The 54,210-nt window shown below is 67.7% G+C and carries 57 protein-coding genes and 1 pseudogene (1 of these 58 only partly in view); 18 read left to right on the forward strand and 40 right to left on the reverse strand.

Going from position 1 to position 54,210, the window contains the following annotated elements:
• Window positions 1-39: 39 nt before the first annotated feature.
• Entirely contained in the window at window positions 40-1,323 is a 1,284-nt protein-coding gene (locus STRTUCAR8_RS33675) for a geranylgeranyl reductase family protein (RefSeq protein WP_006380737.1), read from the reverse strand.
• 99 nt (window positions 1,324-1,422) lie between these two features.
• On the opposite strand from STRTUCAR8_RS33675, the gene STRTUCAR8_RS33680 reads away from it, so the two are divergent.
• Window positions 1,423-1,929 (forward strand): GNAT family N-acetyltransferase, encoded by a 507-nt coding sequence (locus STRTUCAR8_RS33680; RefSeq protein WP_006380715.1) that lies wholly within the window; start codon window positions 1,423-1,425, stop codon window positions 1,927-1,929.
• Between the two features lie 133 nt (window positions 1,930-2,062).
• Window positions 2,063-2,374, forward strand: coding sequence for a PASTA domain-containing protein (locus STRTUCAR8_RS33685; protein ID WP_100247737.1), 312 nt, complete (start codon window positions 2,063-2,065; stop codon window positions 2,372-2,374).
• Window positions 2,375-2,455: 81 nt separating this feature from the next.
• Here the strand turns inward: STRTUCAR8_RS33685 and STRTUCAR8_RS33690 are convergent, their stop codons facing one another.
• The 4 genes from STRTUCAR8_RS33690 to STRTUCAR8_RS33705 all read right to left on the reverse strand — a co-directional run bounded on the left by STRTUCAR8_RS33690 (window position 2,456) and on the right by STRTUCAR8_RS33705 (window position 7,633).
• Window positions 2,456-3,151 carry a demethylmenaquinone methyltransferase gene (locus STRTUCAR8_RS33690; RefSeq protein WP_006380727.1) on the reverse strand — a complete coding sequence of 232 codons (696 nt, stop codon included), beginning with the start codon at window positions 3,149-3,151 and terminating at the stop codon, window positions 2,456-2,458.
• Window positions 3,152-3,335: 184 nt separating this feature from the next.
• On the reverse strand, window positions 3,336-4,715 hold the full coding sequence (locus STRTUCAR8_RS33695) for an acyltransferase family protein (protein WP_006380731.1): 1,380 nt from the start codon (window positions 4,713-4,715) through the stop codon (window positions 3,336-3,338).
• Window positions 4,715-7,159 (reverse strand): bifunctional polysaccharide deacetylase/glycosyltransferase family 2 protein, encoded by a 2,445-nt coding sequence (locus STRTUCAR8_RS50575; protein WP_006380754.1) that lies wholly within the window; start codon window positions 7,157-7,159, stop codon window positions 4,715-4,717. Before STRTUCAR8_RS50575 ends, STRTUCAR8_RS33695 begins: the two co-directional genes overlap by 1 nt.
• 18 nt (window positions 7,160-7,177) lie before the next feature.
• A complete protein-coding gene (locus tag STRTUCAR8_RS33705; protein WP_006380741.1) occupies window positions 7,178-7,633 on the reverse strand; it encodes a hypothetical protein in 456 nt (151 codons plus the stop codon).
• A gap of 318 nt (window positions 7,634-7,951) precedes the next feature.
• On the opposite strand from STRTUCAR8_RS33705, the pseudogene STRTUCAR8_RS33710 reads away from it, so the two are divergent.
• A pseudogene (locus STRTUCAR8_RS33710) lies at window positions 7,952-9,024 on the forward strand (chitinase).
• Window positions 9,025-9,145: 121 nt separating this feature from the next.
• On the opposite strand, the gene STRTUCAR8_RS33715 reads toward STRTUCAR8_RS33710, so the two are convergent.
• The 4 genes from STRTUCAR8_RS33715 to STRTUCAR8_RS33730 form a co-directional block, all read right to left on the reverse strand.
• Window positions 9,146-9,592 carry an imidazolonepropionase-like domain-containing protein gene (locus tag STRTUCAR8_RS33715; protein WP_006380760.1) on the reverse strand — a complete coding sequence of 149 codons (447 nt, stop codon included), beginning with the start codon at window positions 9,590-9,592 and terminating at the stop codon, window positions 9,146-9,148.
• Window positions 9,593-9,659: 67 nt separating this feature from the next.
• Window positions 9,660-10,853: a cyclic dehypoxanthinyl futalosine synthase gene (mqnC, locus tag STRTUCAR8_RS33720; protein ID WP_086025831.1), complete on the reverse strand. Its 1,194-nt coding sequence runs from the start codon at window positions 10,851-10,853 to the stop codon at window positions 9,660-9,662.
• Window positions 10,854-10,942: 89 nt separating this feature from the next.
• A complete protein-coding gene (locus tag STRTUCAR8_RS33725; protein ID WP_006380717.1) occupies window positions 10,943-11,824 on the reverse strand; it encodes a prepilin peptidase in 882 nt (293 codons plus the stop codon).
• A 10-nt stretch (window positions 11,825-11,834) separates the two neighbouring features.
• Window positions 11,835-14,939: a BTAD domain-containing putative transcriptional regulator gene (locus STRTUCAR8_RS33730; protein WP_078507402.1), complete on the reverse strand. Its 3,105-nt coding sequence runs from the start codon at window positions 14,937-14,939 to the stop codon at window positions 11,835-11,837.
• 258 nt (window positions 14,940-15,197) lie between these two features.
• Between STRTUCAR8_RS33730 and STRTUCAR8_RS33735 the strand changes: the two genes are divergently transcribed.
• Together STRTUCAR8_RS33735 and STRTUCAR8_RS33740 are read left to right on the forward strand one after the other, a co-directional pair.
• Window positions 15,198-15,854 carry a hypothetical protein gene (locus STRTUCAR8_RS33735; protein WP_006380711.1) on the forward strand — a complete coding sequence of 219 codons (657 nt, stop codon included), beginning with the start codon at window positions 15,198-15,200 and terminating at the stop codon, window positions 15,852-15,854.
• Window positions 15,851-16,933, forward strand: coding sequence for a hypothetical protein (locus tag STRTUCAR8_RS33740; RefSeq protein WP_044473357.1), 1,083 nt, complete (start codon window positions 15,851-15,853; stop codon window positions 16,931-16,933). Before STRTUCAR8_RS33735 ends, STRTUCAR8_RS33740 begins: the two co-directional genes overlap by 4 nt.
• A 30-nt stretch (window positions 16,934-16,963) precedes the next feature.
• Here STRTUCAR8_RS33740 and STRTUCAR8_RS33745 read toward each other — a convergent pair whose 3' ends face one another.
• Together STRTUCAR8_RS33745 and STRTUCAR8_RS33750 are read right to left on the reverse strand one after the other, a co-directional pair.
• Window positions 16,964-17,866: a hypothetical protein gene (locus STRTUCAR8_RS33745; RefSeq protein ID WP_006380724.1), complete on the reverse strand. Its 903-nt coding sequence runs from the start codon at window positions 17,864-17,866 to the stop codon at window positions 16,964-16,966.
• A 40-nt stretch (window positions 17,867-17,906) separates the two neighbouring features.
• Complete coding sequence (locus STRTUCAR8_RS33750; RefSeq protein WP_006380744.1) at window positions 17,907-18,347, reverse strand: ATP-binding protein; 441 nt, start codon at window positions 18,345-18,347, stop codon at window positions 17,907-17,909.
• 238 nt (window positions 18,348-18,585) lie between these two features.
• On the opposite strand from STRTUCAR8_RS33750, the gene STRTUCAR8_RS33755 reads away from it, so the two are divergent.
• The gene (locus STRTUCAR8_RS33755) at window positions 18,586-19,437 is read left to right on the forward strand and encodes a helix-turn-helix domain-containing protein (protein ID WP_044473358.1); all 852 of its coding nucleotides are present in this window, start codon (window positions 18,586-18,588) and stop codon (window positions 19,435-19,437) included.
• A gap of 10 nt (window positions 19,438-19,447) precedes the next feature.
• Entirely contained in the window at window positions 19,448-19,651 is a 204-nt protein-coding gene (locus tag STRTUCAR8_RS33760; RefSeq protein ID WP_006380716.1) for a DUF397 domain-containing protein, read from the forward strand.
• A gap of 125 nt (window positions 19,652-19,776) precedes the next feature.
• Here the strand turns inward: STRTUCAR8_RS33760 and STRTUCAR8_RS33765 are convergent, their stop codons facing one another.
• From STRTUCAR8_RS33765 to STRTUCAR8_RS33795, 7 genes are all read right to left on the reverse strand, one after another.
• Complete coding sequence (locus STRTUCAR8_RS33765) at window positions 19,777-20,325, reverse strand: HEAT repeat domain-containing protein (protein WP_006380732.1); 549 nt, start codon at window positions 20,323-20,325, stop codon at window positions 19,777-19,779.
• A 34-nt stretch (window positions 20,326-20,359) separates the two neighbouring features.
• A complete protein-coding gene (locus STRTUCAR8_RS33770; RefSeq protein ID WP_006380725.1) occupies window positions 20,360-20,833 on the reverse strand; it encodes a hypothetical protein in 474 nt (157 codons plus the stop codon).
• Between the two features lie 17 nt (window positions 20,834-20,850).
• A complete protein-coding gene (locus STRTUCAR8_RS33775) occupies window positions 20,851-21,315 on the reverse strand; it encodes a hypothetical protein (protein WP_006380746.1) in 465 nt (154 codons plus the stop codon).
• Window positions 21,316-21,344: 29 nt separating this feature from the next.
• Window positions 21,345-25,967, reverse strand: a complete 4,623-nt coding sequence (locus tag STRTUCAR8_RS33780) for a DUF6531 domain-containing protein (RefSeq protein ID WP_052350932.1) — start codon at window positions 25,965-25,967, stop codon at window positions 21,345-21,347.
• 322 nt (window positions 25,968-26,289) lie between these two features.
• On the reverse strand, window positions 26,290-26,958 hold the full coding sequence (locus STRTUCAR8_RS33785) for a hypothetical protein (RefSeq protein ID WP_143666573.1): 669 nt from the start codon (window positions 26,956-26,958) through the stop codon (window positions 26,290-26,292).
• Window positions 26,951-27,607 carry a hypothetical protein gene (locus tag STRTUCAR8_RS33790; protein ID WP_006380738.1) on the reverse strand — a complete coding sequence of 219 codons (657 nt, stop codon included), beginning with the start codon at window positions 27,605-27,607 and terminating at the stop codon, window positions 26,951-26,953. The genes STRTUCAR8_RS33785 and STRTUCAR8_RS33790 overlap by 8 nt, the downstream gene beginning before the upstream one ends.
• 76 nt (window positions 27,608-27,683) lie before the next feature.
• Window positions 27,684-28,778 (reverse strand): medium chain dehydrogenase/reductase family protein, encoded by a 1,095-nt coding sequence (locus STRTUCAR8_RS33795; protein WP_006380761.1) that lies wholly within the window; start codon window positions 28,776-28,778, stop codon window positions 27,684-27,686.
• Between the two features lie 259 nt (window positions 28,779-29,037).
• On the opposite strand from STRTUCAR8_RS33795, the gene STRTUCAR8_RS33800 reads away from it, so the two are divergent.
• A complete protein-coding gene (locus tag STRTUCAR8_RS33800) occupies window positions 29,038-29,745 on the forward strand; it encodes a TetR/AcrR family transcriptional regulator (protein WP_006380699.1) in 708 nt (235 codons plus the stop codon).
• A gap of 50 nt (window positions 29,746-29,795) precedes the next feature.
• Here the strand turns inward: STRTUCAR8_RS33800 and STRTUCAR8_RS33805 are convergent, their stop codons facing one another.
• Complete coding sequence (locus tag STRTUCAR8_RS33805) at window positions 29,796-30,443, reverse strand: hypothetical protein (RefSeq protein WP_006380702.1); 648 nt, start codon at window positions 30,441-30,443, stop codon at window positions 29,796-29,798.
• A gap of 145 nt (window positions 30,444-30,588) precedes the next feature.
• Between STRTUCAR8_RS33805 and STRTUCAR8_RS33810 the strand changes: the two genes are divergently transcribed.
• The gene (locus tag STRTUCAR8_RS33810) at window positions 30,589-30,921 is read left to right on the forward strand and encodes a hypothetical protein (RefSeq protein WP_006380723.1); all 333 of its coding nucleotides are present in this window, start codon (window positions 30,589-30,591) and stop codon (window positions 30,919-30,921) included.
• A gap of 91 nt (window positions 30,922-31,012) precedes the next feature.
• Here the strand turns inward: STRTUCAR8_RS33810 and STRTUCAR8_RS33815 are convergent, their stop codons facing one another.
• The 3 genes from STRTUCAR8_RS33815 to STRTUCAR8_RS33825 are packed head-to-tail and all read right to left on the reverse strand — an operon-like array spanning window position 31,013 to window position 32,318.
• Complete coding sequence (locus tag STRTUCAR8_RS33815; RefSeq protein WP_006380721.1) at window positions 31,013-31,486, reverse strand: pilus assembly protein TadG-related protein; 474 nt, start codon at window positions 31,484-31,486, stop codon at window positions 31,013-31,015.
• Between the two features lie 14 nt (window positions 31,487-31,500).
• A complete protein-coding gene (locus STRTUCAR8_RS33820; RefSeq protein WP_006380722.1) occupies window positions 31,501-31,938 on the reverse strand; it encodes a TadE/TadG family type IV pilus assembly protein in 438 nt (145 codons plus the stop codon).
• Window positions 31,938-32,318: a TadE family protein gene (locus STRTUCAR8_RS33825; RefSeq protein WP_006380739.1), complete on the reverse strand. Its 381-nt coding sequence runs from the start codon at window positions 32,316-32,318 to the stop codon at window positions 31,938-31,940. The genes STRTUCAR8_RS33820 and STRTUCAR8_RS33825 overlap by 1 nt, the downstream gene beginning before the upstream one ends.
• Here STRTUCAR8_RS33825 and STRTUCAR8_RS53575 point away from each other — a divergent pair.
• Entirely contained in the window at window positions 32,317-32,517 is a 201-nt protein-coding gene (locus STRTUCAR8_RS53575) for a hypothetical protein (protein WP_006380712.1), read from the forward strand. The genes STRTUCAR8_RS33825 and STRTUCAR8_RS53575 overlap by 2 nt on opposite strands.
• 21 nt (window positions 32,518-32,538) lie before the next feature.
• Here the strand turns inward: STRTUCAR8_RS53575 and STRTUCAR8_RS33830 are convergent, their stop codons facing one another.
• The 7 genes from STRTUCAR8_RS33830 to STRTUCAR8_RS33860 form a co-directional block, all read right to left on the reverse strand.
• A complete protein-coding gene (locus STRTUCAR8_RS33830) occupies window positions 32,539-32,790 on the reverse strand; it encodes a hypothetical protein (protein WP_006380748.1) in 252 nt (83 codons plus the stop codon).
• 53 nt (window positions 32,791-32,843) lie between these two features.
• A complete protein-coding gene (locus STRTUCAR8_RS33835; RefSeq protein ID WP_006380704.1) occupies window positions 32,844-33,767 on the reverse strand; it encodes a type II secretion system F family protein in 924 nt (307 codons plus the stop codon).
• Window positions 33,764-34,735 (reverse strand): type II secretion system F family protein, encoded by a 972-nt coding sequence (locus STRTUCAR8_RS33840; protein WP_078507405.1) that lies wholly within the window; start codon window positions 34,733-34,735, stop codon window positions 33,764-33,766. The genes STRTUCAR8_RS33835 and STRTUCAR8_RS33840 overlap by 4 nt, the downstream gene beginning before the upstream one ends.
• A gap of 71 nt (window positions 34,736-34,806) precedes the next feature.
• On the reverse strand, window positions 34,807-36,117 hold the full coding sequence (locus STRTUCAR8_RS33845; RefSeq protein WP_044473360.1) for a TadA family conjugal transfer-associated ATPase: 1,311 nt from the start codon (window positions 36,115-36,117) through the stop codon (window positions 34,807-34,809).
• Window positions 36,114-37,067, reverse strand: a complete 954-nt coding sequence (locus tag STRTUCAR8_RS33850) for a hypothetical protein (RefSeq protein WP_006380755.1) — start codon at window positions 37,065-37,067, stop codon at window positions 36,114-36,116. Before STRTUCAR8_RS33850 ends, STRTUCAR8_RS33845 begins: the two co-directional genes overlap by 4 nt.
• Window positions 37,068-37,083: 16 nt before the next feature.
• Entirely contained in the window at window positions 37,084-37,815 is a 732-nt protein-coding gene (locus STRTUCAR8_RS33855; RefSeq protein WP_006380750.1) for a hypothetical protein, read from the reverse strand.
• Between the two features lie 432 nt (window positions 37,816-38,247).
• The gene (locus STRTUCAR8_RS33860; RefSeq protein WP_006380710.1) at window positions 38,248-39,027 is read right to left on the reverse strand and encodes a hypothetical protein; all 780 of its coding nucleotides are present in this window, start codon (window positions 39,025-39,027) and stop codon (window positions 38,248-38,250) included.
• A 433-nt stretch (window positions 39,028-39,460) separates the two neighbouring features.
• Between STRTUCAR8_RS33860 and STRTUCAR8_RS33865 the strand changes: the two genes are divergently transcribed.
• From STRTUCAR8_RS33865 to STRTUCAR8_RS33895, 7 genes are all read left to right on the forward strand, one after another.
• On the forward strand, window positions 39,461-40,132 hold the full coding sequence (locus STRTUCAR8_RS33865) for a hypothetical protein (protein WP_044473361.1): 672 nt from the start codon (window positions 39,461-39,463) through the stop codon (window positions 40,130-40,132).
• The gene (locus tag STRTUCAR8_RS33870; RefSeq protein WP_006380706.1) at window positions 40,123-41,214 is read left to right on the forward strand and encodes a hypothetical protein; all 1,092 of its coding nucleotides are present in this window, start codon (window positions 40,123-40,125) and stop codon (window positions 41,212-41,214) included. Before STRTUCAR8_RS33865 ends, STRTUCAR8_RS33870 begins: the two co-directional genes overlap by 10 nt.
• A 46-nt stretch (window positions 41,215-41,260) precedes the next feature.
• Entirely contained in the window at window positions 41,261-41,548 is a 288-nt protein-coding gene (locus STRTUCAR8_RS33875) for a hypothetical protein (protein WP_006380713.1), read from the forward strand.
• Window positions 41,549-41,684: 136 nt separating this feature from the next.
• Window positions 41,685-42,947 (forward strand): DUF308 domain-containing protein, encoded by a 1,263-nt coding sequence (locus tag STRTUCAR8_RS33880; RefSeq protein ID WP_179200626.1) that lies wholly within the window; start codon window positions 41,685-41,687, stop codon window positions 42,945-42,947.
• 13 nt (window positions 42,948-42,960) lie between these two features.
• A complete protein-coding gene (locus STRTUCAR8_RS33885) occupies window positions 42,961-43,380 on the forward strand; it encodes a hypothetical protein (RefSeq protein WP_006380743.1) in 420 nt (139 codons plus the stop codon).
• Window positions 43,370-44,044, forward strand: a complete 675-nt coding sequence (locus STRTUCAR8_RS33890; RefSeq protein ID WP_006380701.1) for a hypothetical protein — start codon at window positions 43,370-43,372, stop codon at window positions 44,042-44,044. The genes STRTUCAR8_RS33885 and STRTUCAR8_RS33890 overlap by 11 nt, the downstream gene beginning before the upstream one ends.
• Window positions 44,044-44,658: a hypothetical protein gene (locus tag STRTUCAR8_RS33895; protein ID WP_044473364.1), complete on the forward strand. Its 615-nt coding sequence runs from the start codon at window positions 44,044-44,046 to the stop codon at window positions 44,656-44,658. The genes STRTUCAR8_RS33890 and STRTUCAR8_RS33895 overlap by 1 nt, the downstream gene beginning before the upstream one ends.
• A gap of 214 nt (window positions 44,659-44,872) precedes the next feature.
• Here STRTUCAR8_RS33895 and STRTUCAR8_RS33900 read toward each other — a convergent pair whose 3' ends face one another.
• The 11 genes from STRTUCAR8_RS33900 to STRTUCAR8_RS33955 all read right to left on the reverse strand — a co-directional run bounded on the left by STRTUCAR8_RS33900 (window position 44,873) and on the right by STRTUCAR8_RS33955 (window position 53,825).
• Window positions 44,873-45,550, reverse strand: a complete 678-nt coding sequence (locus STRTUCAR8_RS33900; RefSeq protein ID WP_234372704.1) for a hypothetical protein — start codon at window positions 45,548-45,550, stop codon at window positions 44,873-44,875.
• A 141-nt stretch (window positions 45,551-45,691) separates the two neighbouring features.
• The gene (locus STRTUCAR8_RS33905; protein WP_006380720.1) at window positions 45,692-46,285 is read right to left on the reverse strand and encodes a hypothetical protein; all 594 of its coding nucleotides are present in this window, start codon (window positions 46,283-46,285) and stop codon (window positions 45,692-45,694) included.
• Complete coding sequence (locus tag STRTUCAR8_RS33910; RefSeq protein WP_234372705.1) at window positions 46,282-46,812, reverse strand: hypothetical protein; 531 nt, start codon at window positions 46,810-46,812, stop codon at window positions 46,282-46,284. Before STRTUCAR8_RS33910 ends, STRTUCAR8_RS33905 begins: the two co-directional genes overlap by 4 nt.
• 104 nt (window positions 46,813-46,916) lie before the next feature.
• Entirely contained in the window at window positions 46,917-48,281 is a 1,365-nt protein-coding gene (locus STRTUCAR8_RS52940; RefSeq protein ID WP_006380708.1) for a hypothetical protein, read from the reverse strand.
• On the reverse strand, window positions 48,274-49,803 hold the full coding sequence (locus STRTUCAR8_RS33925) for a putative T7SS-secreted protein (protein ID WP_006380703.1): 1,530 nt from the start codon (window positions 49,801-49,803) through the stop codon (window positions 48,274-48,276). The genes STRTUCAR8_RS52940 and STRTUCAR8_RS33925 overlap by 8 nt, the downstream gene beginning before the upstream one ends.
• Entirely contained in the window at window positions 49,800-50,123 is a 324-nt protein-coding gene (locus STRTUCAR8_RS33930) for a hypothetical protein (protein WP_006380747.1), read from the reverse strand. The genes STRTUCAR8_RS33925 and STRTUCAR8_RS33930 overlap by 4 nt, the downstream gene beginning before the upstream one ends.
• 106 nt (window positions 50,124-50,229) lie before the next feature.
• Complete coding sequence (locus STRTUCAR8_RS33935) at window positions 50,230-50,748, reverse strand: hypothetical protein (protein WP_006380728.1); 519 nt, start codon at window positions 50,746-50,748, stop codon at window positions 50,230-50,232.
• A gap of 167 nt (window positions 50,749-50,915) precedes the next feature.
• Complete coding sequence (locus tag STRTUCAR8_RS33940) at window positions 50,916-51,587, reverse strand: hypothetical protein (RefSeq protein ID WP_006380719.1); 672 nt, start codon at window positions 51,585-51,587, stop codon at window positions 50,916-50,918.
• Window positions 51,577-52,218: a hypothetical protein gene (locus STRTUCAR8_RS33945; protein WP_234372706.1), complete on the reverse strand. Its 642-nt coding sequence runs from the start codon at window positions 52,216-52,218 to the stop codon at window positions 51,577-51,579. The genes STRTUCAR8_RS33940 and STRTUCAR8_RS33945 overlap by 11 nt, the downstream gene beginning before the upstream one ends.
• A gap of 30 nt (window positions 52,219-52,248) precedes the next feature.
• Window positions 52,249-53,517: a putative T7SS-secreted protein gene (locus tag STRTUCAR8_RS33950; RefSeq protein WP_006380730.1), complete on the reverse strand. Its 1,269-nt coding sequence runs from the start codon at window positions 53,515-53,517 to the stop codon at window positions 52,249-52,251.
• Window positions 53,514-53,825, reverse strand: coding sequence for a type VII secretion target (locus STRTUCAR8_RS33955; RefSeq protein WP_006380709.1), 312 nt, complete (start codon window positions 53,823-53,825; stop codon window positions 53,514-53,516). The genes STRTUCAR8_RS33950 and STRTUCAR8_RS33955 overlap by 4 nt, the downstream gene beginning before the upstream one ends.
• A gap of 73 nt (window positions 53,826-53,898) precedes the next feature.
• Here STRTUCAR8_RS33955 and STRTUCAR8_RS33960 point away from each other — a divergent pair, with 73 nt between their 5' ends.
• Window positions 53,899-54,210, forward strand: partial view of a hypothetical protein gene (locus STRTUCAR8_RS33960; protein WP_006380740.1) — the 5' end (the start) only. The gene runs 375 nt beyond the window's last position; only the first 312 of its 687 coding nucleotides appear in the window; it begins with the start codon at window positions 53,899-53,901; its stop codon lies off the right edge, out of view.

The following is a 54,210-nucleotide window of genomic DNA, read 5'->3' on the forward strand; positions in this document are numbered from 1 at the left end:
GCCAAGGGGGAGGCCCTCACTTCCTGAAGGGCCTCTGGGTCACGCCTTCGGGGCCACCTTGCTCAGGCCGTTGATGATCCGGTCCATCGCGTCGCCGCCCGTCGGGTCGGTCAGGTTGGCCAGCATCTTCAGGGTGAACTTCATCAACAGGGGGTGGGTCAGGCCGCGTTCGGCCGCGATCTTCATGACCTTCGGGTTGCCGATGAGCTTCACGAAGGCGCGGCCCAGCGTGTAGTAGCCGCCGTAGGTGTCCTTGAGCACGCGCGGGTAGCGCTGGAGCGCGATCTCCCGCTGGGCCGGTGTGGCCCGCGCGTGGGCCTGGACGATGACGTCGGCGGCGATCTGGCCGGATTCCATGGCGTAGGCGATGCCCTCGCCGTTGAAGGGGTTCACCAGGCCGCCGGCGTCGCCGACGAGCAGCAGGCCCTTCGTGTAGTGGGGCTGCCGGTTGAAGGCCATGGGAAGGGCGGCGCCGCGGATCGGGCCGGTCATGTTGTCGGGGGTGTAACCCCAGTCCTCCGGCATCGACGCACACCATGCCTTCAGCACCTCGCGCCAGTCCAGTTCCTTGAAGGAGTCCGAGGTGTTGAGCACGCCGAGGCCCACATTGGACGTGCCGTCGCCCATGCCGAAGATCCAGCCGTAGCCGGGGAGCAGACGGTCCTCGGCGCCTCGCCGGTCCCAGAGTTCCAGCCAGGACTCCAGGTAGTCGTCCTCGTGGCGCGGAGAGGTGAAGTACGTACGGACCGCGACGCCCATCGGGCGGTCCTCTCGGCGGTGCAGCCCCATCGCCAGGGACAGGCGGGTGGAGTTGCCGTCGGCGGCGACCACCAACGGCGCGTGGAAGGTGACCTGGCGCTTGTCCTCACCGAGTTTCGCGTGCACGCCGGTGATACGGCCGGTGCGGTCGTCGGTGATCGGGGCGCCGACGTTGCAGCGTTCGTACAGACGCGCGCCCGCCTTCTGGGCCTGGCGGGCGAGCTGTTCGTCGAAGTCGTCGCGCTTGCGGACGAGGCCGTAGTCCGGGAAGGAGGCGAGTTCCGGCCAGTCGAGCTGGAGGCGGACACCGCCGCCGATGATGCGGAGGCCCTTGTTCCGCAGCCAGCCGGCCTCCTCGGAGATGTCGATGCCCATCGCGACGAGCTGCTTGGTCGCCCGCGGCGTGAGGCCGTCGCCGCACACCTTCTCGCGCGGGAAGCTGGTCTTCTCCAGCAGCAGTACGTCGAGTCCGGCCTTCGCCAGGTAGTACGCGGTCGTGGAACCGGCTGGTCCGGCCCCGACGACGATCACATCGGCGGTGTTTTCGGAGAGGGGCTCGGTCACGACGGGTTCTCCCCAAGACTCTCAAATCTGCGTGCCGACCGGCACTGGACATGGGCAGTCTATTCAGCAGTACTGATCACCCGGCTGAAGGGCTGCCCCGTGAACCGAGCGCTCCCCGTAGTACGCCTCCGTGTTCCCACCGACGAGGACGCCTTCGCGTGGCACCGGGTCTTCGACGACCCCGACGTCATGGAGTTCCACGGGGGCAGGTCGGCGGAACTCTCCGTCTACGAGGAACTCACCGCCCGCCAGCGCCGCCACGACGCCGAGTACGGGTTCTGCCTGTGGACCATGCTCGACGAGTCGGACCAGGTCATCGGCTTCACGGGCGCCCAGCCGTGGCCGCAGGACTGGGGCCCCAAGGGGGAGATCGAGATCGGCTGGCGGCTGGGACGGGCCTACTGGGGGCAGGGGTACGCGACCGCTGCGGCCGGGTTGACGCTGGACAGGGTGCGCTCGGCGGGCGTGCCCAGCGTGGTCGCGATGGTCCTCTCCCGAAACGAGCGGTCCATCGCGGTCACCCGACGGCTGGGCATGCGGCTCACAGACGTCTTCACGACGCCGACGCTGGAGCAGGAGGGGCACTGCTACCGGCTGGATCTGTGACCGTCGACGGCTACAGAGGGTAGTAATTCGGCGCCGGAAATCACTTACCGCTTCCGGACGGTACGCGGCCGGGGTTACCCTGCCCGTACCGCTGGGGGTGAGGTCTGTGCGCAGAACACCCGACAAACCCGACGTGCGTGTGCCGAAGCTCGTCGGCCTGATGGCCATGGACGCGCGCGAGAAAGCCAGGGCTCACGGGGTGCTGCTCGCCGCCCCCGACCGGCCGGAATTCCATCTCACCCTCGTCGACTACGTCGTACGGCAGTATCCGCCGCCGGGTGTCGAGATACCGCGCGGTGCCCTCGTCACCGTGTGGTTCGACTTCGAGGAGGGCGAGGGCGGCGGTGGCGCGGGGGTGCGTGAGCCACGGGTGCCGAAGCCGCCCAGGGGCGGACTGGAGCGTGAACTCGACCGTCCCGGGGACGCGTTCGAGGCGATCGGGTGACCGGGAGGGCGAGCACAGAGGGAGCAGCGACGGCTACGCCCTCTCCACCGGCTTCGGCTGCTTCGGCTTGGGCTGCTTCGGTTACGGCTGCTTGAAGCCGCGGTGCAGGGCCACTACCCCACCTGTGAGGTTGCGCCAGGCGGTCTTCGACCAGCCCGCGTCGCGCAGCAGTTCGGCCAGGGCCGGCTGGTCGGGCCAGGCACGGATGGACTCGGCGAGGTAGACGTACGCGTCGGGGTTCGAGGAGACCGCGCGGGCGACCGGGGGCAGGGCGCGCATCAGGTACTCCGTGTACACCGTGCGGAAGGGCGCCCAGGTCGGGTGCGAGAACTCGCAGATCACGACCCGTCCGCCGGGGCGCGTGACCCTGTACAGCTCGCGCAGCGCCGCGCCGGTGTCCTGGACGTTGCGCAGTCCGAAGGAGATCGTCACCGCGTCGAAGGTGTCGTCCTTGAACGGCAGCTTGGTGGCGTCTCCCGCCGTGAAGGGCAGCCAGGGGTTGTTCCGCTTGCCGACCCTGAGCATGCCGAGGGAGAAGTCACAGGGGACGACGTACGCGCCCGTGCGGGCGAAGGGCAGGGAGGACGTGGCCGTACCGGCGGCCAGGTCGAGGATCTTCTGCGCCGGGCGGGCGTCGACCGCCTTCGCTACCTCCTTGCGCCACACGCGGTCCTGGCCGAGCGAGAGCACGTCGTTCGTGAGGTCGTACCGTTCCGCCACGTCGTCGAACATCGAGGCGACTTCGTGCGGCTGCTTGTTCAGGGATGCGCGGGTCACGTGCCCATTGTGGCAGTACGCAGGCCACGGCCTCCCGGCGGCACGGGTGCGGGGCGGGGGCGATCCGGGGCCGGGTGGGATGGGGTGGGGTGGCCCAGGCGTACCTGACGCGCCCGGCCCGTCACCCACCAGTCGGTCGGCCGACCGGGCGGGCGGGCGGGCGGGCAGCAGGTTTGCCGGGCGCCTACGGCAGCAGTTTCGGTTTCTTCTTGGCGGCGACGTCCTCCACCCAGCCGCACAGCAGGATGAACACGACGATCAGGATCCAGCCGACGCCGAACATGAACCACTGGCTCTCCAGCGGCAGGTACTTCTCGAAGGCAGGGACGTTCCAGAACTGGTCGATCAGCGGGACGGCCAGGATCAGGGCGATCTCGTGCCAGAGGTAGAGCGTGACGGCGCGCGCGTTGAAGATCGTCACGATGCGATCGAGCCGCCTGTAGCGGGTGAGCCACGCGAAGTCGATCTCGAAATGCGCCTTCGCGTACATCAGCAGCGTCACGAAGCCCGCCGACCAGAACGCCTGCGCGAGCGGGATGCCGTCGAGGTCGTAGGAGCCCGTCTCGGCCTGGTGGGTGAAGGCGTACCAACCGCCGAACCCGATGGCGGCCAGGGAGAGCAGGACCACCAGCGCCGGCTTGAGCCGTTGCAGGACGCCCTCGCGGTGCGCGAAACCGAGCACCCAGCAGAAGAGGAAGGTGGCCAGGTCTGTGGCGCCGTCGCCGAAGCGGTTGTCCGGGGGCTCCCAGAGGTAGTGGAACACCACGATCGGGGCCAGGGAGAGGAGCAGTACGGCCACGGGAGCCACGCGGAACGTGCGGAGCAGCAGCGGGGACAGCAGGACGAACCAGAGGTACGTACGCAGGTACCAGAGGATCTCCCAGGCCTGCTGGCCCCAGGCGTTGCCCGGCGGATCACCGAGCGGCACGACCCAGAAGACGATCTGCCAGCCCGGCATCCAGTCGTGGACCATCATCGCCACGACCACGAAGAAACCCCAGAACCAGAAGGGGGGCAGGAGCCGGCGGACCCGGCTCCTGATCACCTTGAGAGCGGGGCGCTCCAGGGACTTCGCCATCAGCGTGCCGGCGAGGGCGAACATGATCCCCATGGACGGGAACACCATGCCGGCCCAGGCCCAGCCGAAGGTGTGGTACGCGACGACCCGGACGAGGGCGACAGCGCGCAGCGTGTCGAAGTAACGGTCGCGGCCCGCCGGTTTCCTCGCCGTCGGCGGGAGTTCGGTCTCCTTGGTGTCGTGGGTGGTTTGGGTGTCGTGCGTGATCTGGGCCGCGTGGGTGGTCCGGGTGTCGTGGGTGGCGGCGTCCGGCTCTTCCACGTACTCCGGCAGATACTCGGGTGAGTATTCGGGGGCGTACTCCAGCTCGTACTCCTGCTGCCCGTAGGCGACTTGGCCCTGGTCGACGTACTGCCGGGGGTGCGGCTGCCGGGTGGGATACGGCTGCTGCCCGTACCCGTGGCCGTAGTTGGTGTTCATGTTGGTGTCGCCGTAGCCGTAGTTGCTGTCGTGGCCGTAGCCCTGCTGATCCGTCCCCCAGCTCATCAGCTCGCCCCCGCCGGGGTGCCGACCTCGCCCGTGCGCTTCAGTTTCTGCCAGCGCAGGCGGCCGCCGGTGAGGGCGGTGATGCAGGAGTGGATGAGGACGAGGTACATCATCTGGCGGTACGCCAGTTGCTGCAGCGGCATCATCAGCAGGTACCGGTACTGCTCCCGGTCCAAGCGGAACGCGTAGGCCGCGCAGACGAGTTGGATGCCCAGGACCGCCAGCCAGGCCAGGATCGCCGCCTGGAAGTCGACGAAGATCATCGAGTAGACCGTGAAGACGTCGATCAGCGGGGCGAAGACCGGCGTGATGATCTGGAAGATGACCACCAGAGGCATGCCCACGCGGCCGAAGCGGCCCGACGGGCCCTTGTCCGTAAGGGACTTGCGGTGCTTCCAGAGGGCCTGCATCGTGCCGTACGACCAGCGGTAGCGCTGGCTCCACAGTTGCTTCAGCGAACCGGGCGCCTCCGTCCAGGCCTTGGCGTGCTCCTGGTAGACGACCCGCCAGCCCGCGCGGTGCATCGCGATGGTGATGTCGGTGTCCTCGGCTAGCGTGTCCTCGCTCATGCCACCGACTTCGAGGACCGCGTCGCGGCGGAACGCGCCGATCGCGCCGGGGATGGTGGGCATGCAGCGCATCAGGTCGTACATGCGGCGGTCGAGGTTGAAGCCCATCACGTACTCGATGTGCTGCCAGGCGCCGATGATCGTGTTGCGGTTGCCGACCTTGGCGTTGCCCGCGACCGCGCCCACCTCGGGGTCGGCGAAGGGCTGTACGAGCTGGTGCACGGCGTCCGGTTCGAAGACGGTGTCGCCGTCCATCATCACGACGATGTCGTAACTGGCGCTGCGTACACCGTTGTTGAGGGCGGCGGGCTTGCCCGCGTTCTCCTGGCGGATGACCCGGACGTTCGTCATACCGAAGGAGAGGGCCGCGTCGCGGGCGATCTGGGACGTGTTGTCGTCCGAGCCGTCGTCGACGACGATGATCTCGATCGGGTGGGTGCTCTTCGCCAGCGACTCAAGGGTGTTGGCGATGCACTCCTTCTCGTTGTACGCGGGCACGATCACGGTGACCGGACGGGTGACCGTCGGCCCCCAGCTGAACTTTCCGCCCCGGCCGCGTTTGCGGTTGCGTTGCCGGTAGTGGCGGCGGGCGAGGATCAGCATCATCCCGAATCGGCCCATGACGGCGAAGCCGACGACCGCGAGGCCGGTCGCCAACCCCGGTACGGCCCATTCGGCGACCGCCACGGCCGCGATGAGGGCCTTGCCCTCGTAGAGGGTCGCGCCGGTGGCGGTGCGGTGGGCGGCCTGAAGACTCGACGTCCCGCCGCCTCCCGGGCCGTTGCCCGTCTGTCCGTTACCCGTCTGCCCGTTGCCCTGTTGGCCGTTGCCGAGTTGACCGTTGCCTTGTTGGCCGGTCGGCGCGCCGCCGGACTGCTGGCCGTCGGCGGTGCCCGGGGCACCCGTAGCCGTGCCCGAACCCGGGCCTGCGGTGGCGCCCGTACCTGTCCCCGTACTCGTCCCCGTGCCGGTGGCCGTCCGCCGGGCGCTCGAGGCCTGCTGCTGGATCGCGCCGCTGATGGTGGTGAAGGTGTAGCCGGCGGCCTTCATCTTCTTGATGTACGTCGGCAGCGCCTTGATCGTCTGCGAGCGCTCGCCGCCGGCGTCGTGGAAGAGCACCGAGGCGCCCTTGCCGTCCTCCGGCGTGGCCCACTTGACGATCTTCGAGACGCCGGGCCGCTTCCAGTCGTCGCTGTCGGTGTCGACGAAGACGCTGGTGTAGCCCTCCTCGCCGAGCTTCTTGTAGACGGGCCAGCTGTAGTTGTCGATGGCGTCCGCCTCCGACGAGTACGGCGCCCGGAACAGCGTCGTCGTGATGCCGGCCGCGCCCGCCAGCGCGAGCTGCGTCTGCTGCATCTCACGGTTGACGCGGGCGTCGCTCTGGTAGGAGAGGTCGACGTGCGTGAAGGTGTGGATGCCGATCTCGTTGCCCTGGTCGACCGCCGTCTGCACGATGCTCGGGTAGCGCGACACCATCGACCCGACGACGAAGAACGTGCCGGGGACGTCGTACTCCTCGAGGATCTTCAGGACCTGGGGCGTCCAGGTGGGGTTGGGACCGTCGTCGAAGGTGAGCGCGATGGTCTTCTCCGGCACGGACCGGATCACGGCCTGCCCGTTGCGGAAGCTGAGGATCGGTCCGCCGTTTATGACCTTGTCGGGGACGTCGTTCGAGCTGGCCCCGGTGCGTACGCGCTGGTCGCCGCCGACCTCCGCGCGCAGATAGCCGTCGAGCAGCATCACGCTGGTCAGTGCGAGCAGGAGCAGCAGGGCGAGGATGACTCGCGGTTTCTGCAGCGCCGCGGCCTTGCCGGCGGCCCGCTGCACCTTCGAGGGGGCGCGCCTGCGGCCGCGCGAGGTGGTCGTCGTAGTCATGTGGTGGCTGCGTTCCGGTCAGTTGGCGTCCGCGGAGGCGGACGCGGAGGCGGACGCGGTCGGTGTCGAAGCGGGCGGCTCGCCCGTGGCGATGCCCGCCGGCGGAGTGCCGGAGGGCTTGGCGGGCGGGGTGGCGCCGCCGGTGGGCGCGCCCGACGGGACCGCCCCGAAGCCGCCCTGCGGCTGCTGGTTGCTGCCCGGCCCCTGATTGCCGCCGGGGCCGCCGCCCCCGAAGGGCAGCAGCGAGGACGGAGTGAGCGACGTGCCCCAGCCCATGAAGGCCATGCCGAGCACGACGGCATACCCAAGACAGACGACACCGACGAAGGTGCCGAACCGGCGGAGCAGTTTCGCCCGGCGGCCGGAGTTGTCCACGAACACGGGTCCGTCCGCGGACCCCTCGGACCCCTTGCCGCTCTTACGGCGACGGCCGCGGCCGGCGGCACGGTTTTCGATGGCAGGCTCGGAATGCATTCCCCGGACATTAGGAGGGCTTCATGTGACTGAAACTCTGGTTCTCATGTGAGACGCCCATGAGAAACTCCTTAACCTGTGCATCCTCTGAGAGATTCCCCGGAAGCCTGCGCAACCCACCCTCGATGGAAAGGAGTCGATTGTCCTGCTTGCTTGCCCCAATCACACCGTTCACGGTGCGCTGTCCATGAACTCTCTGTGGGTCGACCGTCCTCATGAAGGACAGTCTCGTGTGAGACCTTTCCACTCCGGATCCACTTCGGAAACACACTTTGTTTCCATCCTGGGACAGACATCACGAGAGCGGGTGCATGCGCGATGAGGCGTTTTCTGAGGTCGGCCGCCGGATTCACATGTCTGGTGGCGCTGACCTGCGCGGGGTGCTCATCGGGCTCGGACAGCGATACGAACAGCAACACGGACAACGCTGCGGACAGCGGCTCCGACGCCGCCTCCGAGACCCCTTCCCAACAGGCGGTGTCGAGCGCCTCGCCCTCGGCGAACACAGCCTCGACCACCGAGTTCGCCCCGTACGTCAGTGCCACCGACGCGTCCGGCAACGACAGCGCCGGCTCGCCGGCGACGTACAACCTGGCGTTCGTCATCTCGGACGGCACGACCTGCACACCGAAGTGGAACGGTACGACGGCCATCGGCGACTCGGCCGTCAAGTCCCGGATTGCGAAGCTCACGGCGCCCGGTGGCTCGGTCCGTGTGTCCTTCGGCGGCGCCTCCGGCAAGGAGCTCGCCGAGGTCTGCGACAGCGCGTCCGCGCTGGCCAAGGCCTACGGAGCCGCCCTGGACGCCGCAGGTTCGACCCAGGCCGACTTCGACGTCGAGGGTGACACGCTCACCGACTCCGCCTCCGTCGAGCTGCGTTCGAAGGCGATCGCCCTGCTGCAGAAGGAGCGCACCGACCTGAGCGTCACCTTCACCCTGCCCGTCATGCCGATCGGCCTCGACGACGACAGCGTGGCCCTGCTCGACTCGGCCAACAACAACTCCGTGCAGGTGTCCACCGTCAACATCATGACGATGAACTACAGCAGCGAGTACGCCGGTGACATGGGGCAGTACGCGCTCGCGTCGGCCGCGGCGACGCACGATCAGCTTGCCGACATCTTCGGGCTCTCGGAGGCGGGGGCGTGGCAGGGGATGGCGTTGACGTCGATGATCGGTGTGAACGACGTCGACAACGAGACGTTCTCTCTGGCGGACGCGGCGGAAGTGCGGGCGTTCGCGGAGAAGAAGGGGTTGCGTGGGTTTCGATGTGGTCGACGTTCCGGGACCAGGAGTGCGAGGAAGGAGTTGCCGCTTCTGATGACGCGGCGACCAATTGCAGTGGGGTTTCTCAGGATGCAGGGGCTTTTGGGGAGGCGTTTTCGGGATGAGTGAGGTTATGAGCGTTTCTTTTCAGGTTCGGGTTCGGGTTCGGGTGCGTGGGGGCTTGTCGCGCAGTTCCTCGCGCCCCTGAAAAGACCCAGTTCCCCGCACCCCTGAAAAAGACACCCTTCACCGGCGTCTGTGCACCAGGCGGCCTGCGCAGACCGTGGCCACGCACATGCCCTCCCCGTCGAAAACGGCCAGGTCGGCTCGCTCCCCCTCGATGATCGCCGGGGTCCGTGTCCGCGTCAGTACGGCGACGTCGTTACGGGCGGCGGCTGATCGGAGGTCCGGTGAGGTGACGTACTCCTCCAGTACCGCCACCGCGCCCCCCTTCAGCACGGCGTGCACGCGTTCGCGCGGGGTCGGGGCGTCCGGGAGTGGGCCCTCGTGGACAAGCCCCGGGCCCAGCACGCCCGGCCAGCGCCGCAGACGCGCCTCGGGGAACCGCTCCGCCACCTCGGCGAGCGGGCCCACGGCGGCGACCCGGTTGCCGTCGACCGCGACGGCGCCGTCCTTCAACGGGTCCGCGCCCGGGGTGGTACGCACCTCGTCGGCGGCGTGAATCGTCAGCACAGGCAAACCAGTTGGTCGGTGGGTCGGTCGGTCGGTCGATTGCCCAGTTACTCGGTTACTCGGTTACTCAGTTGCTGGCGAGGAGCTTCAGCTCGGGGTGGGCCGTGCCGCCCTCGATCGCGGTGGACGAGATGTGGGACATGACGCGCTCGTCGACCGGGTCGTTCGCCGGGTCGTCGTGGACGACGATGTGCTCGTACGTCGTGGCCCGCTGGGCGGGGACGCGGCCCGCCTTGCGGATCAGGTCGATGATCTCCATACGGTTGGAGCGGTGCTTGGCACCGGCGCTGGAGACGACGTTCTCCTCCAGCATGATCGAGCCGAGGTCGTCCGCGCCGTAGTGCAGGGACAGTTGGCCGGCTTCCTTGCCCGTGGTGAGCCACGAGCCCTGGATGTGGGCGATGTTGTCCATGAAGAGACGGGCGATGGCGATCATGCGCAGGTACTCGAAGATCGTGGCCTGTGTACGGCCCTTGAGGTGGTTGTTCTCGGCCTGGTAGGTGTACGGGATGAAGGCGCGGAAGCCGCCCGTCCGGTCCTGTACGTCACGGATCATCCGCAGGTGCTCGATGCGCTCGGCGTTGGTTTCGCCGGTGCCCATGAGCATCGTGGACGTCGACTCGACGCCCAGCCCGTGCGCGGTCTCCATGATCTCCAGCCAGCGTTCGCCGGACTCCTTGAGGGGCGCGATGGCCTTGCGGGGGCGCGCGGGGAGCAGCTCCGCGCCGGCGCCGGCGAAGGAGTCGAGACCGGCCTCGTGGATCCGGGTGATCGCCTCTTCGACCGACACCTTGGAGATCCGGGCCATGTGCTCGACCTCGCTCGCCCCCAGGCTGTGGATGACGAGCTGCGGGAACTCGGCCTTGATCGCGGCGAAGTGCTTCTCGTAGTACTCGACGCCGTAGTCCGGGTGGTGGCCGCCCTGGAACATGATCTGCGTACCGCCGAGCTCGACGGTCTCCGCGCAGCGCCGCAGGATGTCTTCCAAGTCCCGGGTCCAGCCCTTGGCCTTGTCCTTGGGGGCGGCGTAGAACGCGCAGAACTTGCACGCCGTGACGCACACGTTCGTGTAGTTGATGTTGCGCTCGATGATGTACGTCGCGATGTGCTCCGTACCCGCGTACCGGCGGCGGCGTACGGTGTCGGCGGCCGAGCCGAGCGCGTGCAGCGGGGCGTCCCGGTAGAGGTGGAGGGCCTCTTCGGGGGTGATCCGCCCGCCTGCCGCGGCACGGGCGAGGACGGCTGTGACATCAAACGACATGGGGGCGGCGTTCTCGGTCACCGGGCGTCCCTTCGGAAGGCGTGAGGCGGACCGTTCCAGCGTACGTCAGCGTCTCGCCCCGCCTCACGTCAGGCCGCGTAGGCCCCGATCAGCAGCCCGACGAACCCGCCCGCGATCAGGAACGGGCCGAACGGGATGGACGTCCTGCGCCCGGCGCGCCGCGCGACGACCAGGGCGAGACCGTACAGGCCGCCGAACAGGAATCCGGCGAAGGTGCCGAGCACGACACTCCCCCAGCCGTACCAGCCCAGCATCGCCCCCAGCCCGAGGGCGAGCTTCACATCGCCGAAGCCCATCCCGTTCGGGCTGATGAGGAAGAGCACGAAGTACGCGCCGCCGAGCACCAGTGCGCCCAGCAGGGCGGTGAGCCAGTCGCCCGCGTGTTCGGGCAGCAGCGCGGCCCCGCCCAGCAGGACGAGGGCGGCGGCGGCCAGCGGCAGGGTCAGCGGGTCGGGCAGCCGCTGCACCCGGAAGTCCACGACCGCGAGCAGCACCCCGACGGGCGCGAGCAGCAGCCAGGCCCCGAGCTCGGGCCGGGTACCGGTCGCGACGGCGAGCGCGGCACACACGAGCGCGGTGGCGAGGGCGAGGAGGGGCGTGCTGGGCCCGTACGAGGCACTCGTAGCTCCGTACGAAGCATTCGTAGCTCCGTCGCTGCTCTTGGTCTCGCTCTTGCTCCTGCTCCTGCTCTCACTTCCGTCGTACGGGGGGCCGGCCGCGCCCGTCGCGAGGTGCCCGGCGTCCTTCTGGTCGTTGCCGCTGCCGCTGCCGGCGCAGGTCGTGCAGCGTGCCGGGCCCAGCCAGCCGCCCAGGGGGTGACCCTGCGGGCAGCGGTCCCGCCAGGTCTCCTCGGGTGGGACGGAGAACCGGTAGGCGGCGCGGGGTACGAGCGTCCCGGCCGCCGCGCCCCAGAGGGCGGCGACGACCACGATCAGCTGGTCGACACTCATCCGACAGCGCTCATCCGGCGGCCGCCGCACCGTCGCGCCACGTCGGCAGCAGCTCGTCGAGGAGCGCCTCGGTGCGGGGCGGCAGGCCGCGCGCACCGCTGCGGCCGATCAGGTCGGCGGCGACCTGCTGGAGCTTGTCGGTGTCGCCTGTGGCGTGCGTGGCGCGCAGGAGTTCGTGCCACAGCCGCTCGTCGCCGGGGGCGGAGTTGAGCGCGGCGGCGAGCGCTTCGATGGCCCGCTCGGCGCGGTTCTTCACCAGGTGGAACTCGGCGAGCGCGAGCCCGATGTCCGCTACCAACAGCGGGAGTTGGGCGTCGATGATCTCGTGCGTGAGCCAGCCGTAGCGGCCCTCGGCACGGTCGGCGAGCAGCGGCCCGCGCACCAGCGCGAGCGCGTCGGTCAGGAGCCGGCCGCGTACGACCCGGCTGTCGACGCCCTTGCCCTGCGTGGCCTCGTGGTAGAGGGAGCGCAGCACATCGAGGTCGGACACGACCGACTTGGCGAGCATGAGCCGCCCGTTGGCGTCGGTGGCCAGCCGGGGGGTGCCGTCGGGGTCGGTGCCGAGCCAGACGCGCAGTCGGTCGAGAAGCGCCTCGCGTACGTCGTCGGTGACACCGCGCGGCCAGAGAGCCGAGGACAGTACGCGCGGGTGCACACCCTCGCGGTGCAGCAACAGCAGTGCGAGCGCCTCGTGTTGGAGCGGGCTGCGCTCTCCGTCGGGTGTGTCGAGGCCGATGATCTCGTACGGGCCCACGAGCCGGGCGTACACCGCCGGCCGCCCCTGCTCGCTGATGTCGACGAGGAAGGGCGGTGTCGTCGCCGGTCCGTCCGGCGCGTGTTCGGGGTCGGCGTCGACGAACAGCTCGACGACCGCCCGCTGTTGGGCGACGGGCAGCACCTGGGCATCGAGTTCGAGCCCGAGGAGGGGTGCGAGGAGCTTGCCCTCGCTGGTGATCTCCATCTCCCAGGCTGCGCCCGGCAGATCACCGCTGTCGGTGCCGACGAGGTATCCGATGCCCAACCGGCTTGCGTCGGCGGCGAGTTCGGCGAGCTTGACGGCGTCGTCGGCGGAGGGTTCGGCGGCGAGGAGGACGAGGTGCGGGGCCCAACGGGTGTGCTGGGCAGGCCCGGTACGGCCGGTGAGGACCGAGTCGTGACCGGCGGCACCGAGCGCGCCGCGCCGCTGCCGGGTCTCGGCCTCCATCGTCTCGACGAGGGCCTCGATGTCGTCGAGGTGGCGCAGCCGGTTGGGCGCGAGGGGGGTGAGGTCCTGGCCGAATCCGACGAGGGTGATGGTCATCCGGTCCGACCACCCGTTGGTGGCCAACTCGGCGGCGACAGAGGCGAATACGGCGGCCCGGTCGGACTCACTGCCGCTGAGGGAGACGATGCCGGGCACCGACTCCAGGTTGAGCAGCAGACGCGAGTCGTCCATGGTCCCGAGGCTGACGAGGCCCGGGTAGGGAGCGGCGGTGTCGACATCCTCGTAGCGCTCGGCGTCGGTCCGGGCCAGCAGCCAGAACGTCTGGTCCTGCCCGAGCTGCCACGGGGCCGGGGGCTTTCCGGCGGGCTGGGCGAGCTGGAGGTGCAGGTCACCGTTGCTGAGCCAGGCGGCGTAGACGGTGGGGAGCGCGCGGGACTCTCCGGCGAGGGAAGCGGCCAGGCCACGCAGCGAGCGGTCCAGCAGGCGTACGCCTTCGGGGTCGGCGCCGATGAGGAGCGCGTCCTGGGCGTCGGCGGCGGCACCGGTCGGCGTGGGCGGCTCCATACCGCGCCGCCCGCCGACCGCGCCGAGGGCCGACTGCCACAGGGCCTGCCGGCGCCGGCGACCGAGGGCGCCGAGGAGACCGGCGGCGAGAAGGGGGGCGCCGAGCAGGGCTTCGGGGAGGCCGAAGGAGAAACCGGCGTCGGATTCGGCGGAGGTCGCGGTCTCCGCCGCCGCGTGCTGCTCGTGTGTCACGGCGGGCGTGGCCTGGGATGCGCCGGGTGCGGAGCGCTGCCCGCCGAGGCTGATGCGGGTGGTGTTGGTGTCGAGGGAGGCGGTGCCGCCGCGCTGTCCGCCGCCGGCCTGCTGCGCGTGGTCGCCGGTCTGGGCGTACTGGTTGATCTGCTGGGCGACCTGCGGGGTGACGGCGGCACCGGCGTCAGGAGCGGTGGTGCCGGATGCGGTGGTGCCGGTGCTGGGCATCTCGACGAGGTCGCCGCCGCGGGCGTCGCCGGGCATCTGCATGATCCAGCCGGGCCGGATCAGACTGGCCTCGGAGAGCCGCGAACCGTCAGGCTGCACACGGTCCTTGTTGAGCTGGTAGATCTCGCCGTACCGGCGCCCGTCGCCGAGGTGGCGTTGCGCTATCTCCCAGAGGGAGTCGTGGTGACGCCCCTCGGGCGGCTGGATCCGGTAGTACTTGGTGTCCTCGGCCTTGACCGACGGTCCCCCGACCTCCGCGTGACTTGCGGCGTCGGCGGCCTGCTGCCCGAGCGCGGCGGCGGTACTGGCCGCCTGTTCCTGCTGCTGCGCGAACATCCCGCTCAGTGAACCGCCGGGCGTGGCCTGCGCGGAGGCGACCGTGCCCTGCTGGTTCCCCTCCATGCTGTGCCCGAGCTGCGAGAGCCCCGGGGTGAAGGAGGCGGCCGTGGCACCCACGAGCAGCAGCGCGGCGACGAGCTGCCGCGCGAGCAGCTGACTCGGCCCGGCCCCGGGCACCCGCCCCGGCATCCCGACCCCGGACAGCGCGGCCTTCACCTCGACGAGCACACACGCGGTGAACTGGGCCCAGGCGATCCACACGATGACGCCGAGGATGTTCTGGAACGTCTTGACCGTGATCTCTTCCTGGAGCCAGTCCAGGGAGGGCGACCCGTCCGGGAAGGGCCAGCCGATGGTCACGGCGAGCGCGTAGGGCACCCCGACGAGCAGCCCGACGAGGGCCACGAACGCGAGAAACGCCTTGACGAAGTCACCGAAGCTACGGCGCCGCCTGGGGAGGGGCTGGGGGGTGCGGTTCCTCGGGGTCGGCGAACTCCCTGGCCCCGGAGCGTTCCCCGGACCCGGCGAGCCTCCCGTCCGGCTGCCCGTGGGGCTTCCCGTCCGGCTTGAAGTGCTGCGTCGCGGCATGGCGGGTGTCCTGGGTTCGTGTCGTGTGGGGTGGGAGCGAGATATGGGGGTGTGCTGAGCCTATCGGGATCTTATTTCGGGCGTGGGGACCGGTCGATACAGGGGCCGATGGTCACAGGGACCGTTCGCAACCGCCACGACACACTTCTCACGGTCCCCACACAACCCCCTGGCGGCACACAAATGCCCTCTACGCACCCCTGATAGCTTCGTTCTCTGCCGTACACACGCCGAGTCCGACCCCGGGGGAGATCAACCGTGGCCCGCCGCGCCCTGTCCGTATCCGTCACCACGCTCACCGCGACAGCGGCCCTTCTGCTCACCGGATGCGGCGGGGGCGACGACTCGTCGCCGGACGACATCAAGGGGGCGGATTCGGGGGGTAGTAGTCCTTCGGCTTCGGCTTCGGTGTCGACAGCCGCAGGTCAACCGGACCTGAGCCTGCCGAGCGATCTGAAGGTCCAGTTCGACGTCACGCCTCCGGCCGACGACCAGCACACAGCAGCCCTCGACAACGCGAAGAACTACATCCTCGCCCTGAATCACGGCATCAGCGCCCAGGATGCCGATGACCCGGCGTATGAGTTCTATTCGCTCGGTAACGCCACCAAATACGCCAAGGAGCAGATCCAGGCGTATCTGGACGGTGACTGGACGGCCACGGGAATCGACAGCTACTACAAGGCCAAGACGGACGATGTGGGCAGTTCCGACGGCGTCCTGGTCACGATGTGCCGGGATCAGAGCAAGTTCTACGGCAAGAACGTCAAGACAAACAAGATCAAGTACACCAAGCCGAGCCTTGACGACTACCAGGAGTTCCGCCTTCTGATGAAGCCGCCGCAGGCATCGCAGAAGATCTGGAAGGTTCTGCAGATCGAGGTGCAGGGCCGCGTAAAGGCGTGTCAGCGATGACGTTCGCGCGTCGAGTCCCGCCGTGGTCCGCGGTCCTGACATGTGCAGCCGTGCTGCTGTCCGGGGGAACCGCCCACGCCGCCGGACCGACGACCAACACCACTGTGCCGCCGCCCGATGAGCCCAGTGGGGGCACCGACGGAAGGGGTGGCCTTTCTGCTTCGGTCTCTCACATCCGGATCAAGTACGTGAGCGGCGACGGCGGCGGCAAGCGGGGCAACATCGCGACGCTCGACCCCAACTGGAAACCTCCGGCCTGCTGGTACGAGCCCGAGTTCACGTCCGTACAGCTCAAGAACTTCGTGGACACAGACGGTGGCGGCGATGTCGGCATCCATGAGTCGTGGTGGGGCAAAGAGTTGTGGACGGACCATTACAAGGACGGCAAGTCTGCGGACAACTTCGATCTGAACTCGCCCACCAGCAGCGCCGCCGATGGCTACGAGAACTACAACCTCGGTAAGGACGGCTACTTCTGGCGCGGGGTCGCGCCTGACCCCAGCGACCCGGACTCGTGGGACTGCGGTCGCATCATGTTCTGGGTCGATGCGGGCGAGACTCCGAACGACCCGAACATGCCTACGCCGAAGACCCTTGCCGAGTACGCCTACGACAAGATCAAGGTCCCGGAGACCAAAGTGGAGCTGAGGCCGGAGGCCAAGTCCACGGTGAACCTGCCCACTTGGGTCTGGTTGGACAAGGGGACCTTCCAGGAGGTCAAGGTTCGCGCCGAGCTTCCCAACACGGGTCTGTGGGCGGAGACGACAGCCAAGCCGGTCGCCCTCCACCTGGACCCGGGCACAGCCGACGCCACGACGAACCCGGCCTCGGGCGACTGCACGATCAACGAGAGTGGCTCGATCGGCACGCCGTACGCGGCAGGCAGGGCGTCCGAGGCCCCGCCGTGCGGGATCACGTACCTGCGCGCAACCGATGGCAGCCCCTACCAGTTGAAGGCCTCCGTCACCTGGGAAGTCACCTGGCAGGGCAGCGACGGCACCGGCGACACCCTCCCGAACGGCACGTTCGAGACGACGCAGGACATCAACGTCCAGGAGATCCAGTCGGTCAACCGCTGACGCGGACCCCGTTCCGGCGGCCGGAGCGAATCACACCGCGCCGCTGGCGAACAGATCCTCCGCGGTCGTCGCACCGACCGCCCGCTGGGCCCAGATTTCGAGCTGGTCCAGGTCCGAGCACGCCTCCACCCGGTCGCGCACGGAGTCCGGAACCGAGATGCCGCGCCAGTCGAGGATCCGGAGGACCATCGATGCGCGTTCCTTCTCGATGCCCTCTTCCCGGCCCTCTTCCCGGCCCTCTTCGCGGACCTTCTCGGCGACCTCGTGCCGGAAGAAGTAGTTGACCGGCATCATCAGTTCCTTCCAGATCTGCTTGGCCTGGGCATCACCCAGACATGACTCGACGAACTGCGCGAGCATCCCCGCGCCTTCGGTGTCGGTGGTCTCCAGGGCTGCCGCCAGCGGTTTCAGTATGGCAGCGGCACCCGGGCCTTTACCATGCGTCATCGCCGAGAACGCCGCGAGGAACACATCCCGTTTGGCCTCGGCCTCATCGGCGATGAGCGGCACGTTCTCCGGGCTCAGCACAAGCGGTCGTACGGTGAGCGAGTGCCAGCCGGGCAGGCCCAGGCGGATCGGCCGGGCCGCCCAGCGGGCCGTGGACCTGCTCTGGGTCAGGACGATCAGCACCGGCTCCCAGCGGTATTTCGCGTACAGGTAGCTGAGGTAGTACGCCCAGCTGCTCCGCTTCTCCTTGTCCTGCTCTCCCTGTGACTCGACGACCAGGAGGTACGTACCCTCGTCCGTCTCGGCCCTCAGCAACGTGTCCACGCGTCGCTCGACCGGCTCGATCTCCGTCAGGTCCGCGTTCAGGACCGCGAACTCACGCGGCTCGGGAATGGGAATGCGCAGCACACGCTGAAGGGTGCGCGTGAAACCCGCCGGATCCTTCTGGCAGATCCGGTGCAGGCCTTCGTGCGGCGAGCTGACCATCCGCTCTCCTTTCCATCTTCTGTTCGGTTCGATCAACGAGTTACGCCGCGACGAGGTCACCCCATACGTACTTGCCTCGCCGGCCATCCCTGCTCAGCGGCTGCCAGCCCCACAGATCGGCGCACGAACCGGCCAGAGCCAGGCCGCGCCCCTCCTCCATGTGGGTGAGCTGCGCCAACACCTCTACCGAGGGCGGCGGTGCGGGCGGTTCGGGATCGGCGTCCCACGCTCCGCCGCGCAGGGTGCCGTCCCGCATACGCAGGCGCAGGGCGACGGGGCCCTTCGTATGCCGTACGGCGTTGCTGACCAGCTCCGTCGCGAGGAGTTCGGCGACGTCGGCGAGGCGGATCAGCCCGTGCATCGTGAGGACCAGCCGGACGGTGCGGCGGCAGACGGTGACGGCGCGGAGGTCGTGCGGGATGTGGAGGACGTACTCCCAGGGGGCGTTCTCGGCGAGGGCGATTCCTTCGGATTCGGGCATGCCATGACTCCGTTGGTGGGGAGGGCAGTTGGCTGATCGCTGGGGGGGGGGCGGGCGGAGGCTGTGCCGCAGCCCTCGTGGCAGGACGGAGTGGTGCGCTTCCGGGGGCCCGTTGGTTCCACAGCGTGTGCGTCGCAGCACTGACGGTAGGGCAATAATTTCTGCCCATGCAACCCTTTGCCGTAGCCTGACACCCGAACGGGGCATTTCTTCGCGGCTGTTGGAATTGGGAGAGTGCGTGGCACCAAGGAGCCACCCCACCGCACGACAGGTGCGTCTGGGGACGGAACTGCGCAGGCTGCGCGAGGCCGCCGGGTTGAAAGCCCGTGAAGTGGCAGAGTTCCTCAACTCGACGTCAGCCCAGATAAGCCAGATGGAAGCCGGCATCGCGGGCGTCAGCGCGGACCGCATCCGCCAGCTGGCGGCCCACTACGGCTGCACGGACACCGCGTTGATCGACGCCCTGACGGGAATGACGGGCGACCGCGCGCGTGGCTGGTGGGACAAGTACCGAGGAGTTCTGCCCCAGGTGAACCTGGACGTGGCAGAGGCCGAGCACCACGCGACCTTCCTGCGCGAGATCGTCATCACGCAGGTTCCCGGGCTCCTCCAGACCCCGGACTACGCCCGCGCGGTCTTCGGGTACATGCGCCCGGAGCTACCGGAGAGCGAGTTGACGCCTCGGGTCGAACACCGCATGAGGCGCCGCACTGTCGTACAGGGAGACGCCCCGACCCCGTACGAGACGATCGTCCACGAGTTCGCACTGCGCATCCGGGTGGCCAACCGCCAGGTCTCCCGAGCTCAACTCGGGCAGATCCTGGACCAGATCGAGCAGGGGCACGTCACCGTGCGCGTCATCCCCACCGACCAGGACGGCTTCGGTGGCGCCGGCGCCTCGATGATGTACATGGGCGGGCGGGTACCCCAACTCGACACCGGGTTCCGGGACGGTGCAGCCGACACCGCGTTCATCGACGTAGAGCCGCAACTGAGCACGCTCCGAACACTTTTCCGTAAGGTGGAGGGGGCAACGCTGGATCCCACGGCGTCCCGGGAATTCATCCACCGGTTGTCCAAGGAACTGTGAGGCGCGTCCCATGACCCAGTCCCTGAACTGGCGGAAATCCAGCTTCTCCGGCGGCGCCGAGGGCAACACCTGCGTGGAGATAGCCGACTTGCGCACCCGGGTCGCCATACGCGACTCCAAGGACCCGGCCCACGGCTCACTCACCTTCCCGGCGCGGGCCTTCACCGCCTTCGTCGAGGTGTTCAAGGCGGACACCGACCACCTGACCACCTGACCTCATGCCCTGCGAGGCTTGGGCCAGCTGCCCTGCGGGCGGTTTCGTTTCTGATCCAGGATCGACGCGCGGCACCGAATCCTCCTCCGATGACCAGCTTCCCCTGCGCCAAGTGACACAGCCCTCTACCCGCCGAGCACCTCGTCCTCGTCGAACCCGAGCTCATCCTCGATGCCCAGCTGTTCCGCCGCGTGCCACCTCAGCCGAGCAGGCCATGCGCTCGGCTCGCTCGTGGCGATGTCCTTCAGGAACCGGTTCGCCTCAGGAGTGCCTATTTCTCCGAGCGATTCGATTCCCTTGACGCACAGGGCGTACGTGGGCCCGTCGGAGTCCTTCCGCCCCCGCACGAGGGAACTGATCGCCTCCACCGCCTCGGAGGCCCGCAGTTCACCGAGCATGTCGACCAGGTCCTCCGCGTTCACGCCCGGTTCGCCTGAGGCGAGCACCGACACGAGGATCGGTGCAAGCCCTTCCGGATGCAGGTGTACCGCCACTCCCGCGAGCCGTTCGAACCTCCGCCAGTCGCCGTCGCCGGACAGGTTGCGGAGCCAGTCGAGAATTCGGGTGCGCGACTCGGGCACCGCCGCCGCCACTTCAGCGGCCCTTTCCCGGCCCACGTACCCACGGCCGGTGACGACGCCGTCCGCACGCACCCTCAGTACGTCGTCAGGCACTGCGTCATCTGGCGCGGCTCTTGGACCCGCCCGCTCAGGAACGGCGTGCACGCAGCGCCCGCCAGGCGTCCTCAGCCGCGTACATGGACTCCAGCCGCCAGGTCTCCAGCTTGTCCTGCACCTTTGACACGACCGTCCACCACTTGAGCCACATTGGCAGCTGCCGGAACGGCGCGTAGTCGAGGGTGTCGTCGATGGCGTTCCCGGCGATGCTCTTGCGGCCGGGGCCCTCCGCCCGCAGCGCAGCGTACAGCTCGGGGGTCAACGCGCCGTTGAGTCGGGCCACGACACCCGCCGCAGTGAACGCGAACCCCCGCTGGTCGATGTCCGGCAACTGCATCGCCCTGATGATGCGCGGCGAGGCCTCGGACAACGAGCAGTTGAAGGCCAGCCCGATCGCGGCGGACCCCAGTGAGCCCTCACCCCGTACATGCGCCGCGTCCCACTCGGCGGGATCGTCGAAACGCAACAGGCCCTCGTCGCCGCCCCAGTTCCACCCTGACACCATTTTCGCCTCTCCCAAGGTCAACTACGTCGACGCAGGGCACGCCAGGCATCGTCGACCAATCCTGTGGACCGCAACCACCAGCCCTCCAGCTTGTCACGCACAGTCACAAGCATCCAACGCCGCTTGAACCACCACGGCAGCTTCCGGAACGGTACGTACCCCAGCGTGTCTCTGATGGGGTGTTCGGCGATACCGCCAGGTCCCTCGGCCCGCAGAGCCGCATACAGCTCCTGGGTCAACTCCCCATTGAGCCGGGCCGCGTGACCGGCCGCGGTGAACGCGAACCCTCGCTGGCCGACGTCCGGCAGTCGCATTGCCCTGGCAATCCGCGGCGAAGCCTTCTCCAGCGAACACTGAAATGCCAACCCGATCACCGCCGTACCGAGATGATCCTCGCCACGCTCGAACGCGGCATCCCATTCCTCTGGGTCGTCGAGTCCAAGCAAGCCCTCGCCGGTCTTCCAATCCCACTCGGACGCCATGGCGAATCCTCCTCTCGTCTGTTCCTCTGTCACCCGTCGCACGGCGGCGGGAGCACACGCTGCTTCTTGATGTTGTTGATCATTCCCGCCTTTTTCAGCTTGTTCAGATCGCCTTCCGTGACACTCTTCGACGGGTAAGAACCCTGCACATGGCCGTGGTAGATCTCCTTGATGATATTGCCGTCCTTGTCTGTGAAGTACTTATGTCGATCAAGAACCACGATCTCGTTATTGACGTGATCCACACCGATTCTCCGGAAAGCGGCCGGGTTGTTCGGGTCACCCAGGGGAATGGACCGATCCAACGCAGCCTGGCCATTGGTCGGCGCACGGCTGACCTCGCCCTTGGCGGAGGAGCTGCTGCCTGAACCGTGCTTCGTGTACTCCGAGTCATCGTAGATACGGACCGGATCGGTGCTGTCCCCCTCAAGCCCGAGCGGGTCGGTCCAGCGCAAGGGGTTGTCGACATACCTGCGGTGGTTGGGCGACGGGGCCAGACCCAGCGGGTCCGGGGACAGGAAACTCGCGGTGTCCGGGTCGTAGTAACGGGCCAGGTTGTAGTGCAGACCCGTTTCCGGGTCGCGGTACTGGCCCGGGAAGGACAGTGGGCACAGGCCGCCGCCGTCGCCGGCCAGCGGCCTTCCCCACAGGCCGGTGGCGGATCGCCAGGCGATCTCGCCGTCCTCCCCGACGAGTTCGCTGGGGGTGCCGACCAGGTCGGTGACGATCGCGTAGAACTGCCTGCTGACCTCGTCCGGGTCCGCGGTACGCCACCGGCTGCGCATCTGGGCCGCCGCACGGTGGGTGCCCGGCTCCCAGTCCCAGGTGTCGGTCTCCGTCAGGCCGTCCCGGAGCGCCTGCTGCTCCGCGAGGTTGGCACCGTCCCAGCTGAAGAGGATCTCCTCGACGACCGAACCGTCCTCGTTCAGGCGCGACTTGGCGGTGCGTCGGCCGAGCACGTCATAGCGGTAACGCCACACGCCGCTGCCCGGCGTCCCGGCCGTGGTGAGCCTGTCCTCGGCGTCCCAGGTGTATGTCCAGATACGGCGAAGACCGGACAGGGTCCGCCGGATCACGCGGACCACACGCCCCTGGGCGTCGTGTTCGTACGTGCTGCGGCCGGCCGCGCTGACCTTCGTCCCGGAGTGCCGCGCCGGGCCCTGCGTGTCCTGCCCGCCGGGGGCCGGGTGCTCGGCGGCGGTGAGGTTGCCGAGGTCGTCGTAGGCGTAGGTCTCGGTCCAGGTCCGGGCCGACACCCGGGTTACGCGGCCCGCGCGGTCGAGGTCGAACGTGCGGGTGCCGGCCAGGAGGTCCGTGACCCCGGTCAGAAATCCGTCCGCGCGGTAGGCGTAGGAACGGGACTGCCGCACGGCCGCGCTGTCGCCGCCGGTGCGCGCCCGCACGACCTGTCCGACGAGACGGTGCCCCGCGTCCCACGATTGCGTCAGCGTGGCCTCGGCGCCCAGGCCGCGAGAGGTTTCCCGGCCGGCCGCGTCGTACGCGAAGGTCAGCTCGCCGCCGTCGGTGACCAGCGAGGCGGGCAGGCCCGCGGCGTCGTACGACCAGTGCGAGGTGGCGCCGGAGGGCGTGGTCCGCAGCACCCGCCTGCCCAGCGGGTCGTATGTGCTGGTGACGGTCCGGTCGTCGACGGTCTCGGCGACGATCCGGCCGACCACGTCGTAACCGTAGGCGACGCTGCCGAGGGGCCCCGCAGCCTCCAGAAGGCGTCCGGCCGGGTCGTAGCGCAGCGAAGTGACCGTGCCGTCGTTGGTGCGCGAGGTCACCACCCGGCCCGCGGCGTCGCGGGTCACCCGCACCGTCTGGCCGGTACCGTTGGTTCGCTCGATCTGGCGTCCTGTCGGGTCGCAGAGATAGGTGAGAGTACGGCCCTCGAAGTCCGTCTCGCCGATCAGGGTGCCCGCCGCGTCGTAGCGGTAACTCCACTCGTCGCCGTGCGGGTTGAGCACGCCCGTGAGCCGCAGTTCGGAGTCGTGCCTGAAGCGGTAGCGGGTGCCGTCCGGGTCGGTCCTGGCACTGGGCAGGTCGAACGCGCCGTACTCGAACTGGGTGGTGAACCCACCCGCGTCGCGGTGCTCGGTGAGGTTGCCCTCCGCGTCGTACGACCAGGATTCCCGCCCACCGTCGGCGCGCTCCCGCCACAGCAGCAGACCCTCGGGGTTCCAGCCCTGGCGGACGGTCCCGCCGACCGCGTCGCGGATCTCCACGACACGGCCGAACGCGTCTCTGCGCACGGTGACGACGCTGCCGCGCGGATCGACGACACGGACCGGGAGACCGGCCCCGTCGTTGTCATACCTGATGGTGTTGCCGAGCGCGTCGGTCTCGGCGATCCGGTACCCGCGCTCGTCATAGCCGTACGAGCTCACTGCGCCCAGCGGATCGGTGCTGGTCAGCAGGTTGCCCCGGTCGTCGTAGGCGGCCTCCCAACGTGCCCCGTCGGCCTCAGTGATCGCGACGGGGAAGGCGCCGTCCGCGTACTCGACATCAACGCTGGTGCCGTCCGGCCGGTCCATGCGCAGCGGCTGACCGTACGCGTCGAGGGTGAAGCGGGTCGTGCGGCCCAACTCGTCGGTGCGGGACAGCAGATGCCCGCGGGCGTCGTGCTCGGTATGTACTGCGAAGCCCAACGGGTCAACGACACGGATGAGATGAAGCCGCTCGTCGTAGTGGTGCTCGGTGCGGTGGCCAAGACTGTCGGTCATCGTCGTCGTCCGCAGTACGTCGTCGTATGCGAACTGCGCGGACATCGCACCGTCCTGGCCGATGCCGTACGCCACCCGATCGGTGTCGTCGTCGTACCCGTATCGGTACCAGCGGTCGTTCCGGTCCGTCCAGGACGTGATGCGGCCGAGCTCGTCGTACTCCAGCCGGTAGGGGCGGCCTGCGGAGTCGGCTATTTCGGTGAGATGCCGATGAGGGCCGTCATAGGAGTACGTGCGCAGGGGTGCGCCAGGCCGATCGGCTGACTCCGACAGACGTAGGGCCGTGATACGTCCGTCCTCGGTGTCCACGGTGAGGTGGTAACCGCCGGAGTGACGGACCGCGACGGGCGCGCCGGCGGCAGTCCGTTGGAAGTCGATGCGGTCGCCACCCTGGTCGGTGACCGCGCGCAGTGGGAGCACGACGCCTGTTCCGCTGTCGGCGTCGGGAGACTCCGGCCCGAGTGCGGGGCCGTAGTGCCGGGTCAGCCCAGTGAGCGGATCGCTGATCGTGACATTTCCACCGGGGGTTCCGTCCCACGTCAGCGGGTTTCGCGGCCCTTGACTCGGCATCACCGAGCTGCCGGGCTCGGGCACGGGATAGACCTGGAGCATGCCGTCCGCACTCGCGCAGACGGCTCCTTCGCCGTCGAGTTCGAGGCGCTCGTCGAAGGTCGACATCCACGCCGGACCGAACCAGCGCCCGGAACGGAAACTCGAAACGTGGTGACGCTCGATCACCAAGGGCAGCAGGCCTGGCAGACGGATGTCCGTGTGCGACATCAGCATCTCGCCGGTGATCATGTCAACGGGGTCGCCGCCCTTGCAGCGCCCCTTCATCGGCTTGCCCGCCTTGAGCTCGTCGCCCGCTCCCGAGCGCAGTCCCTTGAAGAGGTCCTTCATGCGCGTGGCGTTCTTGCCCAGCCCCTTGACCCCCATGGCCATGCCCTTGAGGCCGGTCTTGCCGAACACCTTCATTCCCTTGGCGAGGCCTCCGAGGGTGGTCAGCCCCTTCATCCCCGGTATGCAGTCCAGAGCGGCGAAGCCCACGTCCCACAGGGACGCCTGCCCCTTGGAATACTTGTAGAGCGTGTCCGCAAGGACGACGAGAGCCGCGATCAGCACGATCGCGCCCAGGATCGGCCCCCCGATGATCATCGCGACGATACCGACCACAGTCACGACGATCTTGCACACGGCGACGATGGTGTCCCAGTTGTCGGTGAACCAGTCCCCGACCTCCTCCCACCAACTCCGGTTCTGAATACCGGCATCCGACGCCTCACCGATCCGCCGCTTCGCCTCCCCCGCCGCCTCCTCACGCATCTTCCGCGCGTCCTCGGCCATCTTCTTCGCCGCGTCGAGAGCGGACTGCGCACCGTTCACGTCCGACTGGGCGCTGCTCTGGGCGGTCTTGGCGTGCTGGGAGTCCCGGGTGGCGGCTCGGACCTTCGCCTCGTCCGGCTTCTCCGCCGCCTTACTTCCCGTCGGATCGTCCTTGTACTTGTCCGACTCCTTCGCCGCCCGCGTCACCCACGAATCAGCCGACGACAAACGGGACTTGGCCGACGCCAGATCCGCCTGCGCCTCCCGCCCCTTCACCAACGCCTTGTCCGCCAGCGCCTGCGCCCGCTCCAACTTCGGCCAGTAACCCACCAGCGCGTCACCGCACAGGTCGTACGACCTCTTCAACTTCTTCAAGTTCTTCGGCACATCCGAGAACTCGTCCTGGAACACCTCAGCGGTCTTACCCGCCCACTCCAACGTCTCGTTCTCCGACGCCATCCCCTTGATCAGGCGCAACGCATCAGCAACGTCGTCGGCGAACTCGTGCAACCGCCCGGCCAGCTGACGCACCCGGTCCGGATCACCCGGCGTCGGGTCCTTGTCCAGATCCAGCACATGCCAGTCCGCCGGCCGATACCCCGCCATCCCGCAACCCCCGTCACGCCAACACCCTCAACAACAGTCGTACGCACACGCGAACCTACAAGGAACGGCCGTTCGACGTGAAGGCGACGGGCCACTGAAGCGGAGCGTCGGAGTGATCGCGCCGAAGATGTCAGGCAGCTACGACGAGGTCATCACGGCCTGCAAACGGGCCGTAAGCCCGACTTGTCCCCACGTCCCGCCACAGGGCATCCAGTTGGTCGCATCCGCTACGCCCCCTGCCTTTCGGCGCCCCCCTGATAGCTCATTCTCCGCCGCACACACGCCCGGTCCAACCTGGGGGAAACCAACCGCCGCCCTTGGCTCAGGCCCCCACGAGCAACGTCTCCAGTAGTTGGTCATACGCCCGGTACCCTGCTTTTCCGCTCTCCGGTGCGTCCGACTCGGGGCGAAGGATGCCCGGCAGATGAGCGACTCGCCACATTCTGAAGACGCCCGCCGGGGCGCTCCCGCCCGTCGCATCCGCCAAGTCCGCCGCGATCCCGATGATTTCGGCTACCTTGGCCGCCCCCTGCCGTGTCTCCGTTCCGGCTGCGATGGCAGCCGTGAGCAACGCCTGCAAGAAGTAAGCAAGTTGCAGGTCCGCAGCCATACGGCACATCCGGCGGACCACCGGAGGATCGTCAAGTCCTTCGAGAGGCTGCGGAACTCCCGTGATTCCCGCGGACCACAGGAGCAGGGATGCCGCAGGGACATCATGGGCGCGGAAGCGGCCCAGTTCGTCGACGATCTCCATGGCCGATTCCCTGAATTGACAGACCGCGCGGATGCCCTCAAGTAGGCGCCGTACGTCGTCTTGTCTGGTCGCCAGGAAATCTCCCACCGAGACATCAGCGAGTTTCCAGGTGCCCGTGGAGTTCACCGCACCGACCTCCACCACACCCCCGAGCGGCCCGAACACCGCGCGCGCGAGCCTTGCTTCCGACAGAGCGGTGGCCTTCTCGGACATGTCGTTCAGCCGCATTTCACGCATCTCGCGTTCGTCTCGGCTTGCGAGGCTTGGCCCAGTTGCCCTGGGGGCGGATTCGGTCCCGGGTCAGGAGCGCCGCGTCGAACTCGGCTTTGCTTGTCACCGGCCGGAGTCGAGGTTCGAGGACGGCCTCCGTCGATCGCCACGGGACGGCTGAGGCCCACCCGACCATGGGCATGGTCTCGTCGAAGCGGGGGCCGAACTGGGCGGTGATGAGGGCCGGCATCCGGTGGTCGAGGCCTCGCACGTGCTCGGTGAACGCCTCTGGGAGCAGGACGTGGTGCGTTTCCACGTAGTGCGGGAAGTCCTTGCGCCAGAGCCAGGTGCCGTCGGTGACCGGCGATGAGCAGCCCAGGGAGTGGCGGTGCATGCTTCCGGTGAGGACGTCGTGGCCCGCTTCCATGACGTCGATGAGCACATGACCGGCGTCCAGGTAGGCCACGATGTCGGCCTCGTCGGGCTCGCCGAGAGGCTGGACGGCGTCGTGGATCGATCCGTTCGGCTGGTTCCGGCCGGGACGGTCGTCGAGGTCGAGGTCGAGGTCGCGGTCGGGGCCGGAATCGGGGTCGGGGTCGAACTCGTCGTAGAAGCCCAGTAGTCCCAGCGGTCCCAGTAGTCCCAGCGGTCCCGGCGGTCCCAGCGGTCCCAGCACCGGATCTCCTTCGAGGACGAGCCTCCCGCTCTTCTGCGGCAGCCGGCCACGTCACAGCGTAGGCCCAGCCGCCACCTCAGGGAACGAGGATGATCTTGCCGACGGCGGGGCGGTTGGAGGACTCCGCCAACTGCATGGCCTCGGCAGCCTCGGTCAGTGGGAAGCGGGCGGCGATCTTCGCGGTGAGTACGCCGTCACGGAGCAGGCCGAAGACGTGGGTGAGGTCGGTGCGCATCCGGGCCCGGAACGCCTCGCGCTTGCCCGAGTCCGGCTTGCCGGCGCCTGCCCAGACGTCGTAGAAGCTCGCGTGTCTGCCGGTGGGCAGGTAGTTCCAGAACGCCAGCTTGGCCAGCAGCGGCAGGAAGTCGAGCAGTACGGGGCGGGTGTCGTCGAGGGCTGCCGCGATGCTGTACGAGACCAGGGTGCCGGTGGGGTTGAGCAGCCGGTAGGAGAGGCTGACGCTCGCGCCGCCGAGGTGGTCGAACACGGCGTCCACGCCGTCGGGAGCCAGTTCCCGGACGCGGGCGGCCAGGTCGGAGTCCCGGTAGTCGATCGGCTCCACGCCCAGGTTGCGCAGCGCCTCGTGGTGACGGAGGCCGGCCGTGCCGATCACGCGGGCGCCTGCGTCCCTGGCGAGCTGCACGAGGACCGAGCCGACACCGCCGGCGGCGCCCGTGATGAGCACGGTCTGCCCTGCCCGTACCTTCGCGGTGCGGTGCAGCATCTGGTAGGCGGTCAGGCCGTTGACGATCAGCGTCTCCGCGTCGTCGGGGTGGATTCCGTCGGGTACCTCCACCAGGTCGGCGGCGGGCAGCAGGGCTGCCGTGGTCCAGCCGCCGGTCTTGGTCAGGGCGGCGACCCGGCGGCCGAGCAGGGCGGGGTCCACTCCGGGTCCGACGGCCTCGACGACACCGACGAGGTCGTAGCCGGGCACGAACGGGAAGGCGGGCTGGCCGTAGTAGCGGCCCCGGCGCATCGCGCTCTCGGCGAAGGACACGGCGGTCGATTCGACGCGAACCAGCGCCTGACCGGCGACGGGCGCCGGCAGCTCGCGCTGGACCAGTCGCAGACCGGACGGCGCGACCTTGCCCGGCAGCACCACCTCGGTGGCGGTCACGGTGGTCTCGGGGGCGGTCACGGTGGTCTCGGGGGCTGCGTTCGTCTCGGACATGGTCGACTCCTCGTAGACTCTGCGACTGTTCGTCACTCAGTTAATGACCGTAACTCTGCACCTGCATATCAGGTAGCGTCAAGTCGTAACCAGCGGCGAGTGCGCGCCCCGCCCTAATCGAACAGAAACCGCCCCCGCCGTGAGCGACGTCGAAGACGGTCACAAAGCCCAGGTCAGGGCGGTTTCTCGAGTCAGTCGTTACGGATCGTTGCGCACTGGCAGCAGCGGAGAAACTCTTACGATCCGTTACGATGCGACGATGACTAACACTCCGCAGACCGTGGGCAGGCGCGAGCGGCTACGGGCCCAGACGCTCCAGGAGATCGAGGACGTGTCCTTCGCGATCATCGACGCGGACGGCGTACAGGCGCTGTCGATCGCGGCGCTGGCCCGGAGCATGGCGATGTCCGCGCCGGCGGTCTACCGCTACTTCCCGTCGCGGGACGCGCTGGTGGCGCACCTGGTGACCCTGTCCTATCAGCAGCTCGCCGCAGCGATGAGCCAGGCCGTGGAGGGCAGCAGGAAGGCGCCGCGCACGCGGGTACGGCTGGTGGTCACCGCGTACCGCGACTGGGCGCTGCGATACCGGCGGCGCTACGGGATGCTGTTCGGCGAGCGGGCCGGGGATCTGCCCGACGAGGTCACCACGCAGACCCCGCTGGATCAGGCGATGGCGTTCCTCATCGACCTGCTGGTGGCCGTCCAGGACACCGCGCCGGCCGACAGCACCAGCGGCGACCGCACGCTGGACGGGCAGTTGCGGCGCTGGGCCCGTTCGCAGGGGCGGCCGGACGTCACACCGGGCGTGGCCCTCGCCGCCAACCTGATCTGGACGCGGGTCCACGGCATCGTGAGCCTCGAACTCACCGGCGTGTTCGCCAACCAGGCGGTCGAGGCACAGCGCCTGATCGACCTGGAGATCGACAACGCCATCCAGTCACTGCGGCCGACCGGCGCCGGCTCCTGACGGACTCGGCGTGCTGAATCCGCGTACCGAATCCGCCGGCGCGGAAGGGGCTAGCCGACGAACCGGAACGTCGACGTGATCGCGTCGAAGATGTCGAAGAAGGACTCCGCCAGGTCCAGCACCTGGCTGCTGCCCGCCACCAGCGCGACCTTGCCCTCCTGGCCCGGCACCGGGATGAACGTCTGCGTCAGCACGGCCCGGATGGTGCGGCCGAGTTCGTCGCCCGGTACGGCGATGTCCTCGATGCCGTACGTCCGCGCCGCCGGGCCGACACCGGGGATGTCGACGGTCGTGACCTTGCGCCAGGAGTCGCCCTCCCGCTTCGCCTCCTTGACCGCCAACTGGGCAGCGATGGCCGCCGGGTCGGTCGAGAGGGGCGTACCGTCCTGCGTACGGCCGCCGACCATCGAGACGGTCACCGAGCCGGTGATCGGGGTGTCACCGCCGAAGCTCTCCGCCATGCAACCGCAGTACAGCGCGCCCGACTTCCACGCGTCGGCCGCCGCTTTCTGGAGGAACGTGGTGTACGTGTCGCGGTACTGGGCCAACTCCGGTCGCTGTCGCAGCCGTTCGTCGACCATGCGCCGAATGGAGTCGTCCCGTGACTCGGGGCGTACGTCGAACTCCCACCACGACTCGGGCACCTTGATCCGGAACCCACCCCGCTCGACCGTCTGCGCTTCGCTGTAGCGGGCCATGTCCTCACTCCACCCCGTTCACTTGTTCACCCGAGCACTCGTTCGCCCACACTGGCATCGTTCCGTTGTACGGTGCCGATCAGACGTCGATCGGGACGCCGATCGGACCTCGACAGACTACGAGGCGCTCCAGGGGGTTTCACACATGGGCAAGGGCAAATCCGACCTCACGCTGCCGCTGAGCGAGCTGGAGGACTACGGCAGCCGGCTGCGCTCCATCAAGACCCGGCTGAACCACACCAAGAAGCTCTTCGAGTCCTACAAGGACGACATCGGCGACGGCAGCGTTAACGACGCGCTGGAGGACTTCGAGTCCAACTGGGAGGACGGCCGCGAGGACATCACCCAGCAGCTCGACGCCCTCGCCGACATGTCGGACGCCGTCGTACGCGAGTTCAAGAAGCTGGACGACGAACTGGCCAAGCAGGTCAACGAGAAGATGAAGGTCCAGGACACGAGAGGCAACGGCGCCAAGTGAGCCTGAGCCCCGCGTCCGTCGGACCCCTCGTCTGTTGAGCCCCACGCCCGTTGAGCCTTACGCCCGTTGAGCCTTACGCCCGTTGGGCCCCTCACCCCACCTCGTTCTCCGCCACCGCCTCGCCCCGAACCGTCACGTCCCCGCCGTAGAACAGCCCCGTGAACACCGGCGAGTACGTCAACTGGACCTCGACCTGCACCTCGTTGGCGTCCGCCGCCACGCAGTGGGACGCCGCCGTGTCCGCCGCGGACATGTCCATCTCCTGGGCGAAGGCCTTCACGCGGGCGTCGCAGTTCTGGAAGTTGATGGGGGCGCCGACCGCCGCGTTGCCGTAGAGGGCGTCGAGGTCTATGTCCTGGGCGGCATAGCGCGCCGCCTGTTCAGCGATGTCCGCCGCCCGTTCCCGCTTCGAGATGGACATACCGCCGTCGATCACGAAGGCGGAGAGGGAGATGAAGAGGAGGGCGAAGATGATCACGGCACCGGCGCCCGAGCCTCTGTCGTCCAGACGGTCCGCCAGGCGGGCCCAGCGACGCTCGGACCAGTCGCGTACGGCAGAGGGCACCCTCGGTCTCAGCGTCACACTGTCCTCCGGAACGGGTCCAGCGGTGAGCTGAATGTCGCCGTCAGAGTCGTCGGGATGTCCAGGCCGAGCATCGCCAGGCCTCGAACCTCGCAACTCACCTGGACCGAGAAAATGGTGTCGGGCTCGAATCCGGCGCTGGTCTGGGTCACCGTGACCGGGCCGGAGCAGACGTCCGTGAGGTCGGCCTCCGCCGCCCTCCTGGCCTCCGCGATCGCCGTCGCGTGATCCTTCTGGATCGATCCGGCCCGAGCCGCGTCCCGCGCGGCTCCGTCGAGCGCCCCGCGTCCGTCGACCAGTTGCCCGAAGGCGACCAGCACCAGAATGAACATGATCATGACCGGAGCGAGGATCACCACCTCGACGGTGGACAGGCCCCGGTCACCCAGGTCCCACCTGTTCCACCGGGCCCGCAGGGCAGAGAAGTAATCCATCAGTTCACCCCGTCCCGCACAAACCGCTCCACCGGCCCCACCGACTGCGCGTGCACGGTCAGATCGAACCCGGGGAACACTGTGGGAACCCGGGCCGTGATCTCCACGCCCACCGTGTTCTGCTCCGGCTGGAGCATCGTCACGTTCGGCGCCAGGACCAGACTCGGGCCCAACTGCTGGATGTAGCTGTCGACCACGTCCTGCGCCTCGCCCCGCCACGTGCCCGGCTGGTCGTGCGCCATGGCACGGGCCTTGCGGGCGCCGGCCTGGGCAGCCGCCTGGGCCACGTGGTCCGCGAAGAAGTACAGCGCGAACTGCACGGTCGCGAAGATCATGAAGAAGAGTACGGGCGTCAGCAGCACGAACTCGATCGCGGTCATGCCGGAGTCGGACGTTCGGGAGCCGGACGTACGGGAGCCGGACGTACGGGAGTTGCCTGCACGTGGGCCGGACGCCCCGGGGCCCGACATCCCGGAGTCACCGAAGGCGGACGCCGACTTACGTGCGGCCTCCACCCTGCGGCGTACCCATCTGCCTGCACCACCCACGAGCAACAACCCCGTCAACTCGACCCCGTAGACCCCGTTTTCGTACGTGCGATCAGCAGGTGCCGCTCGCCTTGGCGCCCTTGATGCAGTCACCGACCTTGTTGGCGCCGTCGCTCAGCGCGGTGTTGATGATCGCAGCGACCACGCCGACGATCGCCACGACGACCGCGGAGATGATGACCCACTCGACCGCCGACGCACCGCGGTCCAGTTCGCCGGAGCGAGCGCGCTGCACGCGGCTCTGCAGGAAGGTGACCAGGAAGTCCATCGCCGGGATCCCGGTGTGGAAGTTCCGTCCATTCATGGCGAGTTGTCCTCTCAAACGAATCTTGGAGCATTGGCAGTACTGGTGACGGCTCAGACCTGGAACACGCGCATCGCCGCCGGATAGATCAGGAACACCAGGAACCCTGCGCACAGCAGCAGTTGGGCCACGAGCATCGACTGCGACTTCTCGCCCGCGCTGCCCTCGATCTCGGCGAGCTCGCGGTGCCGCATGGTCTCCGCGCGGGAGGCGAGCGACTCGCGCACCTTCGCGCCGTCGTCCGCGACCAGGGCGAGGGAGGCGGAGAGGTCCTTGAGTTCCTCGATGCCGAGTTCCTCACCCAGTGCCCCGAGCGCCTGCCACTGGCTGGTGCCGGTGATACGGGCGTCCGCGAGAGCGTTGCGGATGCGCTGGGTCGCCCAGCCGTCCGACACCTCCGCCGCCGCCATCAGCGCCTCGGGCAGACCCCGGCCGCCGGCCAGGCTCATCGACACCAGGTCGAGATACGCCCCGATCACGCGCCGCAGGTCACGCCGTTTGTCGGCCGCGTCCCGCCGGACCTCGAGGTCGGGGAGGAAGAAGAAGACCGCCGCGAAGAGCAGCGCCATCCAGACCGGGATGGCCGGGCTCCTGCCGAGGCCGAGCGTCAGCACGATGACGAAGAGGAACGGGCCGAAGATCAGACCGGCCGCCCCCAGCAGCACCTTCGTCGCGAGGAAGTTCTCCCAACTCCGGTCCAGGACAGCGAGGTCGGACCGCAACGAGCGCTGCTCCCAGCCCTGCTGGAAGTAGAAGTCGGAGACCCGGACGCCCACTTGGGCACGGAACGAGCCGATCCGGCCGGCGTCCTGCGTGCGATGGGCCGACTCGTACGCCGCTCCCCTCGCCCGCATCGCGTCGATGCGGGCGACCTGCGAGACCGCACTCCGCTTCGACGGCATCAACGCCCGTACGAGCACGTAGATTCCGAGGCCCAGAGTGGCGCCGACCAGCACGGGCATGGTCAGGTCGTTCATCGACGTACCCCCTCTTCGGTGCCGGGAGCAGCCCCGTACGGCGCCGGTCCCTGCACCCCCTGTGCGGTTGCCCGGGGCGGCCGTACGAACTGCACGGACGACTGGTCCCGTACCAGGAAGCGTTCGGGTGTCTCGATGGACGACAGCTTGCGCAGCCACCAGAAGCCGAGCGCGAACAGACCGCAGACTCCGGCGAGTACGACCTGTCCGATCGGCGTGCCGTACGGCTCGACGAAGTCACGGTTGAAGACGGCGAGTCCGAGGACGAAGCCGACCGACACCACGACAACGATCTGTACGGACCGCCGAGTTGACGACCGCTGTGCCATGACCCGGTGCCGCATGTCGACCTCCTCGCGCGCCGACTTCGCGAGCGCGCCCAGGACTTGACGCAGACCCGGGCCGCGAAGCCGAGCGTTGAGGATGAGCGCCGCGACGATGATGTCGGCGGACGCGTCGTCGATCTCGTCCGCGAGCTGCTGGAGCGCCTCGGGGAGAGGAGTACGGGAGCGGAGCCGGTCGACCATCGCGTCCAGATGCGGACGCAGTACCGGGGCTGCCGCGCGCGCCGACGCCGGGATCGCCTGCTCCAGGCCGACAGCGCCGGCGATCGTGTCGCGCAGCGACTCCGTCCAGGAGGCGAGGGCCTCGACGCGCCGCATACCGGCCCGTTCCTCCGCCGCGCCGCCGAAGAGACGGTCCCAGAAGAAGACGAGGACACCGGCCGCGATACCGGCCACCGCCCACCGGGTGAGCACCAGCACGGCGAGTCCGACGAGGGCGGCGAGCGAACCGCGCTGCCCCGCGAACCGGATGAGTTCGTTCGCCCGCTCGCTGGCCTTCTGCTTCTCGTGCTCCGGCTTGACCGGCAGCCCGCGGATCGCGATCAGGAGCAGCGCGAGCCCGCCGCCGACGGTGACGCCGGCCACGAGCGAGTAGAGGACCTCGGTGGAGAACAGTCCGCCCATGGAGCCGAGCGGGCCGGCCGCCACCGAGTACACGTCCCCGTACGCATGCGTATTGCTGTACGTCGTCATGGTCACCCCCAGTTCCCGCCGGGCAACCGGTACCCGTGCGCGACCAGATCGTCGAGGCAGGAAATGGGCGCGTGCGGCACGATGCGGCCGTCCGGGGTCTCGGCGAAGATCTCGCTGGACAGCACGCGGCCGTCCACGCCGTTGACCTCACGGACCGAGGTCACCATGCGCTGGAGCCGCCCGCCCGTCTGGTAGTTGTTGCGCCGCTGGATGAAGACGACGAAGTTCACGGCGCCTGCGACGAGCATCTGGCTGGCCTCGATGGGCAGCCGCTCCGCCGCCTGGAGCGCGTACGTGGAAATACGGTTGAAGACCTCGTGCGAGCTGTTGGCGTGGATCGTGGAGAGCGAGCCGTCGTTGCCCTGTGACATCGCGTTGAGCATCGTCACGATCTCGTCGCCGAGCACCTCACCGACGATGACGCGGGAGGGGTTCATACGCAGTGACCGCCGCACCAGCTCGGCCATCGAAATCATGCCCAGGCCCTCGGAGTTGGGCAGCCGCTCCTCGAACGCCACGACGTTGGGGTGGAGTTCGGGAAACTGGTCGAGACCCAGCTCCATAGCGCGCTCGACGGTGATGAGTCGTTCGTGCGGCGGGATCTCGTTGGCGAGGGCGCGCAACAGCGTGGTCTTACCCGCGTTCGTAGCGCCCGCGATCATGATGTTCTTCCGGGCGCGCACGGCACAGGCCATGAAGTGCGCGACTTCCGGGGTCACGGTCCCGTTCCCGACGAGGTCGGAGATGAAGACTTTTCCCATACGCGCACGACGGATGGAGAGCGCGGGGCGACGCGTCACGTCCATCACGGCAGACAGTCGCGACCCGTCCGGCAGCCGCAGGTCGAGCTGCGGATTGGCGGAGTCGAAGGGCCGGGAGGAGAGCCCGGAGTAGGCGCCGAGCACCTGGATCAGCTCGATGAGCTCCTCGTCGGACTCGGCGACGGGATCCCCCGCGACCTCACGCCCGTCGGAATACCCGACGAAGACCTGGTCGTACCCGTTGATGTCGATGTTCTCGACGTCGACGTTGTCGAGCAGCGGCTGCAGCCTGCCGACCCCGAAGAGCGCGGCGTGCACGGCAGCCGCGTACTGCTCCTCGGTCTCGGCATCCAGCGGCGTACGCCCGGCGTTGATCTCGGTCCGGGCGTAGTCCTCGAGGATCTGGGCTATGACGGCCCGCGCGTACTGCCGCTCGTCCTCGCCGGACATCGGCGTGACGTTGGAGGCCTGGTCGAGCCGACGCTGCTCGGCGATCCGGTCACCGGCGTCCTGCCGGAACCGCTTGACCAACGAGTGGTCGACAGCGGTCATCGCCCGGCTCCGGCATGGCCGGGCTGGCCTCCGGCGTAGCCGGACTGACCACCGGGCTGGCCGGACTGCTGACCGGCCTGGCCGGGCATCGGAACTTGGTGCCCCGGGCCCGCATGGCTCTGCCCCTGACCCTGGACCTGGCTGGGTACGGACCATGCGGCGCCGTACTGCTGGTACAGGTCCGAAGTCACCTTGCGGGCCGACCGGATGAGCATCGACTTGTCGAGCCGCCCGCGCTTACGCCCGGCCAACTGCTCGGCCCCGGCCGGGTCTTCGGCGAGCGTGCCGACAACCCGGGCACCCGTCTGCGCGTGTACGAGCATGTCGTTGACCTGGTTGACCAACTTGCCCGAGTTGTTCGGGTCGGCGATGAGGATGACCCCGATGAGCGGGTTCGCGAGACTGGCGGCACCGCGCGGACCGCCGTGCAGCTTGGTGGAGAGGGCCGCGGCCCGATCCCGTACCCGGGCGATGGCCTCCGGCTCGGTACGCGAGATGAGCAGCACGAGCGCGGCATGCGGGAACAGCTCGACGACAGAGGTGTCCCCGCTGATGCGTCCGCAGTCGGCGATGACGTCGGCGGGCGCGTTCGGGGAGTCGGCGAGCTGCGCGAAGGCGCTGCCGAGGGTGGGCCAGAGCCCGGCGAGCGCGGCGGCCTGCTCGGCGATACCGAGCCCGACGAGCACTTCGAGCCCGCCGCTCAACGGCTGTACGTGGTCCCAGAGTTGATCGGGAACGAGCCCGCGCCGGGCGGTCGCGGCGATGGACAGCATGCCGGTGTTGGGGTTGAGCATCCCGCCGTGCGCGGCGGCACTCCGGTAGACGAGGTCACCGCCGGCCGGGTCGGTCTCGGCGAGCAGAGCCCGCCGAGGCCAGACCGCCGCGAGCGCGACGGCCGCGGTGGTCACGCCGGGTGAACCCTTGTCGGCGGCAAGAACGATGAGCGCCATGGTTCTGGGGCCGCCTTCAGCTGCTGGGGATGAGCACGAGAGCCACTTGGCCGGCTGCAGCGGCCTGAGCCAGTTCGGCGGCCTTGGTGCTGTCGACCGTGAGGGTGACGGGCAGGTTGGTGCTGCTTATCACGTCGCTGTCCGTGGCCTGCTGAATGTCGTTGCTGACCTTCGCCTTGTCCACGATCAGAGTCGTGCCGGCATCGGACGAGGAGGAACTGCTGGACCCCGTACTGGAGCCGGTACCGGTGCCGGTGGAGCTGACGCGGTAGGCGGCGACGAGGTCTCCCTGCTTGAGGCCGCTCGGGTACTGGCCCTCCTTGAGGGAGAGCCCGACGATGGCCTGTCCGGCGCCGAGGCCGGTCTCGCCGGTGAACATCTGGCCGACCGGGACGACTCCCTTAGGGATGGCGCTGACGGCCTTCAGCTTCATCAGGCCGGACAACTGCTCCCACGGGATGTAGTCGATGGTGTCGTCGGCCGCGACAAGGACGGAAGTCGTGTTGGCCTTGCTGACGTGTCCCCCAGCCGGGATGGGGGCGGTCACCTTGACGACCTCGATCCGGTCACCCGCCCGCAGCACCAGCATCGTCGCGCCCAGCGCCCCGACGAGAATCAGAAGCACCGCGAGAGCGGCAAGAGCCGGTTTGCGTTCGCGAGGCGGCGCCGGGAGCCGCTCGCCGGACATCGGCGGAGCGGGCACCGAGGAACGGCCGCCGCCCGCACCCGTACGCTCTTGGATCTTCACGCAACAGCTCCCCGTACACCCAAGAAAAATTCTGCCAATTTAAGTGCTAAATAGGACACTTCACTCGCGAAGTGCGCGATACACCCTTGCCGGACGTACCGCCCGACCTGGCCAACTAGCCAGCGCTGGAGTGAGTGTCAAGCCATGGCACCGTATCAGCCGCACATAAGCCCCTCAAGGCGCGTTCTGAATCGTGAACAGCGAGCGGCACAACGTTATTCACGCGCAACCATGGCCGTACGGTTGCCGGTTGGAGACAGGGATCCGGATACGACACCTGCTGTGCACGCGCGAATCCGTTGCCCACCCGACATCCGCAGGTCAGACAACCCGGGCCACCGCCCCCACGTGTCCCCACGGGTCACCCATGAGGCCTGCACGATTCGCTCACGCGATGGGGACGGACCGGTTCCGTCGTACGAGGGACATGCCTTACCGACGCGTGCCTTCTCGCAGCGCCCCCTCGAAGAGTTCCAGGACCTCGTCCAGGCCCATCTCACGCCGCCCCCGCCTCCCTGACGAGCTTCCCGACCGCTCTCCCGGCTGCTCTCCCGACACGATCCAGCCGCCGTCCCACTCCACACGCCAGACCTTGCCCAAGCGGTTTTCGAACTCCACGAATCCGCCGGAGGAATCCGCCAGTTCGGGAATCTCCTGTCGGACGATCCGGGGGTACGTCAACGCGCGCCCGACATTGGTACTTCCGCCACCGGTACGGGGATTGTCGAAGCTCATCTTCACGAACGGCACCGGCTCTCGCCCGATTTCGGCGGGATGGAGCATCTTCGTGTACCTGGCCTCCGCTTCGGCGAGGCTCTCGCCCCCGGAGAACTCGCAGGCGTACGCCGGAAAGACGATGTACGTCACCGCTGTGAGGTCGGGATTCTGCGCCTTGTGATGACCGTGAACCTCGGGGACGGCTGCCGCGACGGCGTCGAACTCGTAGCCGGGTACGCGCAGGTCCTCCACGAAGCCGAGGAAACGCCCCGCGTCCATCAGCTCCTGCTCGTGAGCGCGGGCGAAGGACAGCACTTCAAGGGCGAGGCTCTCATCGTGCTTCCCGCGCTGGTTGGTCTGAAGGAGCCGATTTCCGTCGCCGTTCAGAACGCCCGCGAAATGCAGTACCGGGTTGAGACTCCACCGCCAGGCCCCGTCCAGGCCATCGAGGGGTGCGGCATTGCGGAAACCGGCGATGGTGGCCTGTAGATCCATGATTCCTTCCAGCAGCGCAGACGCACGCGGCAGATGAACGAGAAAAACAGGAGAATCGGGAGGTACCAGGTCAGGAGCACGAGTACGGCCGGGCCTGCGTCCTGACCTTCAGCCTTCACCCGTTCGTGAACCCGGCGACGCACCCGGAGTTGTACGGACGGGTGATCTCGGGGCTGGACACGCGGACGCCGTTCCTCTAGTCCGATAGCTGCCGCGAAGGCGGCCCGAAACAGCTCGGCTCCGGACGCTGCCTCAGTGTCCAGGGCTGCGTGCATCTCCGGGTGGACACGATCAGGACACAGGACGTATCGAATTTGTGCCCATAGATTCACAAACACCCCCGCCGCGATAGCAGTCCAGCCTGGCAGCACCACAAGCCCCCCAGATACCGTCAGGGCTCTCAGCTGTATCTACACCTCACGGGGAGCCCACCTTGAAGCGCCGCTCTTTGCCCGTTGCTGCCGCGCTCACCGCAACCGCAGCCCTGCTGCTGACGGCCTGCGGCAGCGGAGACGACAGCTCCAGCGACAAGAACAAGATCGCCGGCGCCGAACAGACCACGTCAACACCGTCGAAGTCGGCGGAGCCGTCGGCGGCAGCGACGGCGGGCGGATCGGACGGCGTGGACGTGTCGCTGCCCAAGGACGTCAACCTGGTCTTCGACTGGACCAAGCCTACGAAGAAGAACGAGGCGGCGGCGATGGACGACGCGGCCAACTTCCTCCGCGCCATCTACCGGGGCGTCGACAAGCGCAGCACAAAAGACGCGGCCTTGACCGCCTACGCCACCGGCGACGGGCTGCACTACGCGCAGGTGCAGATCAACGAATGGATCAAGGGCGGCTGGACTGCCGCGGGCACCCAGCGCCAATACGACGCCACCACCCGGTCCGCCGCGAACGGCAACTCCGTTGAGGTCGCGTTCTGCACGGACTCGAGCAAGTTCCCCGGCAAAGAGGTCAAGACCGGGAAGGTCCTGGAGAGCACACCCAGCCTCGCGGACTTCGACTACTTCAAGATCATCATGGTCAAGTACCCCACGGATGAAGGCCTGTGGCAGGCGTCCAAGGTCTTCGTCGAGACAAGGGCGGCGAAGTGCCAGTGACCACATCACGGCACACGACCCTCGGCGCCGGTACCGCTTCCCTGGCCCTCGCGCTCGGCATTCTCGTCCTCACGGCGTCCAGCTCCGCAGCGAAACCCGTGGACTACGGTAAAGGCGGCGCCACCGAAGAGCAGGGCGGCACCGACAGCACCGGCATCTACGCCGCCGCCCAGATCCAGTACTCCGGCTCTGTCGCCAAGGGCGGCAGCACCGGCAACGTAACGTCGGCCGACGTCAACTGGACGCCCCCAGCCTGCTGGTACGCCCCCTACCTCGGCGCCAAGGACTTCAAGGCGAAGATGTCCAAGAGCATCGAGGACCAGCTGAACACCCCCGGCATGGGCGGTACCGCCAGCTCGGCGCTCGGCCAGACGCAGAGCCACTACGAGGACGGGTTCGGCTGGACCGACACCCCCGGCTACAAGGACTACAACGTCGACAAGGACGGCGAAGGGATGTTCTGGGCCGGCGTCGAAAACCCAAACGAGCCGGATGCACTCAAGCGGACCGCGTGCTCGGACCTCCCCTTCTGGGTCGACAACGGCGAGGCTCCGCCACCCCGGTACGAACAGGCCATCAGCCCGGAGATTCTCGCCGGCCTCGCCTACCAGCACATGCAGCTTCCGGACACCAAGGTCACCCTCGCGCCCGCAGCCAACACCAAGGTGAACCTGCCGACCTGGGCGTGGCTGAACAAGGCCGTCTTCGACGAGGTCCGGGCAACGGCGGCCGTCAACGCCCCGGGCTTGAACATCCAGGCCACGACCACCGCCAAGCCCGTGTCCCTCAAGCTGGAGCCGGGCACCGCGGACGCCGAGACCTATCCGGCCTCCGGCGAGTGCGTCATCAACGCCGACGGCTCCATCGGCGAGCCCTACGCCCAGGGCAAGGCCGGCCAGACACCGCCGTGCGGGCTCAAGTACCTCCGCTCCTCGGGCACCGGGATGTACAACCTGCGGGCGACCATCACCTGGGACATCGCATGGACCGGCACCGGAGGCGCGGGCGGGGACCTGCCCGACGGCACGTTCGGCAGCGAACAGGCGATCACCGTTCAGGAGATCCAGGCCGTCAACCGGTAAGCAGAGAACTGTCTCAGTCATGGTCCAGCACTAGGGAGATATGCCAATGTCGGACCTGATCGTCGATTTCGACCTGCTCAGCACCTCGGCAAAGCAACTCAACGCCATTCAGCGCGAGTTCAAGAACCTCGACGACTGGAAAGATGAAATCAAGTCGGTTGTCGGAGCCTCTGAACTCAAGGAGGCCATGACCGACTTCATCGACAACTGGGACGACAACCGCAAGCGGCTGCTGGAGTCGCTGGATTCCGTCGGAAAAATGGTCGAGGGGACACGGGACACGTTCAAGAATCTCGACGACGAGCTGGCCAAGGCCGGAAAGCAGAAGAAGTAGGACCGTACGTCCTGTAAAAGCCGACTGAGCACTGTCTTCCGGGGGAGATATGGCAAGGCCCAAGGACTGGCATCCACTGCGCGAGAGCGATCCCGTACCAGGTGATCCCGAGGGCGTCCGTAGCCAGGTCACGCACATGAAGAAGATCGCCGAGTTCCTGCGTACGCAGGCCGCAGCGCTCACGGCGATGGCCGACGCCGACAACCTCAAGGGCCAGTACGCCGAGAAACTGGGCGAAGACGCCCGTGGCCTCGGCCGCAAGCTCGACGAGGCGGAGGACCGCTATCGCGAGGTGAAGGGGCACCTTTCCAACTGGGCGGACGAACTGCAGGAGTTCCAGCGGAAGGCCGACCAGGCACTCGGTGACGCCCAGGACGCCCAGCGCATCATCGACCGTCACACAGCCAAGGCGCACGACAAGACAGCCTCGGAGGAAAAGAAGGACGGGGAGAGCGGGAAAGACGGCGGCGCTCCCACTGAGGATCCCGAACTCATGCGTGCCAAGGAGGACTTAGAGGACGCGCGCAAGCGGGTGAACACGGCGGCCGGTGACTACGAGGAGCGAGCCGGCCACTTCGCGGGAAAGATCCGGTCGTCCATCGACGACGACATGAAGGACAGCTGGTGGAACGACGTCAAGGCGTGGGTGGCTGACGCCGAGTGGCTCGGCGATTGGGCCGAATATCTGAGCTGGGCAGCGACCATCGTGGGTATCGCCGCCATGTTCTTCCCTTTCCTCGGCCCTCTTGCGCTGGCACTCACCATCGCCGTAGCTCTGATTCACCTCGTACAAGCGCTGACAGGAAATGGCTCATGGTTCGACGTCGTCATGGACATCGGTGCGCTCAAGATGGCGCGGAACGGAATCAGGGCGGCCAAAGCCGTCAAAGCCCTCCAGGCGACTTCCCGCAAGACCGCGGCCGGGCTGGCCAAGGACAGGGCGGCATCACAAGCCGCACGGGGCAATGCGGGGGCGCGGAACACAGCGGCACGCGCCGGCCGGAAGCGTGGCGGCACATCGGGCAAGAACCGTGAAGCTGCCCGTGCCCGCCGCCTGCGTATGGAAGGCGAGAACCGCGCGGTCGGCAAGCGGGCTTCCGATGAAGTGCGCGACGCAGACATGCCTCAGGTCAGCGCGCAGGAAACGGCCGGTGCACTGGGCGACAAGGCACTCGGCCGCCAGATGAAGGACATCAACAAGCTGCGTGACGAGTATCCGGACAGCAGCATCCTCGCCAACAACGCTCGGCAAGCCGCGCGCCACACGGATGTCATTCGGGGCTCGTGGGGCGTTTCCACCGTGCTGGATGCGGCGGACAAGAGCGGGGACGCCATCAGCGGTGGCGAGTACGGCAGGATGAAGGGCGGAATGACCGCGCCCGTAGGATCGCAATGGTGAAGGAAGTCCGCTGATGACTGACGTCCCCGGCACTGGGGAAGCCGACCAGAGCAACGCGCGAGCGTCGAGATTTCTCTACGGCATGGCGGCCGTCAAAGTAGTCTTTATCCTGGCATTGCTGCGCATGTTCGCCGGACCCATGACCAAGGACTTCTTCGACGAGGAACTGATTTCGATGCCGACCTGGGAGTGGGCTCTGTGCTCGCTCACGCCGGGAATCATGGTCTTTCTGGCCCGGCGCCCACAGAACTGGGCCCGGCTCGCGGATGAGCGCAATTTTCTCAGAATTCCGCTGAGTTTCTACCTTCTCTACGGGCTGGCCTTCGCAGTCTTCCAGGGCATGTGGATCCTCTGGATCGCGGTCGCCGCGAGCCTCGGAGCCTTCGTGGGCATCCGGTACCTCAACGGCAAGGAGGCGGCCCATGCCCACTAACCATGCCACCCCACGTGCGGAATTCACCGCGCCGGTCAACGGCTACCGCCTCCTCCTCCCCGACCAGTGGGCTCAGGTCCCTCTGCGTCGCGGCACTGAGGAGGCCGTACACCGCATTCTGGAAGACGCCTACACCCAGATTCCCCAGGACGCGCCACCCGACAAGGTGGGCCCGTACAGGCGGGAGCTGGCTCGAAGGTTCCGGCGGGCCGTCGCGCAGGCCCAGCAGACCACGGGTCTAGATCTCTATCTGCCGGTGAAGCCCGTGGGCGGCAGCGAGTTCAACTTCAGCCTGGGCGCCTCAATCCTCGTCTCGGAAAGCTTGGTCCCACGACGCTCCAATGCGAACGGCACGGGTGATCCGACCGACGTAGCCGTGCAGTTGCTGTCACGTGACGGGGTTGAAGGAGCCGATCTCAGCTCGGGAGAGATCGACGGTGCCCTCGCAGTGCGCCGCGAGCACGTTGCCTCGGCCAACCCAGACCGGGGCGTGGAACTACCCTCCCGGCGAGTGGAATACATCGTGTCTGTACCAGGCGACCCCGACCGCTGGTTCGTGGCAGCCTTCTCCACCATCGGAGGCGGGGACCCACGGGATGATCTGTCTGAGGCTCTCGTCGAATGGTTCGACGCCGTGATGGCGAACTTCCGCTGGAGGCAGTGATGAGCGAGTTCTGGCCGATCATCGACATCGAGTACGTCGATGAATACAACTGGGTCGTCGTTCCACCCCGCGCGGGCCCCTCAGCCCCGTTCGAGGAGTGGGACGACATGAAAGCATGGGGTCGTGACTACGCGAAGGACCTTTGGGAGGATCGCGGATTCGACCCAGGTCCGAACGGCGTGGACTTCGTCGCCACCACCCTCACGCGCTGTGCCGAGTCATTCTGCCCACCGGACTCGCAGCACTGGCTCTTCCTGCACCTCGACCACCCCACCGACCTACCGATCCCCGTATGCGTGGCCATCGGGCCGGCACAGCGCCCTCGCGAAGAAACCCTTCGGGCTCTGACCCTGGCGGACGACCCGGAGGCTGTCGAGCCGCCGGTCGTCAAGACCTTCAAGGCCGAGCGACTGGGGGAAGGCCTGACAACCTTCCGGTACGTCCCCCAGGACGACTCACCGCACCTGCTCGCCTGCGTGCGTTACGCGTGGCAGGTCGAGGAACACGGGGCTGACGTCGTGATGTGGACAGCGATCGATGACATCCCGCGTCTCATCGGCGCCTCGGAGGATCTGGAGAACCTCGCGCACTCCTTGGCGATCTGGATTCCCTGAGGGGGTACGGCTCGCGCAAAGGACAAACAACGTGGGGTCAACCGACCGTTCTTGAAGTGGAAGAGGCCGGGCACGTGGATGACCGGCGCATCGTGGCGGAACGTCGCGTGGCGGTCCGATTCGGAAAGGTTCAGGCAGGCGGCCGGGAGAACTTCCCCGAACTCCTCCCACCTGCCTCGGGCGTGCGTGCCGCCGTCCCCCACCCGTGACCGCGTCAGCCCCGCTCGCCCGTGACCTCGTACTCCCGGTCCCACCGGCCCTGCCGTACGCCACCCCACGTGCCCATCGTCACGGCCGCCACCAGGAGATACGCGAGCAGTTCCGCGTACGAGGCAGTGTCCACGGCGTCGACCGGGCGGGCGACGCCTTCGGGGTCGTACCTGACCCGGAGGGTGTCCCCCTCCGACACCGACTTCCTGCAGCCGTCCTCCTCCGAGAGTGAAGGCCAGATCGCCCGCCCGTCCGACGCCCGTATCAGGCACTTGTCGGTCTTGCCCTCCTCCTTGTACACCACCACGGCCTCGGTCCACCGGCCGCGATCCGCCAGACCGGCCTGATCGCCCGCCTGTTTGCCGAGTACGCCCAGTGCCACGCCCGCGACAACGGGCACGATGAACTGCCACGCGACCTTTCGCTGCCTGAGCGGAACTCTGCGCAGCCACAGCGCAGGCACCAGTACCGTCGCCAACGGCAGGACGATCCAGGCAAGCAGCAGAGCCGCGCCACCGTAGGGGTTCGGGAGTGGTACCACGGGGACGAGCCAGGCCAGTCCTACGGAGCCGCCGGCGCATGCGAGGGCACAGAGTGACCAGCGGATCATCGCTGTCCGGCGCCAAGGAACGTCGTTCGCGGGCCCTGGCTGTACGTCGGCCCGGGACACGTTCGCTGCCATGTTCTCCCCTCCCCACGCGGACCGCACTCGTCGACGGTCACGTCATGCCCGGTCATCGCGTCCGCGTCCGCTTCAGCCCGTCGCGCCGTCCAGCCCCCACCCCACCAGCAGCTACCCAGCCGTGCGGCGACAGGCTGTGACTCAGAACGCCACGGACAGCGTCTTCACGATGCCCGCCGCGACCTCCTCCATCTCCTCGGCGATTCCCGGCACCGTCCAGGACATCAGGAAGACCAGCGCGCTCTCGGCACCGGTCGGCAGTACCCCGTACATGAGCGTCTCCAGCAGGACCCCCGGGCCGCCGGACGAGGCGGCGGCCGTAGCGAAGTTCTGGCGGATGCGTACGGCCGGCCCGATGGGGACTTCGGTACGTGTGATCAGTGGCGGGCCGAAGTCGTGGGCGCTGAAGGTCTCGGCGAGCCAGTCCAGAGTGATCCGGGGTACGGAAGCGTCGGGATGGATGAGGTCGATCTCCAGGGTGGCCAACGCGCTGTCGAAGCCGTCCGGGTAGAGGGCGAAGGCGTAGAAGGGGTCGCGTCGTCGGCTGTCCTCGGCCTGCGCGCGGAGATCCTTCTCCAGCACCTTCGCCTCGATGTCGTAGCCTGCGGCCCGGCTCCGCTCCCGAAGGTCGGCAGCCGTGCTCCTGGCCCAGCGCTTGACGTTGTCGGTCGGCTCGATCGCGAGCGGCACCCAGTCCGTCGGGCAGACGATTCCGCACTCTCGAAGCTCACTCATGCCGCCTCCGTCCAACTCAGGGATCCGGCGACCGCGTCGAAGAGGTCGACCATGGCATCGGCGATCTGGACGAGTGGAGTGGAGAAGGTCAGGAGCAGGATCGCTTCGGCCCTCGGTACCTGCACCTGGTAGTCCAGGGTTACGGACGGCAGCGCGTACTCCGCTTCCTTTTCCGCCCCTACCGGCGGGCGGTCGCGAGCCGGGTTGAATTCCTCGCGGACCCGAAGCGCCGGCCCTGCGGGGAGCTCGACGACCGACACCTCCCGGCTGTCATTTCCTTCGGCAGCCAGTCCACCGGCGATCTCGTCGAGGGCCGGAAGGCGCCTTCCCTGGGGAGGCAGGCCCAAGGCGATCAGCAGCGAAGCCGGAACCGTGAACGGGCCTGCCTGCTGAAGGCTGAGGTAGAGCTCGATGCCGCCTTCGTCGAAGGCTTTGGTCGCCTGGCCGATCAGTTCCTGTCTGAGCTGCGCCTTGATCTGGGGCGCGTTGTCGATCCCCTTGAACTGCCTCTCCACGAGGGCGTCCACGGACTGCTCGCGTCTCTCCGGTTCGATGTGAACCCGGAACCAGCCTTCCGGTAGGAGCAGTTGATAGTCCGCGGGCGGCGTTGCGTCCCACTGAGCTGTCGGAGTCACGACGGCTCCCCGGCGTCGGGGCGGTCGTAGGAGAAACGACTGGTGACCTGATCCAGAAGAACCGGACCCAGCACCGCAGCGATGGTCAGAGCAGAGAAAATCCCCACAACTCGCGCCAAGCCATCCTCCGAGAAGAGTCCGGCCAGGAGAAGCGCGCCGAAGATCGGAATGACGATTTTCTCGTTCGCACCCTTCACGGCGTTCCAGCTCGTCGCCCTGCGCACGACCTTGCCGTACATCGGCGCCATCCTTTCGGCGTCGCGTCCGAGTTCATGTTTCTCCCACCAAGAATCCGGGTTCTCCGCATGGCGAGTGTTATTTGCGTGTCGGAAAATCTCTTCGGAGACGGGAAGCGGCAACGCCTCCACGAACTCCGCCCAGCGTTGTTCACCGGCCGAGCCCGCGAACCACCATCGCCAGGGCAGTAGCCCGCGCACCTTACCGTCGCCGTCGCGCAATTCGACACCCAGATAGGCGCGTGTCTTCGGATGCGTCAACCGCACCAATCGCGCGATCCCGTGAGTCCCTCCACGCGCGTACCAACGCTCGTCCCCAACAGTGTTGGTCAGCACCACATCGCTGTGCAGGATCCGTACGGTCGCTGTTTCCCGGAACCGGCGCGTAGCCCCAGCACCCGGTTCAGGAGACGGTGTGATCACACTGGCATGGGCGAGCCGTCCATCCCCCCGGGTACGCCACCAGGCCAGCACACACACGAAGACATCACTGCCAGGCACCAGGAACAGCGCAATCGCCGCGACGAGAAATCCCCAACCGTGTTTTCCTCCCGTCGAAAAGGAGAAAACAAGTGCGATGAACCAGCCGAAGATCCCGATGCCTCTGACCCAGTTGTGCCAGAGGAGCTGGCCCGTGCTGCCGGCCCAGTCATAGCGGCCGCCACCTGGGCTCGCGAAAACCTCACGCCCCCAGGGCGTCTCACTCTCCGTCATAGGAACGCGCAGCTCATCGATCAGTTGTTTAAGCCCTGTCCGACTGAGGCATTCCATGGGCCTCAACTGTGCCGTCCCGACGACGCCTGCCTCGGGAAGCCAATGAGCAAGCGGGATCTGGAGTACGTAGCGCCCATCCGCATCCACGAAGACCAGAACTCCCCAACGCGCCGCAGGATGCTTCATGGTCGTCTCCCAGATGTCAGCGGGTGGGAAGAAGACGGCTCCTCGGATCCCCTCGCCTCCGACCGGGTATCGCTTCTCACCCCCCCGTCGATCCCGTACGACCAGTGTTTTTCCGTCGGCGAAGACGCGTGCACTGCGTACGACATCGAGAGCGGGGAAGCGCATGCCCGCAGGGCGCAGCATCGGCTCCTGAAGCATCTTTTCGCCCTTCGACTGCTCAGCCATCACTAGTCGTCCACGCATCCTTCATCCCAGTTGCCGACCAGAGCCCGTCATCGAGACCATCGACACCAGCCAAATCCCCGACAAATCCTGTAATCAACCCCTTGTCCGCAGCATCTGTGAATGAGGCTATCCCGGTCGCACCCGCCCAAATTCGCGTCTGTGTCTGAAAGGTATCGGACAGTGCAGAAACCGCACTACTGGAACGAACGGTTTCGGCGATTTCATCGAACCCTCCACTCACCGAGTCGAGAGTTGCATCCCCTACTCCAGGCCGGACGCCACTCCTCCACGCCTGAGTCCAGGTGTCAGCCTTGAACAGATCTCCCGAATCCTTGAATGCCCGGAGATCCTTTACACTGTCGACCATCTCCTTTCCAATAACTTTAGGGTTGAATGCTTCGGCGATTCGACTCGCCCCGGGAAACCACCCCTTGGGGGCACCGGCCAGAGCCTCCGCACCCGCCTTGCCGCGCAGAGCGCCGCCGCTCAGCCGATCCGCCTCTTTCCATGCCTTCTGCACCGCCTTGTTGTACGCGGCAGTGCCCCGTTTTGCCGTGACTCCAGCCATGGCGTTCCGGAAAGCAGCGGAACGGGAAGCAGTTTTCGCGGCGGTCACGGCACCCCGGCCACCGGCAATGGCGCTCCGACCAATTCCAAATGTGGCCAACCCCACCACATCCAGTGCAACATCGAACCAGCTGCCCTCTCCCGCGAGAGCAAGCACAATATGACCGACGAGGGAAATCAGCGTAGCGACAAGCGCGATTGTGCCAAGAATTGCCGCAAGCGCCTGCCCCACGATGGGAATCCATCCGACCAACAGCGACAGCGTTCCGCAGATAGTCGCAACCCAGCCCAGGACATCGACCAATTGCTTGATCCAGCCGGCATTGTCGTGGACCCAGTCCTTGAACTTGTCCCACCTGCCGTCCTTCAGGCCGTCGTTGTCGATCGCGGTCCGAATGGCTTCACGCGCGCGCTTGACGGCCGCATCGCGGACGTCCTTGGCCGCTTCGAGGTCCCTCTTCGCCCGCTCCATCGCCGAAGTCGCCGCCTCCTGGCGCTTCTCCAGCTTCTTGCGGTCGGGATCGTCGTCCGCCGTGTCCTTGGGCAGCCCGTCGATCGCGCCGGTGCTCGTCTTCTGATCCGCGTCCGCGTCCTGGGCGTCACGGAGCGCCTTGTCGGCCAGGGTCTGGGCGCGGTGCAGCTCCGAGGCGTACTCCTTCGAGGAGCCGCCGTCGAGCACCTTTTCGCCGAGGGCGTCCGCTGCCGCGTCGTAGCGCTTGAAAGCCTTCCGCAGCTTCCCCTCGGCTCCTTCAGCCTGCGTGCGGAACTCGTCGGCCGTCTTGCTCTTCCATGCCGCGACGGACGAGAGAGCCTTGATCTCGTCCGCCTGCTTCTTGATGGATTCCGCCGTCTTGCGGAAATCCCGGCCGAGCCGGGCGACTTCCTCCGGATCTCCGGGGATCGGGTCGGAGGATTCTCCGATCACCACCCACTCGTCAGCCCGAGGACGCGTCACTTCGCACCCCCTTTGCCGCCGTCGCCCTGGTTGTCCGTGCCCCGGAGTGCCTCGGCGAGCTGGTGATCGATGTCCTCATAGGCCTGGGCCGCCGTAGAAAGGATCTTCGAGAGCTTCTCGATCTCGTCGGTGAGCCGTTCTCGATGGATCTTCCAGTTGTCGCCGAAGTCATCGAAGGTGTCGACCAGACTCCGGTCGCCGAGCACGTCGACACCGAGCCCGTCGGCCGGGTTCGCGTTCTCGGAGAACTCCCGGTGGATCCTGGAGAGCGAGCGGGCGCTCTCCTTGATACGCGCGACATCGGCAGTCTGGTCCGACATGTTCCCCCCTATAAACCGGCTGCACGAGCACCGATCCTACGGATGGGGCCGCTCGTTTCCAGACCTGGCCGGCAACTCCCTCAGGGGGCTTCCGCAGAAAGCCCCCTCACCTAACCCACCCCAAAGACCCCGCGATCGCATCGCACAGCCTCTCCATCGGACCGGCCATCCCAGTCACCGGCGCCGAGAAGGACAGCGTCAGGTAGCCCGCGCCTCCCGGCATGCAGACATGGACGTTCAGCGTCGTGGCGTCGAGGACCCGTACCGCGGGGCCCGCCGGGAGGTCGACCAGCGACACCTGGTTCCGGGCGCTGTCCTCGGGGTGGCGCGTTTCGAGCCAGGCCGCGTACTTCCGCGGGTCGGCCGGCGTCTCGCCCAGCGGCATCGAGGACACCAGGAGTGACACGGGCAGGCTGCCGTCCTGGAAGGTCGCCAGGAGGAAGAACTCCAGGGCGCCGCGTGCCCGGCCCGCTTCGGCGGTGTTGCGCAGGGTGGTCCATACGTTCCGCGTGAGTTCGGCGGAGACGTGCCGGCCCTCCGCCTGGTGGTCCACGAACGTCTTGAGCTGGGCCCGCCAGCGGTCCTGCGTGAGGTCGATGCGGAACCACTCCCGCGGAACCAGCAACCGGTAATCCCGAGGGGCGCCTGCCGGTGAGTCACTGGCCGGAGTATCCCCCGATGAGTCACCGGAGCAGTTGCCCACCGGCGAGTCACCGGACCGGCTGTCCACCGGCGAGACCCCCGAGGGACTACTCACTGCCGGCTCGGCATCGCCCCCCTGCCTCCTCTCCTTCACCCCGGCATCACCAGCGGCGCTCCCGCCTCGTCGAAGAAGCGCACGCTCTTCGCGACCCCGGCGAACATGGCGGAGAAGACGTCCCAGCCTTCGATCGTCGGCGTTCCCATCTCCAGCACCAGCACTGTCCCGTTGTTCAGGGGAACCTGGACCTGTATGAAAGAGGTCCATATCGGCTCTTCCTGGCCCGACTCCGTCAAGCTGCCGTCGACGGCGGCCGACCGGTTGCCGACGCATGTCACCGCCGGGCCGCAGGGCAGTTTCACTTCGCCGATCTGGCCGAGGTTCAAGTGCCGCATCGTGGACGCTATGAAGCCTGCCGGACTGGTGCCGGCCCGCTCGTCCAGGTCCATGAGGCTGACGTTCACCGTGGCAGTGCAGCGGACGCCGTCGACCTCCGTCGTGACGAAACCGGCGTACTGAACACCCGCCTCGATGAAGTCGTCGTAGTTCGCGGCGCACATCGCGGCCCACTGCAGCTGCACTTCCTCGTCGGCGCCTGGGAGTGTCCGTCTGGCCAAGTCGACCAGTTGGTCAGCGAGTTCATCCAGGTCGTCCGCCTCGAAGGGCAGCTCGAAGAAGCCCTCGGGCATGATCCACCGAACCTCCACACCGCCACTTCCCACGAGGCTGCGCCGGGCTTCGTCGACGGCGATGTCAGTGGTCATCCGAACCTTCACTCCCAGATCTTTGAGGGTTGTCCGAGCCGCCCTCGGAATCCTCGCGGTCAGCCACCTCCGGTCGGAAGTTCGCCGCGAAGGGATACGGGCCGTAGTGCGGGTAGTGAGCCGGTACGTCGGCTCCTCCCCGGCGGGCGATGTGCGCGATCTCCCGGTAACCGCGCGCGCGGGCTCGCAGGTTCTGCCGGACGGGATCGCCCCAGACCGACAGCGCGCTGCGTACGAAGAGGAGGAGCTGGGTTCCTACGACGGCTGCCGCGAGCGCCAGATAGACCGTGCGGGCGGTACCGGTCTCCCAGTACTGCGCCACTCCGCCCCAGTAGACCGTGGCCCCGAAGCCGACAAGCGCCAGGGGCACTCCGTGGACGAGGCCCGCCCTGAACATGTCCTCTTCGTCGTCGTGCCGTCGGTGCAGCAGGTCGAGCACCGCCCGGTCGTCCAGGAAGTCGAACCGGAGCTCCCGGCGGGCTTTCTCCGCCGCCTGCTTCGCCTCGGGGACCGAGGAGAGCACCGAGCCTCCGACCAGGGTGACGACGTCACCGCCCCGGCGTCCGATGAACTCCCGTTCCCCGAAAGCCCTGTTGCCGCTCACTTCACCCGCGCCGTTCATGTCGCTCATGGGCACCCACGCTCCTCTTCACCGGCTTACCTACGCGGCCAGAGCCGCGTTGAACGACTGCGACGAGACGGTCGGGGCCGGCCCGGGCGACGGTGACGGCCTGGGGACGGTGGTCGGAGTGGGCTTGTGCGACGGTGTGGGGGTGGGCGTCGGGGTGGGCCCCGTGCTGCCGGCCGGCTCGTGGTAGCCGGTCTGCTCACCGTTCTTGCCGCTGAACATCCGGTGCAGGGCGCTCCCGAGACCCGCCCCCTTGATCACGCCGGTGATCTTCCTGCCCTCGATCACCGCGTTGCGGGCCGTCCTGCCCAGAACCTTGTTGACCAGCTTGACGCTGACCCCGTTCAGGAAGTTGTGCCCGACCCCGTCGAGCGCGGCCAGGCCGCTGAACCGGAACTTCGCCAGTCCCTTGACGCCCTTGAGTGCCTTGAACCCCTTCAGCGCGCCGAGCCCAGGCAGCACACCCAGCGCGTCGGCGCCCAGTTTCAGCCAGTCGACCTTCCCTCCGCGCACCGTCATGTCGTACGCGTGGCCGGCGAGCGCGGCGGCACTGGCCAGCACGGCGAGGGTCGCGAAGATGGGCACCAGGAACTGGAGCGGCGGGACGAAGGCGCAGATCACCGCGAGTACGGACAGTACGGCCGAGATGTTCGACAGCATGTCCGCCCAGTCCGCGAGGAAGTTCATGAAACCGCCGGGGTCCCGGACCGCGTCGTGGTGCACGACGTTCTTGATATGGCGAGCGGCTTTGTCCCCCGCGTCGTCATAGATCTCCCGGGCGTCTTTCACCGCTTTCCGGGCGCCCCCGATGCGCAGAAGAGCGTCGTCGCGCTTCTTTTCCCAGCGTTCGCAGTCGTCCTTCTCCGCCGCGGGAATGTTGTGCGTCGGGTACTTGTCGGTGTACTTCTGCACCTCGCGTTCCGCGAGATCGTGGTCGGTCTTGGCCTCGAGATAATCACTCAGCGCCTTGTCCGCCTTACGCTGCGCGCGGCGCATTTCGCTGGCGAACTGGTCCGAGCTGCCCTCGCGTACGTCTTCGCCGACGGCCTTGGCGGCCTCGTCGTAGCGCTCGAAGGACTTCTTCAACTTGTCCGAGGTGTCGCCGGCTATCTCGTGGAAGCCCTTTCCGGCCTCACTGTCCCAGCCCTCCACCGAGGCAAGTGCCTTGATGACCCGGGACTGTTCCTCGATCATGTCGGCCATCTTGCGCAACTTGCGCCCCAGTTCGGCCACTTCCTCGGGGTCGCCCGGCGTCGGGTCGTCATGCCACAGCGGCGGCCAGTCGGAGTCGGTCCTGCTCACTTCTTCCCCTTGCTCTGCGCCTTGGCGTCCCGGATGGCCTCTGCCAGCTTGTGGTCGACCTCCTCGTACGCCTTCGCGGCGGTGGAGGTGAACTCGGCCAGCTGTTCAAGTTCCTTCATCAGTTTCTTCCGGGTCTTCTTCCAGGTGTCCCCGAATTCCGAGAAGGCGTCTTTCAGCCCGCCATGCCCAACAGCCTGGCCATACTCGTCGGCGGGATTACCGTTCCGCTCGAACTCGTCATGGATCTTGCCCAGGTCGCGTGAACACTTTTTGATGGCGGCAAGATCCGCCTTGATATGGTCCCCCATGAGTGCTAACTCCCAGTAGTTGATACGCTCTCGCCGGACCGATTTCCCCCGCATCGGCAAGGAGAGTCCCGACGTGACATCCAGAGGCAAGCAGCGCCTGATAACGGACCGCCTCGGCATCCACGCCGAAGCCGCCGAATGGTGCTGGATCGACAAGATCCCGCAGCCCCCGGCGGACGTGCTCCAGGCCGCGGGCAACCCCCGCCTCCGCCCCGCCAGGCTGCCCCCGTTGGGCATGGTCGGCGCGGTGCTCGGGGCGCCGTTCATTCCGATCATCACGCTGCTCAGCCTTCTGTCCGACGCGGAGGAAGCCGTCAAGCGCTCCCTCGGTACGAAGGAGGAGAAGGAGCGGTGGCAGGCCAGGAAGGACGACGACCGGCGCCGG

The sequence above is a fragment of the Streptomyces turgidiscabies Car8 genome, from assembly GCF_000331005.1.
Classification (GTDB): domain Bacteria; phylum Actinomycetota; class Actinomycetes; order Streptomycetales; family Streptomycetaceae; genus Streptomyces; species Streptomyces turgidiscabies.

What these genes read in the sequence shown, in the direction of transcription:
- STRTUCAR8_RS33875 (WP_006380713.1), top strand. Translation starts at nt 41,261, where the DNA reads ATGTCGGACCTGATCGTCGATTTCGACCTGCTCAGCACCTCGGCAAAG.
- STRTUCAR8_RS33845 (WP_044473360.1), bottom strand. Translation starts at nt 36,117, where the DNA reads ATGACCGCTGTCGACCACTCGTTGGTCAAGCGGTTCCGGCAGGACGCC.
- STRTUCAR8_RS33825 (WP_006380739.1), bottom strand. Translation starts at nt 32,318, where the DNA reads ATGACCGCGATCGAGTTCGTGCTGCTGACGCCCGTACTCTTCTTCATG.
- STRTUCAR8_RS33895 (WP_044473364.1), top strand. Translation starts at nt 44,044, where the DNA reads ATGAGCGAGTTCTGGCCGATCATCGACATCGAGTACGTCGATGAATAC.
- STRTUCAR8_RS33905 (WP_006380720.1), bottom strand. Translation starts at nt 46,285, where the DNA reads ATGAGTGAGCTTCGAGAGTGCGGAATCGTCTGCCCGACGGACTGGGTG.
- STRTUCAR8_RS33940 (WP_006380719.1), bottom strand. Translation starts at nt 51,587, where the DNA reads ATGACCACTGACATCGCCGTCGACGAAGCCCGGCGCAGCCTCGTGGGA.
- STRTUCAR8_RS33795 (WP_006380761.1), bottom strand. Translation starts at nt 28,778, where the DNA reads ATGTCCGAGACGAACGCAGCCCCCGAGACCACCGTGACCGCCCCCGAG.
- STRTUCAR8_RS53575 (WP_006380712.1), top strand. Translation starts at nt 32,317, where the DNA reads ATGCCGGAGTCGGACGTTCGGGAGCCGGACGTACGGGAGCCGGACGTA.
- STRTUCAR8_RS33800 (WP_006380699.1), top strand. Translation starts at nt 29,038, where the DNA reads ATGACTAACACTCCGCAGACCGTGGGCAGGCGCGAGCGGCTACGGGCC.
- STRTUCAR8_RS33835 (WP_006380704.1), bottom strand. Translation starts at nt 33,767, where the DNA reads ATGAACGACCTGACCATGCCCGTGCTGGTCGGCGCCACTCTGGGCCTC.
- STRTUCAR8_RS33745 (WP_006380724.1), bottom strand. Translation starts at nt 17,866, where the DNA reads ATGGTCAGCTCGCCGCACGAAGGCCTGCACCGGATCTGCCAGAAGGAT.
- STRTUCAR8_RS33770 (WP_006380725.1), bottom strand. Translation starts at nt 20,833, where the DNA reads ATGGTGTCAGGGTGGAACTGGGGCGGCGACGAGGGCCTGTTGCGTTTC.
- STRTUCAR8_RS33820 (WP_006380722.1), bottom strand. Translation starts at nt 31,938, where the DNA reads ATGGATTACTTCTCTGCCCTGCGGGCCCGGTGGAACAGGTGGGACCTG.
- STRTUCAR8_RS33885 (WP_006380743.1), top strand. Translation starts at nt 42,961, where the DNA reads ATGACTGACGTCCCCGGCACTGGGGAAGCCGACCAGAGCAACGCGCGA.
- STRTUCAR8_RS33810 (WP_006380723.1), top strand. Translation starts at nt 30,589, where the DNA reads ATGGGCAAGGGCAAATCCGACCTCACGCTGCCGCTGAGCGAGCTGGAG.
- STRTUCAR8_RS33930 (WP_006380747.1), bottom strand. Translation starts at nt 50,123, where the DNA reads ATGTCGGACCAGACTGCCGATGTCGCGCGTATCAAGGAGAGCGCCCGC.
- STRTUCAR8_RS33775 (WP_006380746.1), bottom strand. Translation starts at nt 21,315, where the DNA reads ATGGCGTCCGAGTGGGATTGGAAGACCGGCGAGGGCTTGCTTGGACTC.
- STRTUCAR8_RS33705 (WP_006380741.1), bottom strand. Translation starts at nt 7,633, where the DNA reads ATGCATTCCGAGCCTGCCATCGAAAACCGTGCCGCCGGCCGCGGCCGT.
- STRTUCAR8_RS33760 (WP_006380716.1), top strand. Translation starts at nt 19,448, where the DNA reads ATGACCCAGTCCCTGAACTGGCGGAAATCCAGCTTCTCCGGCGGCGCC.
- STRTUCAR8_RS33780 (WP_052350932.1), bottom strand. Translation starts at nt 25,967, where the DNA reads ATGGCGGGGTATCGGCCGGCGGACTGGCATGTGCTGGATCTGGACAAG.
- STRTUCAR8_RS33890 (WP_006380701.1), top strand. Translation starts at nt 43,370, where the DNA reads ATGCCCACTAACCATGCCACCCCACGTGCGGAATTCACCGCGCCGGTC.
- STRTUCAR8_RS33750 (WP_006380744.1), bottom strand. Translation starts at nt 18,347, where the DNA reads ATGCCCGAATCCGAAGGAATCGCCCTCGCCGAGAACGCCCCCTGGGAG.
- STRTUCAR8_RS33840 (WP_078507405.1), bottom strand. Translation starts at nt 34,735, where the DNA reads ATGGGCGGACTGTTCTCCACCGAGGTCCTCTACTCGCTCGTGGCCGGC.
- STRTUCAR8_RS33725 (WP_006380717.1), bottom strand. Translation starts at nt 11,824, where the DNA reads ATGAGTGTCGACCAGCTGATCGTGGTCGTCGCCGCCCTCTGGGGCGCG.
- STRTUCAR8_RS33900 (WP_234372704.1), bottom strand. Translation starts at nt 45,550, where the DNA reads ATGGCAGCGAACGTGTCCCGGGCCGACGTACAGCCAGGGCCCGCGAAC.
- STRTUCAR8_RS33730 (WP_078507402.1), bottom strand. Translation starts at nt 14,939, where the DNA reads ATGCCGCGACGCAGCACTTCAAGCCGGACGGGAAGCCCCACGGGCAGC.
- STRTUCAR8_RS33880 (WP_179200626.1), top strand. Translation starts at nt 41,685, where the DNA reads ATGAAGAAGATCGCCGAGTTCCTGCGTACGCAGGCCGCAGCGCTCACG.
- STRTUCAR8_RS33740 (WP_044473357.1), top strand. Translation starts at nt 15,851, where the DNA reads ATGACGTTCGCGCGTCGAGTCCCGCCGTGGTCCGCGGTCCTGACATGT.
- mqnC (WP_086025831.1), bottom strand. Translation starts at nt 10,853, where the DNA reads ATGTCGTTTGATGTCACAGCCGTCCTCGCCCGTGCCGCGGCAGGCGGG.
- STRTUCAR8_RS33785 (WP_143666573.1), bottom strand. Translation starts at nt 26,958, where the DNA reads ATGCGTGAAATGCGGCTGAACGACATGTCCGAGAAGGCCACCGCTCTG.
- STRTUCAR8_RS33805 (WP_006380702.1), bottom strand. Translation starts at nt 30,443, where the DNA reads ATGGCCCGCTACAGCGAAGCGCAGACGGTCGAGCGGGGTGGGTTCCGG.
- STRTUCAR8_RS33860 (WP_006380710.1), bottom strand. Translation starts at nt 39,027, where the DNA reads ATGGATCTACAGGCCACCATCGCCGGTTTCCGCAATGCCGCACCCCTC.
- STRTUCAR8_RS33830 (WP_006380748.1), bottom strand. Translation starts at nt 32,790, where the DNA reads ATGAATGGACGGAACTTCCACACCGGGATCCCGGCGATGGACTTCCTG.
- STRTUCAR8_RS50575 (WP_006380754.1), bottom strand. Translation starts at nt 7,159, where the DNA reads ATGACTACGACGACCACCTCGCGCGGCCGCAGGCGCGCCCCCTCGAAG.
- STRTUCAR8_RS33695 (WP_006380731.1), bottom strand. Translation starts at nt 4,715, where the DNA reads ATGAGCTGGGGGACGGATCAGCAGGGCTACGGCCACGACAGCAACTAC.
- STRTUCAR8_RS33945 (WP_234372706.1), bottom strand. Translation starts at nt 52,218, where the DNA reads ATGAGCGACATGAACGGCGCGGGTGAAGTGAGCGGCAACAGGGCTTTC.
- STRTUCAR8_RS52940 (WP_006380708.1), bottom strand. Translation starts at nt 48,281, where the DNA reads ATGGCTGAGCAGTCGAAGGGCGAAAAGATGCTTCAGGAGCCGATGCTG.
- STRTUCAR8_RS33850 (WP_006380755.1), bottom strand. Translation starts at nt 37,067, where the DNA reads ATGGCGCTCATCGTTCTTGCCGCCGACAAGGGTTCACCCGGCGTGACC.
- STRTUCAR8_RS33955 (WP_006380709.1), bottom strand. Translation starts at nt 53,825, where the DNA reads ATGGGGGACCATATCAAGGCGGATCTTGCCGCCATCAAAAAGTGTTCA.